47 protein-coding genes (1 of these 47 running past the window's edge) are annotated in these 57,671 nt (G+C 43.4%); 32 read left to right on the top strand and 15 right to left on the bottom strand.

The window, feature by feature from the left end:
- The 9 genes from AC0YN6_RS23010 to AC0YN6_RS22970 form a co-directional block, all read left to right on the top strand.
- A protein-coding gene (locus tag AC0YN6_RS23010; protein ID WP_475749724.1) for a hypothetical protein crosses the window boundary here: on the top strand, positions 1–711 show its 3' portion. Its footprint begins 597 nt before the window's first position; only the last 711 of its 1,308 coding nucleotides appear in the window; its start codon lies off the left edge, out of view; the stop codon is at positions 709–711.
- Positions 712–868: 157 nt separating this feature from the next.
- Positions 869–1,828: a DMT family transporter gene (locus AC0YN6_RS23005; RefSeq protein ID WP_475749723.1), complete on the top strand. Its 960-nt coding sequence runs from the start codon at positions 869–871 to the stop codon at positions 1,826–1,828.
- 225 nt (positions 1,829–2,053) lie between these two features.
- A complete protein-coding gene (locus tag AC0YN6_RS23000; protein WP_475749722.1) occupies positions 2,054–4,036 on the top strand; it encodes an ABC transporter substrate-binding protein in 1,983 nt (660 codons plus the stop codon).
- 120 nt (positions 4,037–4,156) lie between these two features.
- Entirely contained in the window at positions 4,157–5,164 is a 1,008-nt protein-coding gene (locus tag AC0YN6_RS22995; RefSeq protein ID WP_475749721.1) for a FecCD family ABC transporter permease, read from the top strand.
- Positions 5,157–6,158 (top strand): FecCD family ABC transporter permease, encoded by a 1,002-nt coding sequence (locus tag AC0YN6_RS22990; RefSeq protein WP_475749720.1) that lies wholly within the window; start codon positions 5,157–5,159, stop codon positions 6,156–6,158. The genes AC0YN6_RS22995 and AC0YN6_RS22990 overlap by 8 nt, the downstream gene beginning before the upstream one ends.
- A 242-nt stretch (positions 6,159–6,400) precedes the next feature.
- The gene (locus AC0YN6_RS22985) at positions 6,401–6,904 is read left to right on the top strand and encodes a DUF2798 domain-containing protein (protein WP_475749719.1); all 504 of its coding nucleotides are present in this window, start codon (positions 6,401–6,403) and stop codon (positions 6,902–6,904) included.
- A gap of 107 nt (positions 6,905–7,011) precedes the next feature.
- On the top strand, positions 7,012–7,689 hold the full coding sequence (locus tag AC0YN6_RS22980) for a YdeI/OmpD-associated family protein (protein WP_475749718.1): 678 nt from the start codon (positions 7,012–7,014) through the stop codon (positions 7,687–7,689).
- A 149-nt stretch (positions 7,690–7,838) separates the two neighbouring features.
- A complete protein-coding gene (locus tag AC0YN6_RS22975) occupies positions 7,839–9,560 on the top strand; it encodes a methyl-accepting chemotaxis protein (protein WP_475749717.1) in 1,722 nt (573 codons plus the stop codon).
- A gap of 145 nt (positions 9,561–9,705) precedes the next feature.
- Positions 9,706–10,155: an SRPBCC family protein gene (locus AC0YN6_RS22970; protein ID WP_475749716.1), complete on the top strand. Its 450-nt coding sequence runs from the start codon at positions 9,706–9,708 to the stop codon at positions 10,153–10,155.
- 98 nt (positions 10,156–10,253) lie between these two features.
- Here the strand turns inward: AC0YN6_RS22970 and AC0YN6_RS22965 are convergent, their stop codons facing one another.
- From AC0YN6_RS22965 to AC0YN6_RS22935, 7 genes are all read right to left on the bottom strand, one after another.
- A complete protein-coding gene (locus AC0YN6_RS22965) occupies positions 10,254–10,808 on the bottom strand; it encodes a nitroreductase family protein (RefSeq protein WP_475749715.1) in 555 nt (184 codons plus the stop codon).
- A gap of 25 nt (positions 10,809–10,833) precedes the next feature.
- A complete protein-coding gene (locus AC0YN6_RS22960; RefSeq protein ID WP_475749714.1) occupies positions 10,834–11,613 on the bottom strand; it encodes an ABC transporter ATP-binding protein in 780 nt (259 codons plus the stop codon).
- 69 nt (positions 11,614–11,682) lie between these two features.
- Positions 11,683–12,675 (bottom strand): ABC transporter substrate-binding protein, encoded by a 993-nt coding sequence (locus AC0YN6_RS22955; protein ID WP_475749713.1) that lies wholly within the window; start codon positions 12,673–12,675, stop codon positions 11,683–11,685.
- Between the two features lie 29 nt (positions 12,676–12,704).
- Positions 12,705–13,730, bottom strand: a complete 1,026-nt coding sequence (locus tag AC0YN6_RS22950; protein ID WP_475749712.1) for a FecCD family ABC transporter permease — start codon at positions 13,728–13,730, stop codon at positions 12,705–12,707.
- Entirely contained in the window at positions 13,730–14,776 is a 1,047-nt protein-coding gene (locus AC0YN6_RS22945) for a FecCD family ABC transporter permease (RefSeq protein WP_475749711.1), read from the bottom strand. Before AC0YN6_RS22945 ends, AC0YN6_RS22950 begins: the two co-directional genes overlap by 1 nt.
- A complete protein-coding gene (locus AC0YN6_RS22940; protein ID WP_475749710.1) occupies positions 14,742–15,335 on the bottom strand; it encodes a nitroreductase family protein in 594 nt (197 codons plus the stop codon). Before AC0YN6_RS22940 ends, AC0YN6_RS22945 begins: the two co-directional genes overlap by 35 nt.
- A 128-nt stretch (positions 15,336–15,463) precedes the next feature.
- On the bottom strand, positions 15,464–16,981 hold the full coding sequence (locus AC0YN6_RS22935; protein WP_475749709.1) for a helix-turn-helix domain-containing protein: 1,518 nt from the start codon (positions 16,979–16,981) through the stop codon (positions 15,464–15,466).
- Positions 16,982–17,504: 523 nt separating this feature from the next.
- On the opposite strand from AC0YN6_RS22935, the gene AC0YN6_RS22930 reads away from it, so the two are divergent.
- From AC0YN6_RS22930 to AC0YN6_RS22900, 7 genes are all read left to right on the top strand, one after another.
- Positions 17,505–21,590 (top strand): S-layer homology domain-containing protein, encoded by a 4,086-nt coding sequence (locus AC0YN6_RS22930; RefSeq protein ID WP_475749708.1) that lies wholly within the window; start codon positions 17,505–17,507, stop codon positions 21,588–21,590.
- Positions 21,591–22,150: 560 nt separating this feature from the next.
- Complete coding sequence (locus AC0YN6_RS22925; RefSeq protein ID WP_475749707.1) at positions 22,151–23,008, top strand: class II fructose-bisphosphate aldolase; 858 nt, start codon at positions 22,151–22,153, stop codon at positions 23,006–23,008.
- Between the two features lie 216 nt (positions 23,009–23,224).
- Positions 23,225–24,373: an amino acid deaminase/aldolase gene (locus AC0YN6_RS22920; protein ID WP_475749706.1), complete on the top strand. Its 1,149-nt coding sequence runs from the start codon at positions 23,225–23,227 to the stop codon at positions 24,371–24,373.
- On the top strand, positions 24,361–25,677 hold the full coding sequence (locus AC0YN6_RS22915; RefSeq protein ID WP_475749705.1) for a D-arabinono-1,4-lactone oxidase: 1,317 nt from the start codon (positions 24,361–24,363) through the stop codon (positions 25,675–25,677). Before AC0YN6_RS22920 ends, AC0YN6_RS22915 begins: the two co-directional genes overlap by 13 nt.
- Before the next feature lie 138 nt (positions 25,678–25,815).
- Positions 25,816–30,141 (top strand): DUF7402 domain-containing protein, encoded by a 4,326-nt coding sequence (locus AC0YN6_RS22910; protein ID WP_475749704.1) that lies wholly within the window; start codon positions 25,816–25,818, stop codon positions 30,139–30,141.
- Between the two features lie 445 nt (positions 30,142–30,586).
- Complete coding sequence (locus AC0YN6_RS22905) at positions 30,587–31,243, top strand: glycosyltransferase (RefSeq protein ID WP_475749703.1); 657 nt, start codon at positions 30,587–30,589, stop codon at positions 31,241–31,243.
- A 183-nt stretch (positions 31,244–31,426) separates the two neighbouring features.
- Positions 31,427–32,236 (top strand): SDR family NAD(P)-dependent oxidoreductase, encoded by an 810-nt coding sequence (locus AC0YN6_RS22900; protein WP_475749702.1) that lies wholly within the window; start codon positions 31,427–31,429, stop codon positions 32,234–32,236.
- 79 nt (positions 32,237–32,315) lie between these two features.
- Here the strand turns inward: AC0YN6_RS22900 and AC0YN6_RS22895 are convergent, their stop codons facing one another.
- Positions 32,316–32,750 (bottom strand): VOC family protein, encoded by a 435-nt coding sequence (locus AC0YN6_RS22895; RefSeq protein ID WP_475749795.1) that lies wholly within the window; start codon positions 32,748–32,750, stop codon positions 32,316–32,318.
- A gap of 225 nt (positions 32,751–32,975) precedes the next feature.
- Between AC0YN6_RS22895 and AC0YN6_RS22890 the strand changes: the two genes are divergently transcribed.
- From AC0YN6_RS22890 to AC0YN6_RS22880, 3 genes are all read left to right on the top strand, one after another.
- On the top strand, positions 32,976–33,332 hold the full coding sequence (locus tag AC0YN6_RS22890) for a GIY-YIG nuclease family protein (RefSeq protein WP_475749701.1): 357 nt from the start codon (positions 32,976–32,978) through the stop codon (positions 33,330–33,332).
- A gap of 156 nt (positions 33,333–33,488) precedes the next feature.
- Positions 33,489–35,435 (top strand): ABC transporter ATP-binding protein/permease, encoded by a 1,947-nt coding sequence (locus AC0YN6_RS22885; RefSeq protein ID WP_475749700.1) that lies wholly within the window; start codon positions 33,489–33,491, stop codon positions 35,433–35,435.
- A complete protein-coding gene (locus AC0YN6_RS22880) occupies positions 35,435–37,243 on the top strand; it encodes an ABC transporter ATP-binding protein/permease (RefSeq protein ID WP_475749699.1) in 1,809 nt (602 codons plus the stop codon). The genes AC0YN6_RS22885 and AC0YN6_RS22880 overlap by 1 nt, the downstream gene beginning before the upstream one ends.
- Before the next feature lie 117 nt (positions 37,244–37,360).
- Here the strand turns inward: AC0YN6_RS22880 and AC0YN6_RS22875 are convergent, their stop codons facing one another.
- Positions 37,361–39,019 (bottom strand): sensor histidine kinase, encoded by a 1,659-nt coding sequence (locus AC0YN6_RS22875; protein ID WP_475749698.1) that lies wholly within the window; start codon positions 39,017–39,019, stop codon positions 37,361–37,363.
- Between the two features lie 7 nt (positions 39,020–39,026).
- The gene (locus tag AC0YN6_RS22870; RefSeq protein ID WP_475749697.1) at positions 39,027–39,710 is read right to left on the bottom strand and encodes a response regulator transcription factor; all 684 of its coding nucleotides are present in this window, start codon (positions 39,708–39,710) and stop codon (positions 39,027–39,029) included.
- Between the two features lie 259 nt (positions 39,711–39,969).
- Between AC0YN6_RS22870 and AC0YN6_RS22865 the strand changes: the two genes are divergently transcribed.
- From AC0YN6_RS22865 to AC0YN6_RS22820, 10 genes are all read left to right on the top strand, one after another.
- Positions 39,970–40,947 (top strand): ring-cleaving dioxygenase, encoded by a 978-nt coding sequence (locus AC0YN6_RS22865; protein ID WP_475749696.1) that lies wholly within the window; start codon positions 39,970–39,972, stop codon positions 40,945–40,947.
- 160 nt (positions 40,948–41,107) lie between these two features.
- Positions 41,108–41,449, top strand: coding sequence for a zinc ribbon domain-containing protein YjdM (locus tag AC0YN6_RS22860; RefSeq protein ID WP_475749695.1), 342 nt, complete (start codon positions 41,108–41,110; stop codon positions 41,447–41,449).
- Positions 41,450–41,790: 341 nt separating this feature from the next.
- Positions 41,791–42,702: a dihydrodipicolinate synthase family protein gene (locus AC0YN6_RS22855; RefSeq protein ID WP_475749694.1), complete on the top strand. Its 912-nt coding sequence runs from the start codon at positions 41,791–41,793 to the stop codon at positions 42,700–42,702.
- A 59-nt stretch (positions 42,703–42,761) separates the two neighbouring features.
- On the top strand, positions 42,762–44,171 hold the full coding sequence (locus tag AC0YN6_RS22850; protein ID WP_475749693.1) for an ABC transporter substrate-binding protein: 1,410 nt from the start codon (positions 42,762–42,764) through the stop codon (positions 44,169–44,171).
- Positions 44,172–44,246: 75 nt separating this feature from the next.
- On the top strand, positions 44,247–45,125 hold the full coding sequence (locus tag AC0YN6_RS22845; protein ID WP_475749692.1) for a carbohydrate ABC transporter permease: 879 nt from the start codon (positions 44,247–44,249) through the stop codon (positions 45,123–45,125).
- A 12-nt stretch (positions 45,126–45,137) separates the two neighbouring features.
- A complete protein-coding gene (locus tag AC0YN6_RS22840) occupies positions 45,138–45,983 on the top strand; it encodes a carbohydrate ABC transporter permease (RefSeq protein ID WP_475749691.1) in 846 nt (281 codons plus the stop codon).
- Between the two features lie 26 nt (positions 45,984–46,009).
- On the top strand, positions 46,010–46,699 hold the full coding sequence (locus AC0YN6_RS22835) for an N-acetylmannosamine-6-phosphate 2-epimerase (protein WP_475749690.1): 690 nt from the start codon (positions 46,010–46,012) through the stop codon (positions 46,697–46,699).
- 3 nt (positions 46,700–46,702) lie between these two features.
- Complete coding sequence (locus AC0YN6_RS22830; protein WP_475749689.1) at positions 46,703–47,587, top strand: type III pantothenate kinase; 885 nt, start codon at positions 46,703–46,705, stop codon at positions 47,585–47,587.
- Positions 47,588–47,614: 27 nt separating this feature from the next.
- Positions 47,615–48,469 (top strand): MurR/RpiR family transcriptional regulator, encoded by an 855-nt coding sequence (locus tag AC0YN6_RS22825; protein WP_475749688.1) that lies wholly within the window; start codon positions 47,615–47,617, stop codon positions 48,467–48,469.
- Between the two features lie 53 nt (positions 48,470–48,522).
- Positions 48,523–48,999, top strand: coding sequence for a NanQ anomerase/TabA/YiaL family protein (locus tag AC0YN6_RS22820; RefSeq protein WP_475749687.1), 477 nt, complete (start codon positions 48,523–48,525; stop codon positions 48,997–48,999).
- A gap of 78 nt (positions 49,000–49,077) precedes the next feature.
- Here the strand turns inward: AC0YN6_RS22820 and AC0YN6_RS22815 are convergent, their stop codons facing one another.
- The 3 genes from AC0YN6_RS22815 to AC0YN6_RS22805 all read right to left on the bottom strand — a co-directional run bounded on the left by AC0YN6_RS22815 (position 49,078) and on the right by AC0YN6_RS22805 (position 52,224).
- Positions 49,078–50,007, bottom strand: a complete 930-nt coding sequence (locus AC0YN6_RS22815) for a metallophosphoesterase family protein (protein ID WP_475749686.1) — start codon at positions 50,005–50,007, stop codon at positions 49,078–49,080.
- Between the two features lie 168 nt (positions 50,008–50,175).
- Positions 50,176–51,018, bottom strand: a complete 843-nt coding sequence (locus tag AC0YN6_RS22810) for an aldo/keto reductase (protein WP_475749794.1) — start codon at positions 51,016–51,018, stop codon at positions 50,176–50,178.
- A 15-nt stretch (positions 51,019–51,033) separates the two neighbouring features.
- Complete coding sequence (locus AC0YN6_RS22805; RefSeq protein WP_475749685.1) at positions 51,034–52,224, bottom strand: MFS transporter; 1,191 nt, start codon at positions 52,222–52,224, stop codon at positions 51,034–51,036.
- Positions 52,225–52,368: 144 nt separating this feature from the next.
- Here AC0YN6_RS22805 and AC0YN6_RS22800 point away from each other — a divergent pair, with 144 nt between their 5' ends.
- Positions 52,369–52,776, top strand: coding sequence for a winged helix-turn-helix transcriptional regulator (locus tag AC0YN6_RS22800; protein ID WP_475749684.1), 408 nt, complete (start codon positions 52,369–52,371; stop codon positions 52,774–52,776).
- Between the two features lie 102 nt (positions 52,777–52,878).
- Here the strand turns inward: AC0YN6_RS22800 and pepT are convergent, their stop codons facing one another.
- Complete coding sequence (gene pepT / locus AC0YN6_RS22795; protein WP_475749793.1) at positions 52,879–54,111, bottom strand: peptidase T; 1,233 nt, start codon at positions 54,109–54,111, stop codon at positions 52,879–52,881.
- Between the two features lie 176 nt (positions 54,112–54,287).
- On the bottom strand, positions 54,288–55,232 hold the full coding sequence (locus AC0YN6_RS22790; RefSeq protein ID WP_475749792.1) for a DMT family transporter: 945 nt from the start codon (positions 55,230–55,232) through the stop codon (positions 54,288–54,290).
- A 221-nt stretch (positions 55,233–55,453) separates the two neighbouring features.
- Between AC0YN6_RS22790 and AC0YN6_RS22785 the strand changes: the two genes are divergently transcribed.
- Entirely contained in the window at positions 55,454–56,332 is an 879-nt protein-coding gene (locus AC0YN6_RS22785) for a LysR family transcriptional regulator (protein ID WP_475749683.1), read from the top strand.
- A 185-nt stretch (positions 56,333–56,517) separates the two neighbouring features.
- Entirely contained in the window at positions 56,518–57,270 is a 753-nt protein-coding gene (locus AC0YN6_RS22780) for an SDR family NAD(P)-dependent oxidoreductase (RefSeq protein ID WP_475749682.1), read from the top strand.
- Positions 57,271–57,671: the final 401 nt, after the last annotated feature.

Genomic DNA, 57,671 nt, shown 5'->3' with positions numbered 1-57,671 from the left:
TGGCTTAATAACGAGCTTGGAATTGATCGAAATCAGATACAACCGTTTAAAGTGGCTTATTTACAAACAACAGGGGTAGATTCTGTGGATAGCCCCTCGTATTTATCGAAAACGTTTAAAGGTACAAGCGGACAAATCGAATACTATGGTATTCGTCCTATTCCAGATGAGGTTTGGAACTGTGATATCATCTATATTCCTGGTCATTGCGACCAAATATATATGCAACAATATTCTGATAGAATAATGGATTATGTTAAAAATGGCGGACAACTCATATTAAATATAGATGTTGCTGTATGTGTGCTTCCATTTTTAAAACCATCCCAAATGGTATCGCCTGTTCCCTATACGAATCTCAAGGTAAGAGTAGAGAATGATCCCTATGAATTTTTCAAGAATATGCCGGAAGACTTTGATGGCTGGGAAGGGATACTCGGGACGTATGCAAGAGGATTTACTCCATTACCTGAACATGCTTTAGGTCTTACATCCATAGGGGCAGAAAATGCAAAATACTCGTCCGATTATATATGGCAGCATCCTACAATAGATGGAAGTGGCGGGAAGGTCCTCGTGCATAACGGTGGCGATTTAATACGATATCCTGATCACGGCGAGCATAAAGAATGCCTTCTTCGCGATATTTGTATCGGTCTTATAAAATACCGCAGAGCCGTTGTGCCTTTTGCCGCGGTACAAGCACCTTAGTAAAATGTTCGCAGAAAATTGTCCTTATGTCCCAGCGACGATCGCTTCCCTGAATTCAACAGGGGATCGGTCGTTTATTTTTTTAAGAAAAAGAGTTATATTTACGTACTATAAGTAATCATGAATACGATTAATAATCATCGAGGTGTCGGTTAGAATGACTTCAGAGAGATTTTTCAAGCATCCTTTGGGTATTATGTTCACTGCAACATTAGCGTCACTGCTGTGGGGGAGCGCTTTTCCGTTTATTAAACTTAGCTATGGCGAACTGGCGATTGGCAAAGAAAATTGGTCCGAGCAGCTTTTGTTTGCAGGTTACCGTTTTGTCCTTGCTTCTTTGCTCATCCTTTTGTTCATGAAATTAATCCGCAGGAAGGCAGGGTATCAGCGAGGTACTTTATCGAAGATAAGCAAAATAGGACTTTTTCAAACATTTCTTCAGTATGCCTTTTTTTATTACGGCATGAGTATGGTCACAGGTATTCAAGGCTCCATTATCGCGGGGACGACCTCGTTTTTTCAGATTTTGCTTGCCCATTTTATGTATAGGAACGACCGTTTTAATTTGAGAAAAATCACTGGAGTGGCGTTAGGTTTCGGTGGAGTGATTGTGGCGAACATGACAAAAGGAGAGATGGTCTTTCAAATGGGCATTGGGGAAATCTGCTTGCTGCTTAGCATGTTTCTCGGCGCGTTTGGTAATGTTCTTTCCAAAAACGAAGCGAAGGAGCTGGATGTACTATATATGACGGGCTGGCAGATGCTGCTTGGCGGAATAGCTTTGTTTGCTGTCGGTGCGTCTTTTGCTGGGCCTTTTCCGTTTGTGTTCACATGGAGTACGGTGTTGATGTTGCTGTATTTGTCGCTTGTATCTGCCACAGGTTTTGTACTTTGGAACAATGTCATGAAATACAACAAGGTCGGAAGCGTCTCGATGTATTTGTTCTTGACGCCGGTTTTCGGTGTGGTGTTGTCAGCGTTGATGTTAGGTGAAGTGTTGCATCTAATGGTGCTTGCAGCGCTGGGCTTGGTTGTATCAGGCATTGTGATAGTCAACCGACCGGAAAAGAACGCGATACATCCTTCGAGGAAATGGTTTAGTAGGCGTGCTGGATAACGCAGTTCTGTGATATGTGAAGCTGATCAGTCAACACGGTTAGTCCACCACCATTGTTCACGTAACCGAGGTTAACTTCTTTAAAGTTATCCTCGGTTTTTAATATTTATGGGACAATTAATGGTTTCAAATAAGCATGAAATCACTAAATTGAATCGTTGACAATGATAATTATTATCATTTAAACTAGAGGAAGATATTTACTGAAGCGAAGGAGATGTAGCCATGGAACTGGATCCCCGGGTCAAATTGTGGAACCAATCTCATATACGCATTATGGATATTCGCAGCGCTTTCATGAGACAAGGGGAGACGCTGAACGACTATCGCTTGCCTTCGAGCGCCTACTTATATGTGTCGCATGGAGAAGCCGTTATTCGTTGGGAAGAGGAATATATCGAGGCCAAGCCGAATCTACTGCTGCATGGAGGGAAAGGGCTAAGAGTGAAGATAACGCCCGAAGACGATTTTCACTATTATATGATCCTCTACAAGGCCTCATTGCCTATGCCTGCGCACCGGGAACTGCTTCACCTGATGGAGACAAACAACCCCTTTCAAGACCGTTACTGCATGATAGCTAGTCAGCCTGTATTTATGTTAGGCAAGCTAATGGAGATGGACAAGCAATGGCGCCTGCCGGAAGCGCGAGGTAAGCTGCTTGTTCGTTCCAGCTTTTATCAATTCGTCCACGAGCATCTCAAACAATTGGAAGAACAGGGGATTCATCCGGTTTCCCCGGATCTTGTCTCACAGGCGGTTCGATATCTCGAGGAGCATTACAGCGAGCCCATTACGCTGGAGACATTGGAAGAGCTGCTGGCCTGCAATTCACGCATGCTGCTCAGGAGATTCAAGTCGGAGTGGAATACGACTCCGATCGATTACCTGATTCAGTTCCGAATGGACAAGGCCAAGGAACTGCTGTTGCATACGCAGATTCCCGTCAAAGATATTGCGGTGAGCGTCGGTTATACCGACCACTATTATTTCAGCCGATTGTTCAAAAAGCATATCGGCATGTCTCCGGTCCAATACCGGTCAACCGCAGATATGGATAGAGCGTTGTCATATGATCCATCCCGACTGTCGAGATCGTCCATTGTCGGAAGAAGTTTGCAACGTTATATTGGTAATGGTATTAATAATCATTATCAATACAATAAAGAGGGAGAGTTTACTATGTACAGCAAGTCCAGACGTTCTTTAGCTATTTTGGTAATCTGCTTAACCATGCTATTGGGAGCATGCGGCGGCGGAACGGCCAATTCAAACAATGAAAACCAGGCAAACGGAGGATCGGCCAGCTCAAGCAACACGACAGCCGCGACGTCATCGCCGACCGCCGAAACGAATGCTGCCGAAAGCCGAGTAGTCAAGCATGCGATGGGAGAAGAAACGATCGTTGGAACACCAGAGCGCATTGTTATTTTGACGAATGAAGGTACGGAGGCGTTACTGTCAGTAGGTGTCAAGCCGGTAGGCGCCGTGCAATCTTGGGTGGGAGACCCGTGGTACGAGCATATTGCCGAAGGGATGGAAGGTGTGGAAGTTGTCGGTGACGAGCTTCAGCCAAATATTGAGCTGATCGCAAGTTTGAAGCCGGACTTAATCATAGGAAATAAAGTACGGCAGGAGAAAATATACGAGCAATTGAAGCAGATTGCCCCGACGATCTATTCGGAGGATCTAGCAGGCGACTGGAAAATCAATTTCACTTTGTATATGGAAGCACTTGGAAAGAAAGAAGAGGGAGAATGGCTGATGGCCGAATTCGACAAGCGAGTCCAAGAGGCTTCGGCCAAGCTGACAGATAAGCTGGATACGAAGGTGTCGATTGCGCGCTTCTCGGCGTCCCAAGTTCGCATCTATCAGAAGCAAACTTTCTCCGGCGTTCTTCTGGAGCAGCTCGGCTTTGCAAGACCGGAGTCGCAGGACAAGGATTCCTTCATCGAAAAGATGTCGAAGGAAACGATTCCGAGCATGGATGGGGATGTGCTCTTCTACTTCGTCTCGGAGGAGGTAGGTAAGACGGACGCGGCGAAGGTAGTGGAGGAATGGATGAACGATCCGCTGTTCAAAAATCTCAATGTTACCAAAAACGACAAGGTCATTCCAGTAAACGAGGCCATTTGGAACACGGCGGGCGGTTACAAAGCGGCGAACTTGCTTCTAGATGAAATTGTAGCTTACTTCGAAGCGGAATAAGAAAACCGCAGCGGCAAAAAAGAAAAGCTGCGCGCCCGTGTAAAGCACAAGCTGACGTCCGTAGATTGACGGCGTCGGCTTGTTTGCTTGCGTAGGCAGCGGCGACGAGGAGAGACGATAATGGCAGAACGAACCGCCAAGAGCATCCAGCTGACGGCAGGACTGATAGTCGGCATTGCCTTGCTGCTTGCGAGTATGCTGGCCAGCATTCTTTACGGCTTGCAGACATTTGGACTTCATGATCTATGGCTTTCATATAACAGGTTCGACGGGTCCAACGAACATCTTATCCTTACAAATACAAGAGTGCCGAGAACGTTTATTGCCGCCTTGGTCGGTGCAAGCTTGGCCGTTGCGGGAGCCGTTATGCAGGTGCTGACGAGGAACGGCCTGGCTTCGCCGTCCTTGTTCGGGATTAATTCAGGGGCGTCGCTATTTGTCGTTGCCGCGCTTACGTTATGGAGCGCATCCTTGACGTTAACGAATTTAATCTGGTTTGCGTTTGCGGGAGCTGCCGCGGCAGCCTGTCTGGTCTATCTGCTTGGCAGACGGGGCAGCAGTCTGGAGCCTTCACGGCTCGCGCTAGCCGGCGCATCAATCGCAGCGTTCGCTTCGTCAATGACTTCGGGCATGATCTTGATTAACAAGCAGTCACTGGATGACGCGTTGTTCTGGATGATCGGCTCGGTCTCGGACAGAAGCATGGAGCATCTGGAACTGGTGTTGCCCTATATCGCGGCCGGTATGCTTTGCTGTGCATTGCTGCCGGGGGCTCTAAACGTCATGGCGCTTGGCGACGAAAGCGCTCAGGGGCTTGGTCTGAGACTGAAATACGCGCAATCGCTTGCCGTTGTCGCCATCATTCTCCTGGCCGGCAGCGCTGTTGCCGCAGCCGGACCGATCGCGTTTGTCGGACTAATCGTTCCGCACCTGTGCCGAGCGATTGCGGGCAATGATCATCGGTGGCTGCTTCCATACTGCGCGGTAACCGGAGCGCTGTTGCTGGTCGCAGCCGATACGCTTTCCAGATTCATTATTTCAGGCAAGGAAATTCCAGTCGGCATCGCGACGGCTATCATTGGCGTACCTTTCCTCATTAGGGTGGCGAGAAGGAGGAAGCATGCGTAATATGCAGCGAAGACAAGGAATTGTCCTTTCCGCGTTGACGGTTGCCGTATTGGCAGCAGCACTTGTTTCCTTGTCGCTTGGTTCCGTTCGTGTGCCGCTCTCCCAAGTTCTGATGTCTCTGTCAGGCAACGGAGACGAAAAATTCGGCATGATCGTGATGCAGTTCCGACTGCCGCGGGTCATCGCGGCTATTCTGGTGGGTGCCGCGCTGGCCGTTGCGGGAGCGCTGCTGCAAGGGGTAATACGCAATCCGCTTGCCTCACCCGACGTGCTGGGTGTTACGGGCGGAGCTTCAGTCAGCGTTGTAGCGTTTATGACGCTGGCAACGGGTGTCGGCATTCATTGGATACCTTTTATTGCAGTGGCAGGAGCTATGGTCACTGCGGCTCTTAATTATGCTTTTGCTTGGCGCAAGGGAGTATCGCCCTACAGGCTAGTTATGATCGGCATTGGCATCTCGACGGCTGCAGGGGCTTTGACGACGCTTCTATTAATAAGCGGTCCCGCTTACTTGGCTGCTCAGGTGTTGAATTGGACGACCGGAAGCATCTACGGCACCAATTGGTCGTATATCAAGATGCTGTGGCCTTGGGCGGCATTGTTCCTCCCGTTGTCGCTCCTTTGCGCGAGGGAACTCAACGTTCAATCGCTTGGAGAGGAGACGGCTCTCGGCCTTGGCAGCAGGCTTCAGCTTAGCAGATTGCTTGCTTTGATTATCAGTGTTGCGTTGGCAGGAGCTGCAGTAGGCGTTGCTGGAGCGCTGTCCTTTATCGGCTTAATCGCTCCTCACATGGCGAGGGGACTGGTCGGCCATTCCTACCGCATACTGTTGCCGGCATCAGCCGCTACAGGGGCAATTGTCCTGCTGCTCGCGGATTTGGCGGGGAGAATGCTCTTCCAACCGCTTGACATACCTGCAGGCGTGTTCACGGCGGGGGTTGGCGCACCCTTTTTCATGTATTTGCTATTTCGTCGAAAACGCGTGAGCCGTTGAAGCGGGGAGAGACACCTATCTATTGAAATGCACGGACAAAAAAGTTTAAGAAATGGATTTGAAAAACTTTCTAAAGGAATCTACCTCCGTATATGGGGTAGGTTCCTTGTTTTTATTTTGATGACAAATGGGGCTTGTAAAAAACACTTACATCGTCAATAAAAATTTTGCTACTATAAAAAATAGACCGGTCGGTATAATTTCTAGGAACTAATTAAATTATTTTGAGAGGAAGAAAAAAAATGAATCAAGAAACAAGGTTGCCAAGAAACGGGAAGGAGGGAGCGCTGTATGGTGCAATTATTTGTACACTTACCGTTCTATTCATGACGTCTTTTAATATTATTACAGCTGCCCCGGAGTTCAACCAAGAGGTTGTGCTAACGATTCTTAAGACATTACCTATTATGTGGATTATTGTCATGATTATTGAACCGGTTTTTGTTGGTCGTATCGCAGAGAAATTAGTTAAGAAATTTACAGCACCAACAGATAGCTTTAATTCCAAAATTTTATTCCGAATTTTATTTACTGTACTTGGAATGTCATTCATTATGACGCTTATTGGTGATATTGTTGGAAATGGCTTTAGCTCTGAAATCTTTAGCAGCTTCTTAACGAATTGGCCAAGAAATTTCTTAATTGTTCTCATTGCGGAAACCTTAGTCATACAACCCATTGCACGATTTGCCATGGTAAAACTGCATGCTTCTCAGGACAGAAAAAATCAAACAGTGACGGTATAAACATACGTTAAATCATTACTTGTGTGATGAGGCTTCTTTGTTGTTTTATTATGCTGATTTTTATAGGCTATAATTAACAATAATGAATACGTAGGAGTGGGAGCATAATGGCCAAATCGATAGTGGACAAGCTAAATTTGCACAAGTACGAGAAAGTCGCTGTACTAGACGCACCGGGTGGAACGGATTATTTTGCGGAGATGACAGGTTATGATACTACGCTGAAGGAAAGTGCGTATGATCTCATATTTGCTTTTGTGCTCGATATGGAATCATTAAAGGAGCTGGTAGATCATGTGATTGAGCAGCATCATCTCCGTACAAATGGTTATCTCTTTGCGGCGTATCCGAAAAAGGGGAACAAAGTATACTCCACCTTTATTCATCGTGATGACTTATTAGCGGGTCTACATAGTGATGAGAATGGATATATCGGGACAAGCAATATTAAATTTGCACGTATGGTTGGATTGGATGATGTTTTTACTGTTGTTGGGCTAAAAGAGGACGCGGCAGGCAAGGATCAAACTTCAACCAAATCAAGTCAGCGTGTGGAGGATTATATTTCTTTGATACCAAGTGTAGAAAATGATTTGGAGGATACTCCGGCGCTGCTTGCCATGTACCAATCACTTACGCCAGGATATCGCAAGGACTGGGCACGCTATGTCTATAGTGCTAAACAAGAGGATACAAAAGCTAAGCGGCGTGAGGAAATGAAGATGATTCTTCAGGCGGGCTATAAGAGCCGCGAGCTATATCGGAAGGATCAAGACCAAGCCTAAGCATAACGAAGACCCCTCCAAAAGGGGTCATTTTTATGCTTTTTAGCCTATGTAGTTCGGAAATAATTCATATTTGCAGCGCATACAACATGGTATGATCGTTGGATAAGATATCCACATTGAATTTCTTATTTTGAGGAGAGATTACATTGAATCGTTCACTTAAAAGGTCCTCATCGTTTTCTATTCGCACAAAGCTATTTCTACTTTCTGCATTCATTCTAGTATGTTCTTATGCCATCATGGGCTATCAAGAAACCGTGAAGCTAGAGTCGGTTATTGAAGGAGAAGCTCTGGTCAAGGCGCAATCGGATTTGCAGACAGGCATGGCAATCATTGATCTGAAATACCCGGGACCATGGCATGCAGAAGCGGGAAAGCTGTACAAAGGCGACATGTTAATTAATGATAACTATGAGATTGTAGATAGCATCGGGAAGATGACAGGCGGAAATACGGCTACTATTTTCCTAGGGGATACACGGGTCACAACGAACGTGATAGCGGATGGGAAGCGTGCGGTAGGTACAAAGATATCAGATGCGGTTTCTACCAAGGTTCTGGAGAAAGGCGAAATTTACTTAGGGGTAGCTAATGTTGTAGGGCATACCTATCAGTCAGCGTATATGCCAATCAAGGATGCTGATGGAACGATTATCGGCATTTGGTATGTGGGTGCTCCCGATTCAGATGAGCGTGTACAACAAATTAAGCAGGATATTGCTATGCAAATCACTACGCAAGCACTCATTATGTTAGCGGTCGCACTCACCCTGTATCACTTGCTAACTCGACCAATTATTAATCGGATTCAAGCTTCAGCTCAGCTGCTAGAAATCATCGCGAGTGGCGATCTTACTCAAAATGAACTACAAGTAAAGAGCAACGATGAGACAGGCGTGCTCATAAAATCGGTGAATAAGATGTCGAAGGATATCCGTACAATTTTAACACAGGTTAAAGATACTTCTTTGCAAGTAGCAGCATCATCAGAAGAGCTGTCTGCAAGTACAGAACAGACTAGCAAAGCGACGGAACAAATAAGCTTATCCATTCAAGAAGTAGCGTCAGGTTCAGAAAAACAAATGACGAGCTTAACACAAGCTGAGGGTGTTGTATCGGAAACTTCGAGGGGAATGGATCAAGCGTCGCTTATTATTCAGAACATGTCCGATTATTCTGAAACCGCTAAGGAGAATGCGCGATTTGGAACGCAGACGGTATCTGAAACCATTGAGCAAATGCATCTAATCCAGCAGACGGTCGGAGAAACAGCGGTCGTTATTCAATCATTAAGTGAAAAATCACAGGAAATTGATCAGATCGTTGCTGTTATTACACAAATCGCTAATCAAACGCATCTTTTGGCACTAAATTCCGCTATTGAAGCTGCACGAGCAGGGGAGCATGGAACGGGATTTGCTGTTGTTGCCGCGGAGGTGAGGAAGTTAGCCGACCAATCTGGAAAATCTGCAGAGGAAATTAGTGAACTACTCGGACAAGTCCAAGCAGAATCCCATAAGGCTGTTCGCTTCATGAACCAAGGAACTATAGTTGTCGAACAAGGAATGCAGCAGGTTCAACAATCGGGAGTTGTATTCCATGATCTTGTAAGTACAATTGAGGAGATTTCATCACAATCCCATGAGGTATCGGCGTTTGTACAACAGGTTCATGCAAATTCAAATCATATGGTTAGTGTAATGGAACAAGTGGCTGTCATTTCACAGCAATCTTCTCATAATACCCAATGTGTAGCAGCCTCGGTAGAGGAACAAAATGCCTCAATGGAGGAAATATCAACCTCAGCGGCCTATTTGGGACAAATGGCAGAGGAACTGCAGCAGTTAATAGAGAAATTTAAAGTATAAGCTAGGCGGTATTGGATGAGATTTAATGCTGGGACAACTCTCCAGGAATAGAAAAGTAGACATCTCGGCTTTAAATTTCCAAATAGAGATGATACGATAAATCGTAGATTTGCAATAAGGGGATTTGCGGGAAGAGGTAGATACAATGAAGCAATGGTCAAGAGAAATAGAGATAAATGCGCCAATTGAACAGGTATGGTCGTATCTGGATGGCTCGTTAGAACAGATGCAGAAGATTATGCCTCAAGTGGTGGAGAATACACCAGTTCACATTACGAAAGATTTTGTCGGCAGTGTATACCGTCAAAAGTACAAACAAGGCAACCGAATCGAAGAGTATGATGTTCATACGCTGGAATATTCGAATAATCTAAACGATAAAAAAGTGAAAATTGGTTTCACGTTGGCAAATTACTTTGAGATCACAGCTTTGTATGAATTGCATCGCGTAAATGATCAGAAAACAAAGTTGAGATACACAGCAACTAATAAAGCACTGAAGTGGTTTATAAAGCTGTTTATGATATTTGCGAGCGAAAAGGTCGTTGTTAAGTTTTTGGAAAATGTAAAAAAAGTCGCAGAATCAGAGGTTTAATAAGTACATGTGTTGTCGGACGCAGCTCCTCATGGTGTAAGGTGAGGAGCTGCGTCAACGCCTCACTCACCTTACAATAGGATAAATCGCAATGCTGTTTAAGCTTGTGAATGCGTTCGAATGACGGTGAGTTTTTCCTGTATTGGTGTTCTAGGTCTAGCATCGGGAATGTTATCTGGATAACCGATTTGAAGTAAACCAATCAGCTTTTCACCTGGTTTAACCCCGATGTCCGTCCTGAACTCAGGTCTAAAGGTATACGGCTCTGTTAGCCATTTCACACCGATCTCTTGCTCCCATGCTGCTAGCTGGAAATTTTGGACGAAGGTGCCGGCTGCGAGCATATCCTCCTCTAACTCACGCTGGCGTTCATCCTCTTGAATGATGACAGCTAGATAAGCAGGGACCTGCATAAGCCTTACAGGGTCCTTCGGTTTTCTCGCGCTTGCGGTAATTGCATCAATTAGGTGTTGTTTACCTTCTTCTACAAACAAGATAAACCTCCAAGGCTCGCGCATTCCATGGTTAGGTGCCCAGCTTGCCGTATTTAACAATTCAAGCAATAGTTCTTGCGGAATCGGATCAGGCCTGAACTGCTTTATTGTTCTTCTTTCTTGAATAGCTTTGGCCACAGGCCAAATAGTTGTCTTCATGTCAAAAACCTCCTTCTTCGTCATACTAATGAGCCGGCGCGTAAGGCAAGCAAAGCGGCTGTCCGCTGCGTGGATCCAATATAACATCACTTTTAATGCCGAATACAGCCTGTAGCACCTCAGGAGTCATTACTTCCAAAGGACCGCCGCTTTTAACGACATTTCCAGCTTTGATAGCTACGATATGGTGTGCAAAGCGACTTGCGTGATTGAGGTCATGAACGACCATGACAATGGTCCTCTGTTCCTCTTCATTTAGCTTTTGCAGCAAATGAAGAACCTCTAGCTGGTGAGCCATATCGAGAAAGGTCGTTGGTTCGTCCAGAAACAGCACCGGCGTTTGCTGAGCCAGCGCCATAGCAATCCAAGCCCGCTGCCGCTGGCCGCCAGAAAGCATATCTACCGGCCGGTTAGAAAATTCCAGCATATTGGTGACTTCAATTGCCCATGAAATTTTCTCCTTATCCTCTACCGTCAATGACCCGAAACCCGACTGATGCGGAAATCGTCCATAAGAGACAAGCTCGGTTACGGTTAGGCCATCAGGAGCTGTCGGGTTTTGTGGGAGCACCGCAAGCTGTTTTGCTACTTCCTTCGTTTTTTGCTCGTGAATGGATTTACCATCTAGATATACAACGCCTATATTCGGTTTATGAAGGCGTGCCATTGTTTTTAATATGGTTGATTTACCAGAACCATTGGCTCCGACAAGTGCTGTGATTTTTCGCTCAGGGATATGTAAGTGAAGGTCTTCCACAATGATACGATCCTCATAGCCGATTGTTAGTGCCTCTGTTCGAATCATGCTATTCCTCCATTCCGTGCTGGGGACGGCACCTTCCTCTTTGCCCAACCCCGCCGAGCCGTTGCTAGTTTACTTGCTAAGATGCTCTTTAATAGCTTCCAGTCCTGCAATTTGCCCTAGGAAAAAGGTGTCGCCGACAAGTGTATCGACAGAGTATACTTGATTATTTTTGACTGCTTTTAAGTTTTTCCAGACGGGATTATCTGTCCATATGTGAATGAGTGCTTGCGGATCGTCCGCTTTCATTTCTCTACGGTTCTCTGCAATAAAGATATGGTCGGGTGAAAATTCGCTCAACGCTTCAATTCCGATTCGACCGCCGATTTTCCCTTCCTCCGGCAGACCTGCTACAGGCGTTAGGCCCACTTCTTCATAGAAGATCGGGAAATTGGTTGGGTGAACTACAGTGAAATCTTTACCGTTGGATACGAGAAACAGTACCTTTTCGTCCTTATGGTTAGCCGCGGCTGCTGTGGCTTCTTCCTTTAGCTTATTAAATGAAGTGATGACCTCTTCAGCTTTCTCTTCTTTCCCTACGAGCTCTGCAAATTTTCTAAGTCTTGTAGGAGCATCGACAGAGAAGTCGATAACCACGCTGTCCGCCATCTTATTGAACTCATCAAAACGATCCATTTTGTTTGTACTCGTGTTGCTCATAACAATAAGGTCGGGTTCTAATTCTAGTAGTGTTTCAAGATTTGTCTTGCCTCCAAGATCGGTAACCTCTTTACCTTCAGCATATTTGCTGAAGATGGGGGATTTGTCTTTTGTACCGAAGCCTTCAGAGACAATCGGTGCAATACCAAGGACAAGCAAATAGTCTGTTGCCATAATATCTACGCTGGCAATTCTGGTAGGTGCTTGATTTAATGTTAATTGACCCTTCACGTGCTCAATAGTACGCGGAAAAACAGATTTTTCAGTGTTCACCGCCTGGTTTTGTTCTGAGGCATTGTTTTTATTCGAATTAGAGCTATTTTCTCCATTACCGCCACAAGCTGTAAGAGCAATCGAAGCGGTTAATAGCAACACAACAATCGCCTTTTGTTGGTGTTTTATCATTTATAATCTCTCCCTTATTAAATGTAGGCTTAAGCTTTGATACGCATAAGCAAATAGATGAAGTACGGCCCTCCGAGTAGTGAGATGATAACACCCGCAGGAATTTCGGTATATTCCATAAAACTACGCCCAATGGTATCGCCTGTCAGTACAAGCAGTCCTCCGACAGCTGCCGTAATGGGCAGCATATATTGATGCTGTGGACCAACTAATCGGCGCGCAATATGGGGACCGAGAAGCCCAACGAAACCAATGCCGCCGCCAATAGCCACACTTGCCGCGGCTAGGCCGACTGCAGCTGCGAGCAGCAAAACGCGTTCTCTATGAATCGGCACACCCAAGCTTTCCGCTATTTGTTCATTCATGCTGAGCATGTTTAATATTTTGGACTTCCAATATACAAAAGGCAGCAAGATAACAATCCAAGGAAGCAGGGCAATAACAAACTTCCAGTTAGATCCCCATAATGAACCCATTTGCCACGTTACAACAAACTCAAAGTTCCGCGGGCTAAGCTGAAGCGTCAAAATGATGCTAACCGCGCTTAAACCTGCTCCAACCGCGATACCCGTAAGCAGCAAACGCGTTGGTGAAATACCATGCCCTTTTTTATAAGAAAGAATATAAATAAGAACAGCGGTCGCACCTGCTCCAACAAGAGCAAGAAATGGCATCATGAAGGGGGGAGCCAAGCTGTTGCTAGGATAAAAGGAGATAAATAGCAGTACAGCGAGTCCCGCACCAGAGCTTATTCCGAGTATGCCGGGATCAGACAGACCATTACGCGAGATACCTTGCAGCACTGCTCCCGAGAAGGCTAGTCCCATACCCATCAAAACAGCAATAATCATGCGGGGAAGACGAAGATCAAATAGAACGATATTTTGTTTTTTGGAGCCATTCCCCAGTAACGTTTGAAGTACTTCGAGCGGAGGAATGCTATAGCGGCCAACATTCAAGCTAATGATAAAGCCGATAATAAGCAAAACGAAAAAGAGAATAATCAGCTTGATACTACGATTTCTACGGAGTGGACTGAACAGTACGTTGCTCATTACAGCTCCCTCCTTTCCTTGCGTGCCAAGTACAGAAAGAATGGAACACCGATGACGGCAATAACCGCACCTAGTGGCGTTTCATAAGGAGCCGCTATCATCTTAGCAGCAATATCAGCAAAGATGACGAGAACGGCTCCAACCACAGCGGAGCAAGGAATGATCCAGCGATAGTCAACACCGACTAGAAACCGGACTAAATGAGGTACCATTAGGCCGATAAATGCAACGCCGCCTACAGTGGCGACGGATGCTCCTGCAAGCACCATAATGACAACGGTTCCTAATCCTTTCACCAGCTTGGTCCGTTGTCCCAGTCCAGCTGCAATATCTTCGCCCAGACTGAGTACGGTAATAGATCGGGATAAGAGCATTGCCACAATGAGTCCGCCAATAATCCACGGCATCATGACGGATACTTGAAACCAGTCGGCTGTCGATATTCCGCCAGCTGACCAAAAGGCCAGGTCATAATTAATTTGAAACAGAAGTGAGATGGCTTGACTAAGGCCAGTAATGAGAGAACCGACTACGACCCCGGATAGTACCAGCTTTAGCGGTGTCATGCCGCCTTTTGACATGTAAGCAATGCCGTATACGAGAAGGGCGCCGAGACCTGCCCCAATAAATGAAAATAAAATAATGTATTCGAACGGTAAAGCTGGAAGGAAGGCAAAGACGAGAACAAGCGCGAATCCAGCTCCTGAATTAATACCAAGCAGCCCTGTGTCAGCAATCGGATTGCGAGTCATACCTTGTATAATCGCTCCGGCAACAGCAAATGCTGCACCAACAAAAGCACCAGCTAAAGCGCGCGGAAGGCGCAGCTCGCGAATGATTGTATGTTGATCGTTGTTTATATCGTAATGAGTGAGAGCCTGCCAGATGGTCTCGTAAGATATGTTGGCAACGCCGGTTAAGATGGAAGAGGAGATGCCGAACAAAATAGAGACCAGACCAACTACAATAATAATTGTTGCCATCCATGGACGGGTTCGGATAGGCGGTTTATCAAGCTTGCTCGCTGCGTGCGCCATTGTCGTCATTTTCCTCCGCAGTAACCGCCGAGCGGATCACGGTCCATTTTTGCAGTACAGATGTAATCTGAGGGGCAACTGGCACGACCTCTGGGTAACCAATCTGAAGCAGTCCAACAAGCTTTTCTTCAGGCAAAATGCCACATGATTCGAGAAATTGTTGTCGATAAGAATACGGCTTCATCACCCAGGTAACGCCAAGGCCGCGTTCCCAAGCTGCCAGTCGAAAATTTTGTATAAGTGTACAGGCTGTAGCATAGTCCTGATCTGAATCTAACGGTGTATTACCTTGGTTGATTATAACCATAAGATAGGCGGGAACGTTCATTAGTTTATCGGGATCACGTTTCTTAACCCCATTACGAATAATAGCGTCGGTTACAATTTTCTTCCCCTCTCCCACAAACAAGAGAAAGCGCCAAGGTTCTTTGCGTCCCGGGCTAGGTCCCGAAGCGGCTATATTAAGAAGCTCACCAATAAGTTCCTCGGAGACCGAGGCTGTTTTAAACTGTCTGATTTTTCTACATTCCCGAATGGTTTCGGCTGTTTGAGAAGCGGATGCAGTCATTTCAATTCCCCTTTAATCACTCGTTGATATTGATAGTGATAATTATTATCAGATAAAAGCATACAAAATCAACTCGTGATAAGGAATAGCAAAACCTGATTAATTAGATGTACATTCCTCTCAAGCCGTTACTCAGGTGAAAAATAGAGAAGGGCCTCCTCCATAGATCTCTCATGGCCAAGCGCCGAGTAATGTAACCATGGGTATAATCGTGCATGATGAACTTGTCCTGAAATCAGCATAGGCGTCCCTATGCCGATTGTATGGTCTCCTAGGAGCAAGATGTGATCTGCCTTGAATTGGTTTAATTCCGTCAAGCTCCCGATATCGGAAAAAGCGAATTGGTCGGTGCCTGTTGGTGCGTTTAACTTCAAATCATCATACAAAAAACGTCCGATCTTACGGCGATTTGCTCCGCATACTCGAATATTTGTATCGTGCACCAATGCCGCTAGCACGGTTTGTTCTCCAAGCTTACGATGAATGCGTTCACGAACAGCAGCTGCCTTTTGTTCGTAGTAATAAAGCCAATATTCTGCAACCTCGCTGACCCCCAGGATGTTCGCCAGCTCGCGTAAATGGTCACGCCACGAGAGAGGCTTGTACTTTATGATATAGGTTGGAGCAATTTCGATTAGTTGATCATACAACGGCACTGCACTGTCGGTACCGATAATCAATTCAGGTTTTTCTCTGCGCAGCCATAGTAATTCCATACCGGATGTATCGTGCTCTCTATAGGCTTTCTTCTGATCCGCTCGGTTCCAGAAAGGAATCAACTGATCTCTCGGCACCCCGAGTGCCAAAAGATCATCAAAAAGTGGTGGACTTAAAACAGCTATTTTTCGATGCAGCAATTGGCGATAACGATAAGGGGGAATACCAATCACCTTCTTAAAAATACGGCTGAAATAGTACACGTCTGGATAACCAACAGCATTCCCGACTTCACGAATGGGAGCATCTCCTTCGACAAGAAGCTGACGTGCTTTTTCCATTCGAATTCTAGTGATGTATTGCAACGGGCTTAATGAAGTGGATTCTTTGAAACGCTTGAAAAAAACGGTCGGTGTTACTCCCGAGTGACGAGCCATGTCTTCAACTTGAAAATCCTCTTCGTAATGCAGATCCATATGCTTCACAATGTTATCCAACCTTGATTCGAGGTCTGTTTCCTCTATGAGCATCCCTGTTCGGATAGATTCCCATAGCTCCAGCCAAGCAATCTGAAGTGGAACGGTAAATCCAGAACGCTCATTCCATAATCGATACAATTGTTCAAACCTATGTCGAATGACAAGTGTAGGTTGAACCCGCACCATGCCGCTAATGGGTGGTGAGGTGTCGCCGATGTTCCAACTGCCGTGAGATCTGGAAACACTGGCCGAGCCAAAACGTATGTAGTACCCTGATACAGGTTCTGTAACAGGGATCACTGAAAAGGGTTCCGATCCTGAGGGGAGCACACATATTTCGCCATTGCTCAATACTCCATTAAAAAATGAGGATTTTACTTGGACCTTGCCTTCGAGGATATATATGAAGTGATGGTCTTGTCTATTTATTGAATTCCATTCTTCGGGAAGCGACAGAAGCCGCATCTCCTCTATAACCGAAATGTTTAACAAATCGTGAATTTGATGCATAAGCTTTATCTACTCCTTTTGCTTATTTGAAAATGAATATCATTATTAGTCGATTGTAGTATAGTGATTATTTGTGCGCAACCACATAGGCTGATCACAATTAATTGAACTTCATAGTAAGTTTTTGAAATGGTTATACTGTGATGAGTCAGTGGAATAGCTTCGATTAGTAAGAATGTTTAATTCATGTACTTATGGAGATAGGGCTGCCAAATGGCAGCCTTTTTCTTTATGTTTTAAATTCAAGTGAAATAAGGAATATGTTTACATGTGTCTCTGACGATAAAGCTGATTATCGAGTGGGTGGATGCACAATATCGGTCTGAGGTGCTTGGTGAGACGATTTAAATCGACGTTTTTAATTTACATAGATCTAAAGTTTCATTTTTTAAATATTTTGTGGATATATATCGGACTAGGTAGAAGGATTCATACATTTAGTGGAGAATTATAACAAGTGTTCAATATATGACCAAAATACCCAGAGGAGTGAATCAACATTTTTACACTAGGAAATAAACGCATGGTTTTATACGGGTTGCTCGCTTTAGTATTATTGCTGACCCAATTTCTCTCCCCGTTAAACAATAACTTTGTATCCGCCTCCCCACAGGAGTCCGCACAAACGCCTATCACTTTATCATTACCAGGCAAAGAAATAACAGAGTGGCAACTTGACGAATCAACAGGCTATATTTATGCAATTTCCCGAATGGCCAACCAATTATTATTTATTCGTTACAGTGATATGACCGTGCAAAAAACAATTAATATTGGCTCAATTCCGACTGGTCTAGTTGTTGATGGTGGTAAAATCTATGTTGGATTAGAAGGAGCTTATCAAATTAAAGTCGTAGACATTGCTTCTGGAGATATTGTACAGACAATAGCGACAGGTGTTAGTGTAAGCCAGCTGACGAAAGATGACCATTATATTTACTTCAACTCGTCAAACTCAAAACAATCAATTTATAAATATAATTTATCAGCTGGAGAGGTTAGCGCACTTCCGCTACCTACAGGAATATCTATCTATTACATTAAAGATTTGGATGTTAATAAGGAGAAGAATCTACTCTATTTAGCGGGCAACGTCTTTATAGCTGTAGATTTAACAGATACGACACAACTCAAATCTGAGATGGATCTGGGTGGCTATAACTTCAGGGCACCTATTATTGCTCAGGGTGACGATGTATTTTATGCATCTCATCGGTTTAACGCTGTAGATCTAACTGAGGTCCGAGGAATGTATACTAAATTTACAGAATATCATTATGATACGGTTCTACAGGTTCGAGACAACTTGGTTATTACCGATAGGAATATTTACGATAAAGAAAACTATCGAGTTTTAGCTAGTTTGCCACGGGAGTCCAGCTTGGCATTAATGGATTCGAATCAAAATGTATACACGGTTTCGAGCCAAACGATTTACAAGACGAAGGTGATTCTGCCAGCGCTCTCGTACGATGGTCATTCTTTAATGAATAATCGAGTAGAACTGCGCGTTCCGATTACAGACTGGGTATCGAACAGCGATAATATTTTTGCAATATCGACAGATAATACCATGCTCCAAATAAATAAAGAAACGATGACAGTTGATAAAGAAATTAATATTGGCTCAAAGCCGGTTGATATTAATATGGCTGATAACCAGCTGTATGTCGCAAATAATGGTTCATCATCAGTTGGGATTATTAATTCTGTTGACGTTACCGATTCGGCATCAGCACAGTTGTCTTCAAGAAAGCCAAAGATGGTTGCTGCATACGAGGATCAAATCTTTTTCATTTCTTCGGATTTTTCCAGAAGTAATAATACTTTAAATGTATATTCATCCGTAACTGATTCTGTATATGAAATTAAAAATGGATATTTCGGCATTAATGCTCAGATTATTAAAGTTGCACCAGAGGAGGGTGTGCTTTATGCTACTGACGGAAATAATCTGTACGGTATTGAACTGCAATATCCATATAAGATTCAGACTTTAGTCGATAATTTTCAATACAGTACAAGGACTCTTTTGGTGGATGGCCCTAATATATATGCAGGAACCAAAAAATATAGCAAAGATATACCCGCTCAGCTGCTTGCGACTTTCCCTGACCAGGTCATCTTCGCTAAGGATTCATATGCCTTTACTACAAGAGCTGTCTACGACAGTACATCTGCTGTAAAATTATTTGATTTGCCATTCACGACCAGTCTTGTTGATATGGATGAGTCTGGTGCAATTTATATAAGCAGGGTAACAGACCCTTATTATATGGATGACTCCGGTACAAAAATGATTTATAAGTTTGACTCATTAGATCAACTGAAGTCGTATATGGATAATTTCACACCGGGAGAAGCTGTCTTCCTAGATTATGATTATCAAGCAGGATTGGTATCGGGATTAGTTGTATTTGAACCTGCGAATTACGATTATGATGTGGATTCATACGAAATTTATTATATGGATGATCAGCTTAATATTGGATCATCTATGGGTACAGTAACTAAAGAAGATATGCTTGATGGGAAGTATTATTATGAGGTTTATGGTACTTATCCGCAGTCTAATCAAAAATATATAGCTATATTTGGTAAAATAAGACTTAACGAAAATTCGACTAGAATTTCTACCGGCTATAGTCTGGCTCGACTATGGGATACGCCGACGTATTTGGCAAATGATGTTTCGTTTACGGATTCAGACCCGAGTCCTAACAAAATCGGTGGAGTGTTTCAATGGAGTTCTGCGGACAAGGAAAATTCAGGTGATACCTATGAAGTTTATTTTGCAGGAATGGATGGTTTAATAGGTGATAGACTTGCCTCAGTGAATACAAAGCAAGCTACCTATAAAATCAATATAGCCTCGGGCACCTCTATTCCAGATGAAGCCTTGGCACTTGCTGTCATTTACAAGGATTCCCGAGGAGATCTTGGTCCATTATATCCAGTTGCTCCTATTTTGGACAGAATGACTCGTACGCCAGTCGAAGCAGATATAAAGATTAATAACAGTCCAGGTACAAGCAATGATTCGATTACTGTAAGTAATTTGAAGCCAAAAGAAACGGTTCGTATTTATTCTGATGAAGATGATTTACTGCATACTGCTGAGCTGCCTGATGGCAAGACAGAGTTAACTATTCTCACGAAACACCTGAATGCGAATGGCGGTTACATTTATCTATCTCTGCAGGATGAAGTAAAAGCTGAAAGTTTGGCTATATCGAAAGAATATTTAAAAGAAAACAACAGCGGCGGTGGCAACACTGGTGGTGGCAACACTGGTGGTGGAGGTACTGGCGGCGGCGGAGGCAACATAGGTGGCGGTGGTGGTGGCATACCAGGTGGTGGTGTCATAGGCGGTGGACCGGTCACTATTCCGCAGGGCGTTGCCGTTACTGTCTCGCCTGTAACGAACATCGAAGGCCGAACTACCGTAGTTGCTCAGGTAGGGGCTCTATCTGAGTATCTAGCGAAAAATAAAAGTGTTGAAGTTATTCCAATCGAGGTTAAATCGGATGACACATATACGGCTGTCGAGATTCAATTAAATGGAAAAGAACTGCTGAAAGTGGCAAGTGAACTAACCAATAAAACTTTTGAGTTTAAGAGCAAATTTGGAGCAATCCGAATGGGAGCAGAAGAAATTATTTCCTCCATAACAGATCAATCTATACTTAAAGTAAAAATCTCTTATATCTCTGATGAGCAGAAAAAGAATATTGAGAAAAGTACGAAAGAGCTTGGTATAACCAATATCGGGACGCCGGTTGAATTTGAGGTCGTAACGGTTATTGGCGAGAAAGTAACGGTTGTACAATCGGAGAATGCATATTGGGCTCACATCATTGAACTTGATCAATTACCCGCGAATATTGATATGGGAAGTATAGCGGGTGCTATGTTTGATCAAGCTTCGGGCACTGTGATTCCTGTGCCTTCGACATTTAAGAGTGAAAACGGAAAAATAATCGGCACCCTATGGAGAAAAGGGAATTCCTCTTACATGATTTTGCAAAAGGATGCTAAATTCACTGACTTGCCAGGAAATGTGGAAGCCAAACAAAGCATCGAAAAGTTAGCAAAGAGGTTTATTATTAATGGGTATGGAGATGGCACTTTCAGACCAGAAAAGGCTGTGACCAGAGCTGAGTTCGCTGCGCTGCTCGTTAGGGCCCTGGGTATTACTCCTCAGAATGGATCAGAATCTATATTTACGGATGTAAAATCGGAGAATTGGTTCTATAACATTGCCTCTGCTGCATCTAAAGCTAATCTGATTCGGGGATATGAGGACAGCTCATTCCAGCCACAGAAAACAATAACCCATTCGGAAATGATAACCATGTTAGGAAATGCCCTGAAATATATCCAAGAAGAAAATGTGATGAGTGAGGACAAAAAGAAAAAGGCTATTGATGCTCTGCAATTGAAAACAGTTGTGCCGGTTTGGATGGAGCAGTCATTGGCTGCGATCGCCGAAATAGGTGTCGTTCGCTCGAGCGATCAAGCCCTTCAGTCCTTGGACAGCAGCGCCACACGTCAGGAAACGGCTCTTTATCTATACCGTTTGTTAAAAGCAGTATCCTTTATCGACTAATGATTTGAGGTGTTTGGATAAGGCTAAGTGAAAGAGCCCTGTTCCAATGGGGCAGGCTCTTTCATTTTATACCTGTGATGAGCCTTTGCATAAGAGACAAGAGGTTAAGTGCCTTCATTTATAGTAAACTGGCAACAAAATTTGGCGGGCTTGAAGTAACGGTTATAGAAAAGGATAACAGTATAGCATAACAATGATGAAGACCGACCTCCGTTCCTTTAGGAAATCTAGGGTCGGTTTTTTAATGCTTTGGTGTGAATAGTTATTGTTCATTCATGAATAAAATTTGCTTTGGTGATGTACATAAATGTTTTCGTAAAAAAAATGAAGAAAAACCCTTGTGTAAGCGATTGCAGCTGGGAAGTGTTCGTTAATAAGGGGCAAAATGAGTTGATTTATTAAAGAAGAAAGATGTACAATAGTTGGGTGATTAATAAAGAGGTACAAGGTATTTAGAATGTTAATGGTTCTGACTATTACTTAGCGATAATCCTAACAATAGGATCAGACATTTACATGATATAAAAAATTGTTAGTTAAACTCTAAGGAGGATTTTAATATGGCATTAGTATCAATGAAAGAAATGTTGAACAAAGCGCTTAAAGAAGGATATGCTGTAGGTCAATACAACATCAACAACTTGGAGTGGACGCAAGCTATTCTAGGCGCTGCTCAAGAAGAGCAATCCCCAGTTATCCTTGGCGTTTCCGAAGGTGCTGCACGTTACATGGGAGGCTTCACAGTTGTAACTGCAATCGTGAAATCACTTATTGAAGAAATGAAAATTACTGTTCCTGTTGCGATCCACTTGGATCACGGTTCAAGCTTCGAGAAATGTAAAGCTGCGATCGATGCTGGATTCACATCCGTTATGATCGATGCTTCACACTCACCATTCGAAGAAAACGTAAAAACAACTCAAGAGGTTGTTGCATACGCTCATGAGCGCGGCGTTTCGGTTGAGGCTGAGCTAGGTACAGTTGGCGGACAAGAAGACGACGTTATTGCTGAAGGCGTAATTTATGCAGATCCTAAGGAATGCTTCGAGCTTGTTCAACGTACAGGAATTGACTGTCTTGCTCCTGCACTAGGCTCCGTTCACGGTCCTTACAAAGGCGAACCAAACCTAGGCTTCAAAGAAATGGAAGAAATTTGCCAAACAATTAAAATTCCATTGGTATTGCATGGCGGTACAGGTATCCCTACTAACGACATCAAAAAATCCATTTCGCTTGGAACAGCTAAAATTAACGTGAACACTGAGAATCAAATTACGTTCACGAAAATCGTTCGCGAAGTTTTGAGTGCAGATTCCGAAGCTTTCGACCCACGTAAATTCCTTACTCCAGGTCGCGAAGGAATTAAACAAACGGTTAAGGGTAAAATGCGTGAGTTCGGTTCTTCGAACAAAGCGTAAGGTTTTCTAAACCATATACAAAAAGAGTTATCTTTCAATCACCATTGGTGGGAGAAGGATAGCTCTTTTTTTTCAATATGAGTTGTTATGAGGTATTAATAAAAAGGATTCTAATCAAAAGCGATGAATATAATGTAAAAAAACGAGCAAGCGAAGAACGGAGAATGGCCTATTCTACTCCCTCAATATGAGCAATATAAACGGATTTTCGCGGAGGTGGCAAAGCCCTTTGCATATGTAAATCTTGATTTATTGGATGCGAATAGTAGAGCCATTGCAGCTGCGGCGGGTGACAAAAAGATACGTGTCGCAAGCAAATCCATACGGTCTGTAGACGTTCTTCGCCGGATCATCCATTCGGATGAAGTATATCAAGGCGTCATGTGTTATACGGCGAGAGAGGCAGCATTTTTACTTAAGCGTGGCTTTGATGATTTGCTTCTGGGGTATCCCGTTTGGGATAAGAATGAGATTTCAATTCTCTTACATGCTGCGGCTAGCGGCCGAATCATCGTATTTATGGTGGATTCTATTCAGCATGTGGAGCATATTGAGCAGCTTGCAGCTGCCATTGGTGTACAGGCATTGCTCTGTCTTGATATCGATATGTCCGCGAATTATCCCGGACTGCATTTTGGCATATGGAGATCACCGGTGACATCATGGCCGCAGGCAAAGCCGATTGTTGAACGGATTATGCGTTCGAAATGGGTGAAGCTGGATGGTGTAATGGGCTATGAGGCACAAATTGCGGGGGTGGTAGACGATGTTTCGGGGCAGTTAATAAAAAATAAAATCGTCCGTCAGTTGAAGCGGAGATCGATTCGAGAAGTAGCCATGAGGCGTGAGGAAGTGCTGCAAGGCATATCCGCTTTAGGAGGACAATTGCGCTTTGTAAACGCCGGGGGTACAGGAAGTATGGGCAGCTCTAAATTGGAACCGGGTGTGACGGAGATAACAGTAGGTTCCGGCTTTTATTCGCCAACACTGTTCGATCATTATGAGGGATTTCGGTATTTACCTGCTGCTGGCTATGCGGTGGAAGTAGTCCGGAAACCTAAAGCAGATATGGTTACCTGCTTGGGCGGGGGTTACACGGCCTCGGGAGCTGCTGGCACGGATAAAATGCCGCAACCGTATTTGCCTGAGGGTCTGAAGCTGCTCTCATTAGAAGGCGCAGGAGAGGTGCAGACGCCGCTTCGTTGTCCGAGCAGTATTACGCTCGAGCTGGGGGACCCGGTATTTTTCCGCCATGCGAAGGCAGGGGAATTATGTGAGCGGTTTGCCAAGTTGTACGCGATATCTGGAGAAGTCATTGTTGACGAGTACTTAACCTACCGCGGAGAAGGGGAATGCTTCCTATGATCGTGAACCGGAAAAGCTGGAGTAATTGGTCGGGATCCGTCACTGCAACTCCTGAGCTCATCAGATACCCCAAATCGATAAATGAGGTAGTAGAAATTGTTCGCAACGAGTGTATCGTTGGCGGACGGTATTTGCGTGTAGTAGGGTCAGCTCACTCCTTTACGGCAGTTGCTGCCTCAGATCAGGTACTCGTGTCGTTGGACGGTTTACAAGGAATTGTTAGTGTGGATGCCGCCGACAAGACGGCTGTTGTTTGGGCAGGAACGAAGCTAAAGCGGTTAGGTGAGCTGCTGCATGAGGAGGGACTTGCTCAAGAGAATCTCGGAGATATTGATGTCCAGTCGATTGCTGGTGCGATTAGTACGGGAACCCACGGATCTGGTGTGCGTCTAGGAAGTATAGCTACACAGGTTATTGGAATAACGGTTGTAAATGGCTTGGGAGAGGTGATGGAATGTACGCTGCAATCACATCCTGAGTTGTTTAAAGCGTTACAGGTTTCACTTGGCACGCTCGGTATTATTGTTCAGGTAAAGCTCCGTTTAAGAAACGCGTATGTACTCTCCTACGAGAGTAAACGTATGGGTTTAACGGATTGTTTGAAGCAATTGCCGGCACTGATAGAGAATAATCGACATTTTGAGTTTTTTTGGTTTCCTTATGCGGAGACTTGTCAGGTAAAGCTGATGAATGAAGCGGAGAATCCGATCTCGAGGAATAAAGTGCTTGAATATGTGAATGAGAAGTTGGTTGAAAACATGTTATTTGGCTTATTGTCGGAGTTTTGCAAAATAGTTCCCGCAGCGAGCGCTGCCATTAGCCGGATCAGCGCATCGAGTGTGCCTGTTATGACGAAAGCTAATTACAGCCATCGCATATTTGCGACGGAAAGAACAGTTCGTTTTCATGAAATGGAGTATAGCTTACCGAAAGAGGCAATGACGTCTGTCATCCGTGAAATGCGAGAAGCAATGGAGCGTGAGAAGTTCCATGTTCATTTCCCGATTGAGTGTCGCTATGTCGCTGCTGATAATATTTGGCTGAGTCCTGCCTATGGACGTGATTGTGCTTATATCGCAGTCCATATGTACAAAGGCATGCCTTATAAACGTTATTTTGAAGTAATGGAGCAAATCTTTCTTCGTTATGACGGAAGACCCCATTGGGGCAAAATGCATACACTTAAAGCTATTAATTTAATGAAGCGTTACCCGATGTGGCACAGGTTCGCAGAAATAAGAAAGCAGATGGACCCTAAAGATTTATTTATTAGTCCGTATTTGCGGGAACTATTTATTCGGTAAATTATGGTTGCTGAAATCATGGATAATGACGGGGTATTTGTCTTAATTTCACAAAGTATTGACTGATTCCTATAAAGATTAAGAAGGGAGCGAAGCTTATACTAACAGTTAAACGTTAATTAGGCGGTGAAAGAGGTTATGTCAGAAATTGATAATGAACTTCAAGTCGTTTTTATTAAGGAAGTTATGCAAACGCCCTGGATCGTTGAAGAGGACGGACAGCTCTATTCCGAAACGAAACTTTTCATCCAATGTTTAGAACCAATCGAGGTATGGTGCAAGGTTTGTGCTGCGGATAAACCAGTCCAGCTGGAATCGCTAGGTTTAATGCAGATAGGAATGAACGAAATCACGGTGTCCGTTCCTGAATTGGAACAGGAGTATGAAGACGTGGCATTTTATATATATGATCATTCATCCGGAACAGGAGAACCGATTGCTCATAAAGTCGAGATGCATAAGAAGCTTCGGCACTGGAAAATCTATATCGCTCACGATATGCACATGGATATTGGATATACCGATCATCAAGAAGATTTAAGGAATAAGATTTTTCCGTCTTTTTTGGACGATGCACTAAGTTATATCGAAGAAACAAAGTCATGGGATACGGACAGCAAATTCAGGTACCCGATGGAAGCCTCCTATTTGTTATATGGATCTGCTTGGCATGTAAGAGACGCAGATTGGGTGGAGCGTGTCAAAAGTGCTTTGGCTGAGGGAACGTTAACGTATCCGTCCAACTATGCACATTTTGTCATGGAGGCAATGGGTACGGAACAAACGGCTCGAGCGAACTATATTTCAGAACGACATTTGAAGGATAAGCTGGGTCATGAATCGAGTAAGGTGATGATAAAAACAGATGATCCCGGTATTTCTTGGGGTTCGCTTGATGCGCTTGCGGATGCTGGTGTGAAATATATGATGCTTCGCTTTAATGATCCGGACTGGGAAACGTGGTTTGGGACGACAAATTTGGCCTACCCGAAGTTGTTTTATATGAAAGGTAAAAATCCAGACAATAAGCTGCTTGTTTATGATGGACCCCGCTATGCGCTGGAGGAGTACGGTTTCGGTTTTAAAGAGTCGAACGACAGTCATAGGGTATTTGAAAATATTTCAGGAAAAATGCTGGAGCTGCAGACAGAGGATTACCCTTATGATGCCGTCATTCAGCAGTTTACGACCCCATGGGATAATAACGGGATTACGCCCGAGATTAAAGACAACATAAGAGCGCTTAACGAGAAGCGGGATGCCAAAGGTAGAAAATACGTCTATCCGAAGGTCATTTCGTCCACGACCAATGATTTTTTTGAATACATCGAGAAAGAATATAGCGCGCTCATTCCTGCATATCAGGGAACCATCGAAAGCTGGTGGGCATTCGGCCCGAGCTCCGCAGCGTATGAAGTTGGGATCAATAAGAAGAACCATGATAAACTGCCTCAAGCGGAATATTTTGCGACATTGGCAAATGTATTCGCACCTCACGTGAAATACCCCTATGAAGATTTACTGACAGCGTACGAGCATATGCTCTTATTTGATGAACATACATGGTCCCCAAATCCTCAGCTGGAGGATAACCAACAGTGGAATTGGAAAAGAAACTTAGCGATTTCAAGTGCTATGCTGACTGACAAACTATTGAGTCAATCTTTGGAGCATTTAAACAGGCTCATACCCGCGCAGGAAAATACAATTGTTGTACATAACACATTGTCATGGAGCAGAAGTGACGTCGTTTCAGTTGCTTGCAGCAGTCTGCCTGCGTATTTCAATATGATAGACACAACTACAGGTCAGGCTATTAGATACCAAATAAATGATGACGGCGAATTAATGTTTGCAGCGGATCAAGTGCCGGCATTTGGTTATAAATGCTTTAGGGTAGAAGCTTGTGCGTATGAACCAAAGTTTGAAACTTCCCTAATCGCAACAGATCGTACGTTGGAAAATCGTTATTTTAAAGTGACGTTTGGCGGTACCGGGGCTGTTATCAGTATTATTGACAAGCAGCATGGGAATATCGAAATGGTGGATGATCAAAGTCCTTACGCGCTCAACGAATTTGTATATCACACGACTAATCGATGCAGTGCAGAAATACGAACCACCCAAACGGTGGATATGGCAAGCCTATCTTCGTCCAAAGGAAACCTTATGGCTATTATGACCTCCGAAAGCTTCGGAGCGGGTGTAAAATCGATGAAACGAAAAGTGGTTTTGTATGAGGACATTGCAAGAATAGATATTTTTAATGAGGTAGATAAGAAGGAAGCGCCTTTATTCTATGCGCAGGACGAAGAAGGTTTCTTTATCTTTCCTTTTAAAATGTCAGAGTTCGAAATTCGTCATGAAATGCCTACAGGTGATTTTAGGCCGCATGGCAATGTAGATGCGAACAATGCGGAGCAAGAGCAGTTCTATAAATCATGTACCGATCATTATTCAGTCAATCGCTGGATCGATGTATCGAATAAGAAAGACTACGGCATTACGTTGTCACCGATTAATTCGCCGTTGGTTCAATATGGGAAACGAACATCCTATCAGAAAGATCCTACATACAGCGCCGCATCGCCTTGGATATTTAGTTACGCATTTAATAATAAGTGGTTCACAAATTTTCCGAAAACGCAGCCTGGTCCGGTAACCCTTCAATATTCAATCGTTTCGGGTCAAGGTCGCAACTGGAAAGAAAGACGAGTGGACCAATTCGGATGGGAAGCTGCGAATACACTAAGGACTGGTGTTATTGAGCAATCACAGGAAGGGCATGGGCTGCATACTGAAGAGGCCAGCTTCTTGAAGTTGAACAGCGACCATGTAGTGATGACTGCCGCCAAGATTGCCGAGGCCAACGGAGAAGGCATTATTTTAAGATTTAATGAAACGAAGGGTGAGGATGCTGTTTTTGAGGTGGATCTTACAACTTTCGCTCCTTCTCGTGTTATGGAAACGAACATTGTGGAGGAAGATGGCGCGGAGCTTGAACTTATAAACAATGTCGTAAAAGTAGAAATCAAAGCTCATGGGTGGAAGACGCTGCGTGTACTAGGAAAGATGGCTGCGCCTCAGGTTAAAGGAATCTCCGCTTTGATGAGTAAGGTTGGAACGCTCATCGAATGGGATGAGTTAGCAGAGGAGGGGCTTGCTTATTATGAGATATTTAGGGATAAAAATGAACACTTTCAACCGGGACAAGGGAATTACTTAGCTTCAGTCAGTAAAAATAGGTTTTATGATAAACAAGTGAAACAGGGGCTCAACAACATCTACTATTACCGAGTACGGGCGGTAAAGGCTGGGTGCAAAGGAGAGCCGTCCAGCACTGTGCAAGCTATATACCGCGAGGATAAAAATACAACGCCGCTCTTTGCGCCAAGCCTATGTACCGCAAGAGTATTAAGCAGCGGCAGGGTTTCTGTGGAGTGGGAAGCGAACCTAGACAATGCGAAGCTTGCAGGCTACAAAGTATACCGCAACGGCTATGAAATTATAGATTTGCCGGCAATTCATAACAGCCATTTGGATTTGTATGTCGTGGGCGGTCAGGAAATCAACTATTATGTCAAAGCGTATGATATCAACGGTAAGCTATCTCCTGCGAGTCAGTCGGTACAAGTTCGGACGCCAGAGGGGCCCGGATTCACCTATGATATTTCTGAAAAAGCAACCATTAGTGCATCTTCCTATACAGGGGAATGGAATAGCCCTGGTAAAGTAGTGGATGGCTGGATCGGATTAGTAGGCTATGGAGAGTGGGCATCACAAGGTGAGACTGAGCCATGGATTTCGTTTCATTGGGATGGAGACGTGACGATCGATACGATTATTATTGCTGATCGTCCGGATCGAGATGTAAGTGCCAACAAAGGAAGATTGGTATTCAGTGATGGAAGCGTGCTAGATGTTCCGCACATACCTGAGGATGGTTCATCCATCGTTCTGACTTTCAGTCCTAAGACAGTAAGGAACGTGAAATTAGAAATTACGGCGGGTTCAGGGAATAACGTAGGTTTATCTGAAATGCGAGTGTTCGCCGCCCCTATGGTCGCCATTCAGGGCAATGTTACAGTATCATCAACATTAGCTGCTGATTATGATGGTTTTTATGTAGTTAGCGGAATATCAGGGATACAACTACGTAACAGCTGGGTATCAAATGGTGAACAAAACCCGTGGATTATGATTGAGCTTGATGAGGAGAAATGGATCGATCACATTGATCTTTACGATCTGACGAGCCCTGCTAATAATGTGAATAAGGGAATATTAAGTTTTAGTGACGGAAGCAGCATAGAAGTATCAGAAATACCAAATGACGGGACTGTGAAACAAGTACAATTTTCGCCGAGGTCAGTCAAATGGGTCAAATTTCAGGTTACTGGTGGAGTAGGGGGAAATGTAGGGCTGACGGGGATTCATATTTTTGAGCTGTTTCATCGGAAATAGGTCTAAATTATAGACTAATCTTCGTCAAACTAGCCGTTTTGGAGAAATTAGTCTAGAAACTAGACTTAATTTTGCGTACAAGCTGCCGAATACGACTCTAAAGGTGCTGCAAACAAAAATAGATCTAAAATGTAGATTAATTTATAGCATATCAGCTCATTTCTCAAAAATAGGTTTAGATAATAGACTTATTGTCGTTCACGACACACTATTTAATGTGAATGCTTGGGCGGTAACTCCCGATACATTTACGATCGATTTATTGGCAAAAGGCTGTCCCCTATCAACAGGGGGCGGCTTTTTTTGTGCGCTTTGGAAGGGATGCGAGTTTCACATAAATGGCCATGCCAGTATTAAAGACTGTTGATGAATGAAAAGAGCGATTTAGTTCAGAATAATACAGCAAGATGAACATAAATCAGATGTTTAAAAGGAGAATGTGCAAATGAGAAGCCAGTTTACGAAGTTATTGTTGTTGTGTTCAATCCTCATTTCTAGTTTGGCACCATTAACGGCTGCAGCCGCAGGCAGGGAGCAAGCGGGTGCTCATAAGCAATGTGTGAATCTTTCCATGGTAAAGCTGAAAGAAGATTTAAGAAAGCTCTGGATCGACCATGTTGTGTGGACACGAGATTACATAGTTAGTGCTATTGCAGGTTTAGAGGATCAAGAAACAGTATTGAAAAGACTGTTAAGAAATCAAGATGATATCGGCAATGCGATAAAACCGTACTACGGCGAGGCAGCAGGAAATAAACTGGCCGAACTGCTGCGAGATCACATTCTTATTGCAGGTAAAGTTGTCGATGCAGCGAAAAACGGACAACAAGCTGAGTTCGAGAAATTTAATGCAGAATGGTATAAAAATGCAGATGATATCGCGAAGTTTCTAAGCGATGCTAATCCAAATTGGTCTGAGAAGATCATGCAGGAAATGATGCGCACTCATCTACAGTTGCTTACAGACGATGTTACCGCAAGGCTTAAAAAAGATTGGGATGCTGAAACAATCGCTTTTGATAAAGGTGAGCAGCATATGATTGATTTTGCAGACCTTTTGACAGTGGGCATAATCAAGCAGTTCCCAAATCAATTTAAGTGAAATGAACCATTGAAATCGCGTATTAAGCAAATAGGGGAATGTTGAAAATTGTGGTAACGTGTAAGGCTTATTCATTTAAGATGGTTGATAATGAATGAAATTTGATGTAGAATTTCTCATTGCTATCGGCCGGTAGCCTGACGTTTGAAAATACAACATGATTCGACATAGGAGGATTTCAAAATGGGGAGAGTAAGCGGTAAGGTTGCATTAGTAACAGGTGGAGCTTCAGGTATCGGATTATCGGCTGCCACTCTGTTGGCTAGAGAAGGTGCTAAGGTTGTTATTGCCGATTTTAATATAGATGCTGCAAAGGCAGAAGCTGAGAAAATCAAAGCGGAAGGCGGAGAAGCGGTTGGCTTCATGCTGGATGCTTCCAAAGCAGAGTCGATTGAGCAAGCTGTTGAGTTCACCGTTAGTCAGTACGGAACGATTACAGTTCTTTTTAATAACGTTGGTCTAACTAATTTGCAAAAAGATCTCGACGTTGTGAACATGGATCTAGATGAATGGGATCGTCTGATGAACGTGAACCTGAAGAGCGTCTTACTCGGCAGCAGATTTGCTATTCCACATATGATCAAAGCAGGCGGCGGCTCCATTATTAATACAGCATCTATGGCCGCTTTCGCATCGGATTCCATGCGGACTGCATACGGAACTTCCAAAGCTGGAGTTGTAAACCTTACCCGTTACATTGCTTCACAATACGGCAAAGACAAAATTCGTTGTAATGGCGTTGCACCAGGGCTGATTCTAACTCCTGCAGCTAAACGGAATATGACACAGCCTGTACTGGATATCTTCGAGAAATACAACGCGCTTCCTTATCATGGCGAGGCTGATGATATTGGGAACACGGTTCTGTTCCTAGCTTCTGATGAATCGAAGTTTATCACAGGGCAAACGATTGAAGTAGAAGGCGGTCATTATATCGGCAATCCGAGTATGGCTGATTTCAAACAATTGATGGCAGCATCTCAGTCTAAGTAAGTTCCAACCGGTTCAACTGGAAAATGAAATAAGAAGAGGCAAACACTCCTTATAACAAATAAGGGGAGTTTGCCTCTTTTCATTTGTCGGTTACTTCCTGCCAGACATTAAATTTGTTTCCGTCTATGTCTTTAAATTTAAACTGCAAGCCACATCCGCCATGGTCTACAAGGGATTCGACCTCCGCTCCATGTTCACGAAGTCGCTTATGTAGCTCTACGATGTTATCTACTTCAAAAGTTAGTGAGAACATTTCAAAATTTTCTCCATCCCATTGGTCCGTGGTGAAGTTTGCAGTCTTATTGCCCTTTGATTCGAGTAGAAACAACCATTGCCCGTCACCTAAAATCAATATAGAGCCTTCTGGGTTATGCCTTATTAGGCCGAAGGTTTGCTCATACCAATCAGAGGCAGTCTTCAGATTAGTTACAGGCAAGTAATTGCAATGCACCTTTTTTAGTAATGGCTTTTGCAGCTGTTGTTGTTTTTGTTCTTGCTCTGACTCTTTTTTCATCAAAATCAGTTTCTCCTTTCGATTCTGATAAGCATCACAAGCATATGGACATATATATTCGTGAAGATGAAAAAATAACCTTTTTTTACAATGGTTTAAAGAGGCAATACTAAATATCAAGACTTCTCATTACAATTAATTTCCCTCTAACTCCCGTCACCAATGGTTTCTAGTTGAAATTTGTGTTAATATTTATACCTAAATGGAAAGAGGAAGTGACCGATTATGATAAATATAACGATTCCAGCGCCGGACGTGACGATTTCAAAACAAAGGAACCCCGAGCTGAGCAATATTTACGGCTTTACTGATTTTCACCTGATCACTCGGGAAAAGGGCGGTTTTTTCGCATTTTACAACGATAAGGACGAGCTGTTGTTCGTTGGAAAAGCAAGAAAGTTAAGACCTCGTATCAAAAAGCATTTCGAGGATACTGTATCTGTTATGAAGGATCATCGAAATGAAGTGACCAAAATTGAGGTTTATGTCAATGAGGATGCTGTAGATCGGGAGATTTACGAAACGTATATGATTAACACTTTTAGAGCAAAGTACAACGTGGAAAAAGTGTTTTTCAAGTAAATAGAAGTAAGAAATCAGGAAAACAATGAGTACAGTCATGAGGACTGGGCTTGTTGTTTTTTTTTTTGCCTATGCAGCAGAAAATACGCCGCCATCTGACTGACACATTGTCCCCTTATAGTATAGATATATTACAGGAAGATAGGAGATATAAATATGTTCGAAATGAAAAATGTATCCCGATTATTTGGCCAGGAGTATGCGCTCAAAAACATATCTCTTGAGATCAAGGGAGGACTAAACTTTATTATTGGCGCCTCAGGGAGCGGGAAGACGACACTTCTCAAGATCCTTTCTGGATTGGATCAAGATTTTACAGGAGAAGCCTATTACAAAAAACAAAGCTTAAAAACACTTACGACAGAGGAGAAAAGTGAGTATTTTAACAAAAAGATTGGGATTGTGTGGCAAGAGTTTAATTTGATCGAGGACTTAACTGTGTTTGATAACATTAAAATGCCTCTTTATTTGAACGAAACCGTATCCGACGAACAAATAACTAAAATAATGAAACAGTTAAAAATTAATGAACTCGCCAAGCAGAAGGTGAGAACGTTATCTGGCGGACAAAAACAGCGAGTCGCTATCGCAAGAGAGCTTATGAAAAATCCTGAAGTCATCATTGCAGATGAGCCTACAGCGGCACTTGATCCGAAGTCTGCCAGCATTATTGTTAGCATTTTAAAGCAAATCGCCAAAACGCGAACCGTAATTATCGTTACGCATGATACTTCGATGCTTGATGAGCATAGCAGTATTTTTGAGATGGATAAGGGTGAACTGGTTTCCGCAAACAGTATAGAGCAAGGGAAAATGAAAACGACACAGAGTGTAACCAAGCCAGCCCTGTCATTAAAGCGAGCGTTATCCGTATCCTTAACAAATGTAAAAAGTAAAATGAGCAGATATGTCGTACTAGTCTTAGCCATACTTGTATCCAGCAGCTTTTTGTTGATGAATACATCCGGCAGCATACAAAACACGAGTCAAGATGGCTTTGATGAGCTGTATGCGGCTATGGGCGAGGGGCTCTTAGACATTGATATTGCTGCAAAGTTCATTAGTGCAAGCGGTGCAAGCGGGTCGGATGGAGAGCAAAAGCCGAGTGTTGATGTCGATCAGGATATAGCAGGGCTATACGATAAATATTTGAAGGATGAACGTGTGGAGCATGTCGTATTCGCCCAAGCGGTGAATAACATCACGTTAGTTGTTGATGGCAAAGAGCACAAAATTGAAGGCACGAATAATGTCCCTGTGTTTAAAAAGCTTTTAGCTGGAAAAATGCCGATGGGTGATACGAATGAAGTGGTTGTCTCAAACAGCTTGGCAGATGTTTTGGGTATCACAGCGGATGAACTGATCGGCAAAACGATAGATCTTAGAGGGACCTTATTCAATTGGGATTCAGGGGAGCCTGTTGAAATGCCCGTAGGGACAAAGACCCAAATAGTCGGTGTGGCAGATACAACAGCTATATACGAGTATAACGGAGAGATCAAGCAATACCCAGTGAATGATTCCTTCTTCTTCAGCAAATCATCGGTTATCGAGATGCGAGAACAAGCAAATATGGCTTCCAAAACGTCTAATTTCTCGATGAGAGCGAATAGCCCAGAGGATATGATTGCACTGAAGGACGAGCTGCTCGCAGATGGGATTGTTCCTAACGGCAGATTTGAGCTTGTGGAGGACATGGTTCGACTAAATGAGCAGGCTAAAGAGCAATCGGGATCAGCTGTCATTGTCATTAGTATTCTTGCTCTCGTCGTTTCGCTTGCCATTTCGTTCATGACGGCAGCTATGCGTAAAAAGGAATATGCGATTTATAAAATAAACGGGTACAGCAATAGCAGCCTGATGAAGATTTCATTTGTAGAGTATCTGGTTGTTGCGATAGCAGCGATGGTATTATTCATCATCACTTCACCGCTTATCAACATGGCTATGAAATCATTTACAGGCTTCGTTATTTTAAATGTTCAAACCTTCGCAATTGAAGGCGGGCTGATCATCCTAGTAGGTGCCCTGTGCGGGATGGTTACATCGATGGTAATTCCAACTGTGAATTTGTTTAAATCTTTAAAGTCAGGTGACAGATAATGATAAGCGTAGAGGGAATTACAAAAAAGTATGGTGACCAAACGATTCTAAATCATATCGACTATACGTTTCGGGAGACGGGGATCACCTGTATCCTTGGAGCATCAGGCAGCGGCAAGAGTACCTTGTTAAACATGCTTGCTGGATTTGATACGAATTATAAGGGAGCCATTACGGTATGCAATGAGGAAATTACAGTAATGTCTGCTGCTGAGCTTTGTCAGTTTAGGCAAAAGCATATTGGATTCGTATTTCAAAGCTATAATTTAATAAGCGGTTATACGGTGCTCGAAAATATTATGCTTGCTGCGGAGCTAAATGGGAAATCGGAGCAACAAAACCTTGAAACAGCTTTTACTCTAATAAAGCAGCTCGGCATTGAGACGAAAACAGAAGAAAAAGTGGAAAACCTGTCGGGCGGCCAAAAACAACGTGTGGCGATTGCCAGAGCTCTTGTCAATGATCCACAAATTTTATTTGCGGATGAACCAACGGGAGCGCTCGATCGCGAGCTGTCCAATCAGATTATGGATATTTTAAAAGAGATAGCTCGGGATCGGCTGGTCGTTGTCATTACCCATGATAAGAAGATATGCGCGTGGGCGGATGAGGTCATTTCGATTGTGAATGGGAAAATCGAAGTTGTTTCATCACTAGCAGCACAGGCGAACGCAGCAGTGCAATCTAAGGTACAGCATCGTAATGATGGTGCGGCCAAGGTTTCTATTTGGAAGCGTGCAGTTAAAAATTTTAGAGTACATCTAGCTCGCTATATAATTGTAAGCTTGGTCATTGCTCTCGGAATATCGTTATTTATTGTATCTCTTTCATCGAGCAACATTATGAGTCAATCCATTACGGATTTCAAAGAGAAAAACACTGCGTTTAATAACGGCTATATTGCGCTAAATGAGAAGCAGGATCCGTTCAAATTATTAAGCGAGGATCAGAGAATTGAAAATGTTTATTATCAGTATGTGCTAAAGGACTTATCTCTTACGCTTAAAGATGAGACGGTTAGCTTAAAAGAAAAAATACCGATGCCTAAAGCGACCGAAAATATGTCTTATGGCATCATGCCGCGGTATGGGGAAAATGAAATTTCGATTACACCGAGTGTCGGTAAGAAATTTTCGGCTAACATCCATGAGTTAATTGGTGAGAAGCTAATACTTGATTACAAAGGAAGCAGTGTCACCTTAACTATCAGTGGAATTTATAACGCAGGTTATGATGACTTTTTCATTAGCTCTGATTTAGAGCGATCCATGTATGATGGCAGCGGTGAAGAGAAACCATTTTCTGTTTCTTATGATGTGATAAGCTTTTCGGACATTGTACCTGTAACCGAAGAGTTGGAGGGTAAGAACATAGCCGCCAAAACGGCTGTGGAGCAGGTCGCTGCACTCGAAAATACGTTTAACAGCTTAAAGAAGCTATTTTTTGCTGTATCTGTTCTGATATTAACGATCGCATTATTCATCAGTATCGTATTGCTCGCCAAACAAACGAATGCTCGTTACCGCGAAGTCGGGATTTTATCTGCACTCGGCTATAACAAGGGTTGGATTAGAGGGATTTTATCGGTCGAAAATATACTTTTAGCCTGCACTTCAACGGTTTTAAGTATAGGTATGTTCTTCATCATCAATTATATTTATAGCCTAATGTTAGGGGGCAGCATGATCATACAGCCCGTACAAATTGCAATTACCGTCATTTCTACATTCATCATTATTTTGTTATTAAGTACGATTGTAAGTCGCAAATTAATCGCTGCCGAGCCGGCGGAGGCGCTTAGGAAGTGAAGTGTTACTTAGTATTATTGGGTGATGCTAAAAGATGATGTTCTCGTAAACGAAAACAGTCTAAATCCCAGAACGAAAGGGGTTTAGACTGTTTTTTTAATGTGGCTTACTGCGTAACTAAGCTTGATGCTCAAGAGGAAGGGTAATATAGAAGGTTACACCATCCTCCTCATTGATCACGCCGTATTCACTTTCATGACGTTGCAATATAGCTTTGACGATGGACAAGCCGATGCCTGTTCCCCCAAGTGCGCGGCTGCCCGAGCGATCTGCTCTATAGAAGGTGTCCCATATATAGGGCACATCCTCTTCGGGAATCGGCCTGCCTTCGTTGTTAAGCTCTAACCGTACAGACGAGTGCTCAGACTTTACCCTTATTTCCAGACGTCCATGAACGGGTACATGGCGAATCGCATTGCTCAGCAGGTTGATTAGTACTTGCTCCAACCGCTGTCGATCTGATCGCACCCACAGCTCTTCCGCATCCAGCCCAATCAGCTCGGGTTGAAGCGATTTCTCATTCAAGAGCGGCGCTAATTTAATGAGTACGGAGCGGATCGTTTCTTGAAGCGGGACCTTGGACCATTGCAGCGCAAACCGGCCGCTCTCCAGCTGGGACAAGTCCAGTAAATCAGTGACAAGACGGGCCATTCGATCCGATTCCTCGATAATAACACCCGCATATTTATCTCGTTTCAATCCATTGGCTACATTGTCTTGAAGTGCTTCTGCATAACCTTGGATTAGACTGACCGGCGTTTGCAATTCATGCGACACGCTGGCTACGAATTGTCTGCGCAGTCGTTCAAGCTGCTTTTCTTTCTCAATTTCGGCATGCAGCTTGGTGTTTGCTTCCTGCAAATCGGCCATCGTTTGCTGTAAATTTCGAGCTAGACTGTTCATCGTTCCCGCAAGTTGACCTATTTCGTCCTTCCGGTTAATATGTACCGCTGCGGTGAAATCAAGCTTTGCTAACCGCTTTGCCACTTTGTTCAGTTGAATTAGCGGCGATGTAATCGTGCGTGATAGGAAATAAGCAAAAAGTAAAATCGGGATGGCAGCCAGCGCATAAAAGTAAATATAAAATCGGCTCATCACTTGAACGGCGTCGCCGACAGGCTGGAGTGTGGCTAGTGCAATCAGATAAGCATCTCCGCCGATATGATTGACCGCGTCCGGCAGCTTCACTGCGGCAAACAGCATATTCTCGTTATCGGGATCAAAGGAAGTTATTCTCGTAACAGTTACCTGCCCTGTTTTGGATAGGGGGCTGAATCGGTCGGCATCTTGCAGCCAAATGCTTAAGGCTGCAGATAGCTGTCCACTGTAAGGGTTAATATAGGTTGCCGGGATGAGGGGCTGAGCTTCTATACTCTTATCATCCGCCGGCTGCTGGCTGTTCGGCGGTGAATCAGAATGAAAAGAAATATCGTAATTTGGCTGTATGATTGAGGGTGTCACAGGAACAGCGGGTATAGCATTATAGCCCCCGTCGTACACTTCGATTTTATTTCCTTGTTTGTACAATGTGGCAGTTAAGCCGTAAAAGCGCTGTTCGAAGTTTACGACCTCTGTAGGCTTTTCGTTCAAGTTATAGACGCCGCTCGCGTACTTATCATATAGTTGTTCCAATTGATTAGACAGCTCATTAGACTTCTGCTGGATGTAAAAGGTCCCAAAAAATTTAGTCTGAAGCACCATCCATAAGAGGATGAACATCATTAAAGCGACTAAGGTAAGCCAAAATAGTTTGAAATATAACCGCTCTCTTTTCATTATGACCTCATGTCTTATTTTGATATTTGTAACCATTGTTCCGTACGGTTTGGATGCAGCCTGCTTTGTCCCCGAGTTTTTTGCGAAGACGTTTAATTTGTGTATCTACCGTGCGGACATCGCCGAAATAATCAATTCCCCATAAGCGGTCCAGTAATAGATCTCTTGATAAGACGCTATTCGGGTGTTGGGAGAAAAATAGCAGCAGCTCATATTCCTTCGGTGACAGTTCCAGCAGCTTGCCGTAAAGATACACTTCGTGAGCCTGTTCGTTAATTTCCAAGTCCTGATGTTTCTTTGTCTGTGCCGACCCTTCTTGAGCATACCACCGGCTGAGAAGCGCCTTGATTTTGGCGGTTAACACTTTGGGGCTAAAGGGCTTGGTTACATAATCGTCAGCTCCAAGCTCGTATCCATACAATTTATCTTCTTCCTCAGATCTAGCCGTTAGCATAACAATGATGGTCTGAGAATGACTGCGCAGCTGTTTGCATACTTCAAAACCATCGATGCCGGGCATCATGACATCCAATACGACTAGATCGGGAGGGGTGCGGCGCACATGTTCAAGCGCTTCATAACCATTTGCAGCTTGTATAATATTAAAGCCCTCTTCTTCCAAATAATCTGCAACCAATTCTCTCATTCTGGGCTCGTCTTCGACGATTAGTATTAAGGGCTGCTTCACCATAATGGATTCGGTCTCCTCTTTATGCTTTATCTCGTTTAGTTCTCATTGGATATAACCATTATGGAGGAAAATGTTATAAGAACGCAACGCGGACACTGTGGATTGTATTTCCCATGGGTATCATACTCATGTGTTGACAGAAGAAAATAAACCTGATATATTTATCTTAAATTAAAGATAATTAAATTAAAGATGATTATAGCGTACGGTATTTAATAAAGCAGCACGGGTAAGCTAAAATCGAAATGGAGGATTTACAATGAATCAATTAAAAGGAATACATCACGTAACAGCTATTACAAGCAGCGCAGAGCGCAATTATGAATTTTTCACGTATGTTCTAGGCATGCGTTTAGTCAAGAAAACCGTGAACCAAGATGATATTCAAACGTATCATTTGTTTTTCTCGGATGATCAAGGCAACCCGGGTACAGATATGACATTTTTCGATTTCCCACATATTCCGAAAGGCGTACATGGTACGAATGAAATATCAAAAACTTCTTTCCGAGTGCCAAGTGATGCAGCTCTGCAATATTGGGAGCAACGCTTCAATCGTCTAGAAGTGAAGCATACAGGCATTCAAGAGATGTTCGGCAAAAAAACGCTATCCTTCGTTGACTTTGATGACCAACAGTACCAGCTCATTTCGGATGAAAACAATAAAGGTATAGCTTCAGGAGTGCCATGGCAAAAGGGACCGATTCCGCTAGAATTCGCGATTACTGGTTTAGGTCCAATCTTTATTCGTATCTCTAATTTCGAAAATTTCAAAGCCATGCTTGAAAAAGTGCTGCTCTTTAAAGAAATAGCGAAAGAAGGCTCATTCCATCTATTTGAAGTTGGCGAGGGTGGAAACGGGGCTCAAGTCGTCGTTGAATACAATGCAGTGCTTCCTCAAGCTCATCAAGGGTTCGGAACTGTTCACCACGTGGCATTCCGTGTCGAGGACCGCAGCGTATTAAACGAATGGATTGATCGTCTAGAGAGCTTTAGATTGCCATCGTCAGGGTATGTGGATCGACATTTCTTTCAATCCTTGTATGCGAGAGTTGCTCCCCAAATTTTATTCGAATTTGCAACGGATGGCCCAGGATTTATGGGGGATGAGCCTTATGAAACGCTTGGGGAGAAATTATCTCTGCCCCCGTTTTTAGAGCCGCAGCGTGAAGAAATTGAGAAATTAGTTCGTCCAATTGATACCGTGCGCAGTACCAAAGAATTGATTAAAGAATAATAAAAGGAATACGGTAAGCAGCAAACGACCCCAGCTTCATAGAGAAGTCGGGGTTATTTGTGTCATATATGGTGGAATGATTACTGATTATCCAATATACTTGTAGATGCTCCTTCAAGGAGAGCTTGATTCATTAATAACGAATGGAGGACATAAATAGATGTCTAGCTTGCCAAATTGCCCGGCATGTAATTCAGAATACACCTATGAAGATGGAAGCCTTCTGATTTGCCCAGAATGCGCCCATGAGTGGAGTTTACAATCAGAATCCGAGAACAATGATGATATACGGATTATCAAAGATGCAAATGGAAATGTGTTAAACGATGGTGATTCTGTCACTGTAATAAAGGATCTTAAAGTAAAAGGAAGCTCACTCGTCATAAAAATAGGTACTAAAGTGAAAAATATTCGTTTGATCGAAGGCGATCATGATATTGATTGCAAAATTGACAGCTTCGGAGCGATGAAGCTAAAGTCCGAGTTTGTGAAGAAGATTTAAATTTTTAAGAAAAAATAGGCAGAGCGCTATTGTTAAGCGGTCTGCCTATTTTTTTTGTGGAATGGGTCCGAAATAATAAACGATAGCACACGCCCTGCTTGAACGTAGATTGCTAACGAAATTAGGGTCTGAATAGTAAAAGAAAAAGTGATCCATAATATGTTTCATACGGGATGAACCGGCCTTATCTACGACTAGCTTTGAACCGATTTTCAATGGAAAAAAATGTGGTGAAACTTTTTTTCTTAATTTAAATAATGGTGAAAATAATTTACAACATTCAAATTCTATGATATGTTGTTTGTGCCTAATAAATACTATTACATCAGGAGGGGATTTCATTGAGATTAGAAAAGTTCCATGGAATCATACCGGCGTTTTATGCTTGCTATGACGATGAAGGAAATATCTCAGAAGCTCGAACCAAAGATTTATGTGATTATTTGTATGAAAAGCAAGTACAAGGGGTCTATGTCGGTGGTAGCTCAGGAGAATGTATTTATCAAAACTTGGACGAGCGTAAAGCGGTACTCAGCTATGTAGCTGAACATTTGAAAGGTAAAATGACGCTTATCGCGCATGTCGGCGCACCTTCAACAAGAGACAGTGTTGAACTTGCTAAGCATGCGGCAGAACTCGGTTATGATGCGCTATCAGCGATTCCGCCTATTTATTTTAAGCTTCCAGATAGTGCGGTTTATAAATATTGGAGCACGATTATTGATGCAACGCCTTTGGACTTTATTATTTATAACATTCCGCAAACAACGGGATATACGTTAACGCCATCATTGTTTGAGAAACTTCTGGCAAACAAAAAGGTCATTGGTGTTAAAAACTCCTCAATGCCAACGATGGATATTGAACGCTTCAAAAGAGTTGGCGGAGACGATGTAGTTGTATTCAACGGACCGGACGAGCAGTTTGTCGCTGGAAGAATCATGGGCGCTGATGGAGGAATAGGGGGCACATACGGGGCAATGCCAGAGCTGTTCTTGCAAGCCAATCTATTTATCCAGCAAGGCAAATTCAATGAAGCGAAGAGTCTTCAAAGTGATATCAATGATATTATAATTGCGCTCTGTTCAAGACAAGGATCTATGTACGCAGTGATCAAAGAGGTTCTGAATAGAAGAGGCGTAAATATAGGCAGTGTGAGAGCTCCGCTTGAAGGTATAACGAGTGCAGATTCGGGACCGATTGATGACATTATAAAAATGATCGATCAAGCAATCGAACGTTACTGCGTGTAATCATAGCAAACGCATAGGGTCAAAGTCATAAGTCTATTAAAAGAGGGGTAGATATTTGTATGAATAGAAAACGCTTACTTGGTATAGTTATCGCTCTGATGATGTTGACTTCCATTATTGCTGGATGCGCTGGCAATAATGATACGGGTAAGAATGCAGAAGAGGGCACAGGCGGGGGAAAAGAAAAGGTAGAACTTAAAGTGTGGTTAACACCGCAATGGAAAGGTGTGCTGGATGCCACTGAGCAAGGCGCCGATTATGATAGCTTCATGAAATACGCGGCTGATAAATTTACAAAGCAATACGAGAAGTATGATGTAAAAATTAATGTAGAGGTTATTGCAGGAGATCAGCGTGATCAGCTTCTCAACGTTAACTTAAGCAGTAATACCCCGCCAGATGTATTTTTTGAAAGCGCTTTTGCAATGGGCGATTATGTTCACCGTGGTGCGTTGGTGCCGTTGAACGACATTGTGGATGACAAAGCAAAAAGTGACATCGCTCAAAGCTATTGGGACTCTGTAACGTTCGGTGAAGATGTTTATTTCTATCCGTTCCAGCATAATCCGGGTACCTTAGTGTATAACGCAGACATGTTTAAAGCAGCTGGCTTGGATAAATTCGTTGGCGGAGAAAATGAAATCAAAACATGGACTTTAGCCGAGTATGAAGAAATTCTGAAAGGGTTGAAAGACAACCTGCCGAAAGATAAATATTCCAATGCGTATCCTATGGCTCTATACGCCATGAATAATCAAGGGGATACATGGAATCTTGCCTATATGAGAATGTTTGGAAACAAGTTCTTTGATGAGCAAGGGAATATCGTACTAGATGATGCTAATGGCGCAAAAGCGGCAGCTTGGCTCAAAAAGATCAAAGACGCTGGCTATACGAATCCAGGTGCAGAATCGGTATCTTCGAATGATGCAAACGGTATGTTCCAAAACCAACAGCTTGCGATCAGCTTCACGAATCCAGTCTTGTTCAACAATACAAAAGCCGATATGGAAAGCGGCAAGGCTACAAAGTTTGATGCAAGGCTTGCTAATATTCCGTCTGAAAGCGGTGATCCGCTATCCTTCACTTATGTAGTTGGAGCAAGCGTATTCCAAACGAAGGACGAGAAAAGAATAGAAGCATCCAAAGATTTCGTTAAGTTTTTCTCGACCGATCCAGAATTGGTGAAATCATCAAAGAACAGCATTCCAGTAAGAACTTCTGTTTCTGAAGAGTTTAAAAGTGTTAACCCGCTGTTCGCTGCATATGATGCCAATTCAAAATATTTGTTTAACTTCACTGGAAATGTTCCGGGATACAGCCAGCTAAGGGAAGTTCTTTATCCGGAGCTGCAAGCACTTTATATGGGTTCCAAAACAGCTGAGCAGGCCGTGAAGGACTACCAAACTAAAGGCAACAAGGTCATTCAAACGAATAAAGAAAGCTCGGTCATCTACCAGAATAAATAAGTAACACATCATTACACGATTGGCTGCCTTGGGGTTGTTGAAATCTCAAGGCCGCTAATTAGAAAGGAATACAACATGAGACGACTACGTAATCAATCCTTCAAAGAAAATTTAACTGGATATTTGTTTATCTCGCCTCAAATGCTGATTTTTCTCATTTTTTTGGTCTATCCGATCTTTGAGGGAATAAGGCTCAGCTTGTATCAAATCAGTTATACAAGTGAGAAGTTTGTTGGACTTGACAATTATGTAACACTGTTTAGCGATCCTATATTTTTCAAAGCACTCATTAACACGGTTGTGTTCGTTGTATTTATCGTCATCCTTACGGTAGGCTTTGCGCTATTTGTAGCCTCTGCTGTTTTTGACAAAAACGCAAAATACGTTTCATTCATTAGAGGAAGCTACTATATTCCAGTCATGGTTTCTATGGTCGTCATGAGTATGGTATGGGGCTTTCTACTCAACCCTGCTAATGGACTGGTTTCTTACTTATCTCAGGAAATGGGTCTAGGTACGGTGAATCTCCTAGGGAAAACAACGACGGTTTTGCCGGTTATTATATTCGTAACATTCGCAACAAATGTGGGACAAGCGATTATTTTGTACATCGCTGCAATGATTGGTGTACCGAAGGATTTGTTTGAGGCGGCGGAAGTAGATGGAGCCAGCAGATGGCAGGTTATTTTGAAAATACTCATTCCATCGGTACAATCGTCTACCGTGTATATCGCAATCATCAACATCATTGCCGTTCTAAAAATATTTGTTGTCATTCAGCTCTTAACAGGCGGCGGGCCAAACAACGCCTCTGTGACACTGATGTATTACCTATATAATAACGCCTTTAAATATAATCAACTCGGCGTAGCTTCTGCAGTAGGGGTCATTATGTTCCTGATTACATTATTGTTGTCAGTGCCTCAGCTAAGAGTCTTGATTAAGGAAAAGTGAGGGATAGTTAACATGTCGCAAAATAAACACAACAAGAAGAAGATGGAGCGATTTGATGTTATAACGAATGTAATCGTAACCCTCTTCGCTATTCTTAATCTGTTTCCTTTATATTGGTTATTTACAAGCTCGCTCAAAAACAGTTCAGACGTTGTAAAGATGCCGCCGGATTGGTGGCCGACCACGATTACATTTGCCAACTATGTGGATGTATTTCAAAGCCAACCCGCGTTGAGATGGGCCTTTAACAGTATATTGGTTTCTGGAGGGTCTACAGTACTTGTCATTATCGTAGGGGCGATGGCCGCATATGCCTTCTCCAAACTGAAATTCAAGGGCAGAAACATCATTTTCATCATTTTTATTTCGAGCCTTATGATTCCGAAAGAAATTATGATCGTCCCTTTATTTCGTATCACACAAGACTTCGGCATGGTGAATAGTTATCACGGTATGATATGGCCGAACGTTGCCACAGCATTTGGTGTATTCTTATTAAAAGGGTTTTTCGATGCGACTCCAAACGCATTAAGAGAAGCATCAAGAATTGATGGGGCGGGTGAATGGAGAACGTTTATTCAAATTATGCTTCCAATTATAAAACCTGGTATCGGTGCTCTATTTATTTTGAATTTTGTTCAAGTGTGGAACGATTACTTGTGGCAATTAGTAATAGGACAAGAGAAAAATATGAAAACCTTGATGGTTGGTACCGCAACGTTGATGCAGGATCTGAATCCAAACTTTGCATATAAAATGGCTGGAGCTACCGTTGCCGCAATCCCGATGCTGATCATCTTCTTATTATTCCAACGGTACTTTACCCAGGGAATGACGGCTGGCGCAGTCAAGGAGTAAATCTAACAGTAGTGGAGTGGAGTCCAATGAATAGGAATAGAAATGTACTTGATATGATAAGAAGAAAGCTGGTCGTTTCCTGCCAAGCCTTGCCAGATGAACCGCTTCATAGTCCATTTATTATGGGGAGAATGGCATATGCAGCGTTCTTAGGCGGAGCTGCAGGTATACGTGCTAACAGCGTAGAGGATATAAAAGAAATCAAGAAGCACGTTGACTTACCCATTATCGGAATTATTAAAGAGGTTTATAAGGGGTCATCTGTATTCATTACCCCGACGATGAAGGAAGTGGATGAGCTGTGCCTTGAAGGCGTAGACATCATCGCAATGGACGCGACGGATCGCGTGAGACCGGATGGTACAACGATATCGCAATTATTTCCTTCACTAAGAGAAAAGTATAAAGACCAGCTCTTTATGGCGGATTGCTCCACGTATGCTGAAGCGATTAAGGCTGCAGAGCTTGGGTTCGACATGATTGGCACGACATTGAGCGGTTATACCGAAGCAACGAAACATAACACTTTACCAGATTTTCAATTAATAGAGAAGCTGGTTCATTCCATTAACGTACCGGTCATTGCGGAGGGCGGCATCTCAACACCAGAGGAATTAAAACGATTATTTGACCAAGGGATTTATTCGGCAGTAGTGGGATCCTCCATTACAAGACCGATGGAAATAACTAAAAAATTCGTAAAGGCTGTTGAGTAGCCAATGGGAATGAACATTTTGGCGGCGGATATAGGCGGTACCAATACTAAGATCGGCATTTGCGACGAACATGGAACGATTACTCAGTTCAAGGAGTATTCTACCGAGGCTCATAGGGGCGGCTTGCATCTTATGGAAAGATTGCTTGATCAAATGGAGTCCTATCATCAATTCGATGCTATCGCAATCAGTACGGCTGGTCAAGTGAACGCTGAAGAGGGCTGCATTTTGTATGCAAACGAGAATATCCCCGATTATACTGGGATGAAGATTAGAGAGATCGTGGAGAATCGATTCCATAAGCCTGTAAAGGTAGAAAATGATGTGAATGCGGCTGCGCTGGGCGAGGCGTACTTTGGCGCAGCAAAGTCGTTTAATGATTTCTTATGCTTAACGTTTGGAACGGGTATTGGTGGAGCTATCGTTATGAACCGACAAATATATCGGGGGGCGAGCGGATCAGCGGCTGAATTTGGTCATATGTTTACTCGTCCGCTGTCTCAGGCGAATGGCAACATGAGAAAACCATACTACGAAACCTATGCTTCAACGTCAGCCTTGATTCGAATGGCCCAAGAAGCAGATCCGGCAGTTGTAGACGGGAAAGCTTTTTTTGATAAAATACAAGTAGGAAACGATGCGCTAAATCAAGTTTTGCATGCATGGACTGCTGAAGTATCAGCGGGCTTGGCTTCACTCATTCATATCTTCAATCCACCTGCAATCATTATTGGTGGCGGAGTGATGGAGCAGGATGACCTAGTCCGAATAGTAGAGAAGCAAACAAAAGATTTAATTATGGACAGTTTTTTGGGTGTGGGTATTCTAAAGGCTTCTCTTGGCAATAAGGCTGGCTTATTAGGTGCGGCATCATTATTTTTACGCTGAATGTACAGGATTTGGGGAGGTGATGGGTTGCGTACAGTCAATATTTTCACAACAATTCATTCGAAATACAACAACCTGACGAATACGGAAAAGAAAGTAGCTGACTACGTCCTTGAACACTCGGAAAAAGTCGTATACATGTCGATTACTGATCTTGCAGATAGCTGCGGAGTAGGCGAGTCCAGTGTGTTCAGGTTTTGCAGATCGTTAAGCTACAAAGGGTATCAGGATTTCAAGATTGCACTTGCACACAGCATCACAGTGGAGAATGAAATACCGCAGCTTACGGACAAGGTTCTGATGAACGATACGATAGAGCAAGTGTCCTCCAAGGTGCTGTCCTCCAATATCAGCGCATTGAACGAGACTTATAATTTGATCGATAGCGATAAAATGGATCAGGCCATTGAACATTTGCTTCAAGCAGAGCGAGTCATATTTTTTGGCGTGGGTTCTTCCTTAATGACCGCAATGGAAGCGAAAATTAAATTTATGCGTATCACAAACAAAACGGAATGCAGTATTGATTCGCATTTACAGATGATGTCGGCGGCATTAATGACCAAGCGGGATGTCGCCATCGTTATTTCCTATTCCGGTTCGACCAAGGATACCATTGAAGTGGCCAAAAAAGCAAAAGAAACCGGTGCGACCGTCATTTCTATTACCCGATTCGTAAAGTCGCCATTAACGTCATTTTCCGATCTTACACTGCTATGCGGTGCGAATGAAGGACCGTTGCAAAGCGGTTCATTATCTGCGAAGATCTCACAGCTCTATTTGCTCGATGTATTATATGTTGAATATTTCAAGAGAGCCTATGAGGATTCAATACGAAACAAAGAAAGTACAGCCGCATCGGTTGCAGTGAAATTGCTTTGAAGCATAACATATGTGGAACACATTTTTTGAATACGCCAATGGGGGAATAGGTTATGATTTTAGGTTCTTTGTCATCATGGGGAGATCAAAGTAAGTACGAAAATACGATCATTGTAACAGCGATGGAAGAACTTCAGAAATTGCTTAAACAAAATCCTGCTGCCGGCCGAGTCGAGATTAATGGTGACCATATGTATGCTTCATTTATGGAATTTGATGCGAAGGCTTCAGAAGACCATCTTGCTGAGAAACATGAGTCCTATATCGACCTGCAATATGTAATTGAAGGCGAAGAAACGATCGGCTGGTCATCACTGAGCGAAGAGGATGTACCTGTTAAGCCTTATGACAGTGAACAGGATTACGCGCTATACAAACCTTCGAAGGATGAGATTTCACTCCATCTTAAGCCAGGCATGTTTGCCGTCTTTTTTCCTAACGATATACACAGACCTGGAATGGGCCAACCGTCTACAAAAATTAAAAAAGCGGTAGTGAAAATTCATGTGGACCTCCTGCAGCGGCGTTAGTGCAAATCTGTTAAAACGAAAACAGAAATAAGGGCAGCCAAGACGGCTGCCCTTATTTTCGCTTCTGTACTTCATGGTTTAGCCTTGTTCAGGCAGATGCTCTGGCTGATTGGATTCGACAGTACCGTCATCTAGTCTAAGCCATGTCTGAAAGCCGCGTTCTCCTTCCACTAGGCGAATGATTCTTGCACCGCGTGGAAAATCCTCTTTCCCATAGGTGTTGTAGCCCGTTGCTCTTCCATAACAGAGACGGATACCGTGAAGCTCGCCCCAGAAATCATTGATATGGTCATGACCTACAAACGTTCCTTGCACATCCTGCATTTCAAGAAAAGCAGTAAATAGCCCGGAATTTACTTTTGGGCTCGCTACGCCTTCGTATTTCTGTCCATAACAGGTATGCTCCTTCCACACCTCGTTATATTCAGGCACAGGAATATGGAAAAAAGCGAGCGCGGGAAGAGGGACATCATTATTTTGCTTAGTCAGACGTTTAGATTGTTCCTTATACCAGCCGATTTGGCTGTGGGTTACCCATGCATAGCCTTCCACCGGCTGACTCGCATAGTCGCCGGAGTCTAATAGATATAATGCCGCAGCGGGGCTGTTATCCTTATGAGCTTGGATTTCGAGTACGAAGTTTCCAATTCTGTTGTCTAAGCTAGCACCTACTTCGGTCAAACAAAGAGGACTGCTCTGCTGCAAGCGGACCAGCTCTTCCTTCGTGGAGCCTGCTTCGGTATCGTGATTGCCAAATACAGCTGCCCATGGAATGTTACATTCATCGGCTGCTTTGACCGCATTTTTAAAGGATTCTATCGTATCTGTGCAATGAGTGCTATAAATAACATCACCCGTGAAGACAACCAAATCCGGTGATTCCGCCTCCAGAACACTTTTCATTAAAGCATAAGTTTGCAGATCCTCTTGCTCCCCATTTTGCCAATGCAAATCGGTAAATTGAACAATGGTGAATGTACCATCTTCACGAAATTTTAAGTTAGCCATAATGCCCTCCACTTTATGTTATTTGATTGCTATAATGCGAAAAAAAACTGCAGTGACGGTTTATGTACAATAGGTTCGCTGTTATAGCATATTTTTCCTGCAATGAAATTGACGCCATTTCTCTCATCGTTGAAAGAAATGGCGTCTCGTTTAGTGAAAAATATTTGATTAAAAATCAAAGTTGTCCGGATCTGGACCAACCCGAAGGTTCTGGTTCAAAGCATCAATTTGAGCGAGCTCTTCTTTGGATAATTCAAAATCAAATACGTCCGCGTTTTCAATCATTCGCTGTTCTTTTGTCGATTTTGGAATCGTAATAATCCCATTTTGTAAATCCCAGCGAAGGATGACTTGGGCTGCCGACTTGTTATGCTTAACTGCGATTTCCTTTAAGACAGGGTGATCAAGCAGTTGGCCTTGCATTAATGGGGACCAGGCTTCCATTTGAATGCCTTGCTCCTTGCAATAAGAGCTCAATTCTTTTTGAGTTAATTGTGGATGAAGCTCCACTTGGTTAATCATAGGTTTAACAGATGCATCCTTCATCAGCTCTTCTAAATGATGAATTTGGAAATTACTTACGCCGATAGCTTTTACACGGCCTTCTTTATATAAGGTTTCCAAAGCTCTCCACGCCTCTTTGTATTTGCCTTCCACAGGCCAATGAATGAGATATAAATCGAGATATTCTAAACCAAGTTTATTTAGGCTTGTTTCGTAAGCTGCCAGAGTAGCTTCGTACCCGAGATCGGCAGTCCAAACCTTTGATGTAACAAAAAGCTCTTCTCTTGCGACGTTAGTCTCTGCAATGGCTTCACGAATGCCCTGTCCCACACTTGTCTCATTGCCGTAAATAGCTGCTGTATCAATACTGCGATAGCCATTATTAATGGCTGCCTTGACGGCCTGAACCAGTTCAGAGCCATCTTCAACTTTAAATACGCCGAGACCAAACCAAGGCATTTGAACACCGTTTTGTAAAGCAGTTGTATCTTGTAAATGTTTTGCGATCATTATTATTTCCTCCTAATTTTTCAATGCGTCTTTTTTGTCCAAAGATCTTGCCCAGCCGGTTAAGATGACGGCTCCGAGAACCATCAATGCTCCGACCCAAGCTGTATGAATAAGACCAATCGTGTCCGTAACGACACCGCCTAAGTAGGCGCCAATCGCAATCCCGGCATTAAATGCGGCGATGTTGACAGCAGAAGCGACATCGACCGCTTTTGGTGTATAACGTTCTGCGAGCATCACTACATAGACTTGTAGTCCCGGTACATTCATGAAAGCAAATAAGCCCATTAATATAATCGTAATCAAGCCGGCGGCTTTAAACGGTACAGTGAATGCAAGTATGAAAAGTACAATGGCTTGCAAAATAAACATATAGAACAAGGCAGAAACAGGCTTTCGATTCGCTGCCTTTCCTCCAATGATGTTGCCGATCGCGATGGCAATTCCGTATACCAGAAGAATGACCGCTACCGTACTTTCCTTAAATCCGGTTATATCATGAAGCAACGGGGATAAATAAGTAAAGACAACAAACGTACCGCCGTAGCCGATAGCCGTAATGGCGAATGCAAGCAGCAAGCGGCCATTCGTCACCACCTTAAGCTGCTCGCGAAGCGGCGTTTTGGTTCCTTTGCGCAAATTGGAAGGAATCAGAATCATGTTAGCGATAAAGGCAACGATGCCAATGATTACAATACCGCCAAAAGCAGCGCGCCAGCCGAAGTGTTGTCCAATCCATGTACCCAAGGGAACGCCTGTAACGGTAGCTACGGTGAGTCCAGAGAACATAATCGCTATCGCACTTGCCCTGCGGTTCTCGGGTACTAGATCGGCAGCGATGGTGGAGCCAATGGACATAAACACACCGTGCGCCAGCGCGGAGATGACGCGAGCTGTCAGCAGTATGCCTACGCTGCTCGCTGCCGCGGCAAGACTATTTCCAACAATGAAAACAATCATAATCCAAAACAATAATGTTTTTCTTGGAACGGTAGAGGTTATTGAGGTTAAGATGGGTGCTCCAAAGGTTACCCCCAAAGCATATAAAGTAACGGTTAATGCTGATGTTGTCACCGATATATTCAAGTCCTCTGCTATAAGCGGGAGCAGCCCTACGCTGATGAACTCCGTTGTCCCAATTGCAAAGGCGCTTATAGCTAATGCTAGGAGTGCCAAAGTACTTCTTTTTTTATCTAAAGCCATTTGTCTAACCCCTTTTGTCTGGTGATGCCGGCCGGTAAGTGCTATTATGTATTATTTAAGAAGTGATGAACAGTACGCACTTTGAAGTGGGATAGGCACTAAAAAGTAATAAATGAGCGATACACCAGTATGGGGGATTATAATATGATCACGAAAAAATATAATATTTCGGTGGAAGCGACCTTAGAGGTTATTGGCGGCAAGTGGAAATGTGTGATTCTCTGTCATTTGACGCATGGCAAAAAAAGAACGAGCGATCTCAAACGTATTATGCCAGCCATTACGCAAAAGATGTTAACCCAGCAGTTAAGGGAGCTGGAGCAGGACGGGATCGTGAATCGGATTAGCTACAATCAGGTGCCTCCGAAAGTAGAATATGAGCTCAGTGAATATGGATGGAGCTTGAAATCGATATTAGATTCCCTTTGTGCATGGGGCGAAACCCATATTATTAAAGAGTACGGTGATAAGACAGCGGTATTAATCGATAATGGACTCAATGATTTTACAAGCAACAACGAGACGGAGCGGGTGAAAGAACCGTCCCAATAAGAGTACATATCGCTTCATTCCAAGCACAAACAGGCTGCCGTTCAAATTGAACGACAGCCTGTTTGGATCATAACGGCGAGGACGATGCCTCTGCGAGTGCGGTTAAGCTCTTTGTTCGTACAGCTTAACGATTTCGATGATGGTATTGACTGCATGCACCATATTGTCTACGGAAACATACTCATAGCGGCCATGATAATTTTCCCCGCCTGTAAATATATTCGGTGTCGGCAATCCCATGTAGGATAGCTGAGAGCCGTCTGTACCGCCGCGAATCGGTTGAATAATCGGACGGATACCTAGATTGATCATCGCTTGCTCGGCAATATCCACGACTTCTTTGACAGGCTCGATTTTCTCTTTCATATTGAAGTATTGGTCTTTGATTTCAAGCACAATACGCTCTTCCCCATACTTTCCCTTAAGCTCCTCCACAATGCGAGTAAGCTCGCGTTTTCTCTCATCAAATCGGTTGCGATCATGATCACGTATCAAATAACGAAGCTGAGTTTGCTCCACGTCACCCTGAATGGACGACAGGTGATAGAAGCCTTCATGGCCTTCTGTGAGCTCTGGCGTTTCCTCAGCAGGCAGCTTTCCGTGAATTTCCATCGCGATTTTGGCTGCGTTGATCATTTTTCCTTTGGCTGTACCCGGGTGCACGTTTTTACCGATGCACGTAATGACAGCACCCGCCGCATTAAAGCTTTCGTATTGAAGCTCACCGAGCGGACCGCCGTCCATCGTATAGGCATAGGCAGCGTCAAAGGCAGCTACATCAAACTTATGCGGGCCTCTGCCGATTTCTTCATCTGGCGTGAAGGCAACTCTTATTCTGCCGTGCTTCAGCTCTGGATGCTGGATGAGATAAGCCATGGCCGTCATGATCTCGGTAATGCCGGCTTTATCGTCTGCGCCAAGCAGAGTAGTGCCGTCTGTTGTAATCAGCGTATGGCCTTTATAGTCAGCTAGCTCTGGAAAGTCACTCGGCGACAGCACGATATTCAGCGCTTCGTTTAAGACGATGTCTTGACCGTCATACTGCTCCAAAACTTGCGGCTTCACGTTTGTACCCGTAAAGTCGGTCGCTGTATCGATATGGGCAAGGAAGCCGATTGTTGGGATCTCCTTGTCTGTATTTGAAGGAAGAGTAGCCATAACATAGCCGTTATCATCCATCGTTACTTCCTGCATGCCGATGGCTTTCAGTTCCTCGACGAGCATATGGGCTAAAGTCAGCTGTCCTGGCGTGGAAGGGCAGGTGCTGCTGCTTTCATCAGACTGTGTGTCAACTTGCGCATATGTAATAAATCTGGTTATAATCTCATTTTTCATCATTATTCTCAGCCCCAGTACAATTAGTTTTCACACTGTAGATGATACGCTGATCCATCATTTTTTTCAATTCGAGCGAATAAACACCGAAATAGGTAGTGTGAATAGCGTTGAAATCCAAAAAAACACTCCGATTCGGAGTGTTTTTGTCGTTATAGCTTGATTTGAATGTTCAATTATGAAGTCGCTTTTATGGTCTGACCTTTCAGAGGGCGCCGAGCAGGAGCAGGAGCGGTGCTCTTATCGACTTCGTGAAGTGCTTTTCTCTGGTGTATATTGTTACGAATGAGTGCCAAAATGACCAGCAGCGTTCCGAAAACTTCATAAATGCTAATCCGATAGCCTTGGAAGGCCATAATGACGAAAGTCGTAATCGGAACAAAGTTGATAAACAAAATGCCGTTTAGCGGCGATAACAGTTTGATACCTGCATTCCAGCACAACAAAGCGGCTAGACCAGGCAGCAAGATCATAAAGGACATTTCGTATTTAATCGATAGGATCGTGTCCAAAGTTGGCACTGGCAGCACACCAAAGGCAGATGCGAGCGCAACGATTACGAAAGATACAGCACTGCCTAGCAAGCAGGTTAATGTTGAATAGCGGAGTATAGACCAAGCCTTAAACTTGCTTCCCCCCATCGAATAAACGACCCATCCGACAACCCCCGTAAAAATGAGCAGGAGCGGGAAAATATGCTGTCCGGCCATCATGAAAAAGGCTAACTTCCCGTTCGTGATCACAAGTAGAGCCCCAACAAGCGCAATAGCTACACTCGTGAGCATATATTTTTTTGGCGCTGTTTTTTTAGTGACCCATATTACCATAATAGATATCATCGGCATAAGCACTTCCATGATCGAAGCAGCGACGGTGCCTGACTCACCCATGAGATGCTGTCCTAAGAAAACGGCCATATTATAAACGGTAAATGCCATTGCTCCGTAGAACATCAACACTTTGCCCTTGCCCTCCAGGCGAAACGACGCTTTCCCTTCTTTCAGTAGCAGCAGTACGCTGAGGATGATCGCAACGACGAAGTAACGAATAAACGAGAAATAAAATGGATCAATTTGTTGTAATGCAATGTGGGCAACGGGAAACATAGCTCCCCACGACATACTTGCAATGAGGCATAGTATGGATCCGATGATGACTTGTTTGTTTAGCACGAATGGTCTCTCCCTAATCAATTTATGTTCCGAATTTATTGTCTATAGCCAATCATAGGGTGTTGGAAGGCGTTAGTAAAATGATTGAAAATAAAGTTTATCATCATTTATAATGATAGTTATTGAAAGTCGCATAGGAACGGATTGTTGATTGTTGTGGAGGGATCAGGTTGGAATTTAAGGATTTGAAAATATTTGAGACGGTAGCGGCACACGGCAGTATCAGCAAAGCAGCACTCGAGCTTAATTATGTGCAATCGAATGTGACAGCAAGAATTAAGCTGCTTGAGAAGGAGCTGGATACGCCTTTATTTTACCGACATAAACGGGGAATGATTCTAAATACAGAAGGCAAACGTTTGCTTGAGCATTCGAGAGAAATTTTGCTGAAGATGGAGGAAATGAAGCGTGCTTTTCAAAATAAATCAAACCCTTCAGGAGTTCTCCAAATTGGCATTGTAGAGACGGTCGTTGCACTCCCTTATATTTTATCGTCATATTATAGCAAGTACCCTAATGTTGAATTATCGTTAAAAGCCGGAGTGACCGATCAGTTGCTGCAAGAGGTCATTGATATGAAGCTGGACGGGGCGTTTGTGACGGGACCCATCAGACATCCATTAATCGAGCAGGTTGAGGTCATTCAAGAAAAGCTTGTACTGGTGACCAAAGGCAACGACTTCTCTATGGACGACATCACCACGACGCCTCTCTTGCTTTACAATAAAGGCTGCGGATACCGCGGGAGACTAGAAAGCTGGATGAAGGTGGAGGGAATTATCCCGAAACAAATTATGGAGTTTGGCACGTTTGGGACTATTATTGGCAGTGTAGCTGCGGGAGTAGGCATATCGATTATTCCGGAATCGTCGATCGTGGATTTGGTTGCAAGCGGTACGGTATGCAGCCATAACGTGCCTGAACCTTATCGTGAGATTACGACTATTTTTATCCGACGCAAGGATTCTTATTTAACGAGCACACTGCAATGCTTTATTGATGAAATTGTTGCCCGGAAGGGCCAAGTAGAAGTGAATTTACAAGAGTGATGCTAAAAAGGCGGATGCGAAAGGGACATAAAAACATTTATTTGTCTAATGTCTTTTTTGTTAATTAATTATTCAAAATTATGAGTTATTTATGGTATTTTCATGGGTTTAAAGTGGATATTTCATGGATATAGCGTTAATATTTAAGTGAAAGATAATAAAAACAAGAAAGCGAGGGATAATAAATGGGATTATTAAACAATAAAGTTGTAATCGTAACTGGCGCAGGAAGCGGCATGGGACGTGAAGAAGCACTTTTGTGTGCGCAAGAAGGTGCCAAGGTTGTTGCGACTGATATTAATGAAGCAGCCGTGTTGAAGGTTGTAGCAGAAATTGAAGCAGCAGGCGGAGAAGCAGCAGCTTTCCAGCACAACGTTGCATCAGAGGAAGAATGGGTTAAAGTTGTAGCAGCTGCCATTGAGAAGTTCGGAAAAATAGATGTGTTGGTTAATAATGCAGGGATCTCTATGGCGTTAGGTTTGTTGGAAACAACCATTGAACAATGGAATAAAGTAATGGCGATTAATCTTCAAAGTGTTTTCCTTGGCATGAAGCATGTCATTCCAACTATGCAAGCTAATAATGGCGGATCGATTGTTAACATTTCGTCTATTGCTGGATTGACAGGCAGCAGCGGAGCTGGCGCGTATACAGCATCTAAAGGCGCGGTTCGTATGCTATCCAAAGCAGCTGCAGTTGATTTCGGTAAAGACAACATCCGGGTTAACTCGGTTCATCCAGGCTTTATTGAAACACCGATGAGCTCAGAGTTTGTCAATAACGAGAATATGCTGAAGTGGTTCTTGTCACAGACTGCTTTGCCAAGAGTGGGACAAGCTTCAGAAGTAGCGCAAGCAGTGTTGTTCCTTGCTTCCGATGCGTCCTCTTACATCACAGGCGTTGAATTGCCGGTAGATGGCGGCGTTACAGCGAAGTAACATTTATTGAAAAAACATAGAGGTTGTCTCGGAAGAGGAAGAGACAAGCTTATTATAGATATATTTAAGAATGGCGGTGCAGGGAACGATTCCTGTACCGCCATTTTTACATTAACGGTGTAGGGAGGGAAAGGTGACACTGTTAGTTGTCTGTAAGCGCATATATGCGCTTATTGAGCAGGAAAGTGGTATGGGCGAGGTAGGAATAGAGCTGTAAGCACGTATATGTTCTTACAGCTGGAAAGTAACCTTAGTTAGTTGTCTGTAAGCACATATATGTGCTTATTGAGTAGGAAAGTGGTATGGGTGAGGTAGGAATGAAGCTGTAAGCACCTATATGATCTTACAGCTGGAAAGTAGCCTTAGTTAGTTGTCTGTAAGCACATATATGTGCTTATTGA

Source organism: Paenibacillus sp. J22P15 (genome assembly GCF_056269345.1).
Note: the sequence above shows the minus strand (reverse complement) of the source record. Positions and strands in the feature narration are given on the sequence as shown.

Bases quoted from the DNA above. Each gene is read 5' to 3' on its own strand.
- AC0YN6_RS23005 (WP_475749723.1), top strand. From the start codon at position 869: ATGACTTCAGAGAGATTTTTCAAGCATCCTTTGGGTATTATGTTCACT.
- AC0YN6_RS23000 (WP_475749722.1), top strand. From the start codon at position 2,054: ATGGAACTGGATCCCCGGGTCAAATTGTGGAACCAATCTCATATACGC.
- AC0YN6_RS22995 (WP_475749721.1), top strand. From the start codon at position 4,157: ATGGCAGAACGAACCGCCAAGAGCATCCAGCTGACGGCAGGACTGATA.
- AC0YN6_RS22990 (WP_475749720.1), top strand. From the start codon at position 5,157: ATGCGTAATATGCAGCGAAGACAAGGAATTGTCCTTTCCGCGTTGACG.
- AC0YN6_RS22985 (WP_475749719.1), top strand. From the start codon at position 6,401: ATGAATCAAGAAACAAGGTTGCCAAGAAACGGGAAGGAGGGAGCGCTG.
- AC0YN6_RS22980 (WP_475749718.1), top strand. From the start codon at position 7,012: ATGGCCAAATCGATAGTGGACAAGCTAAATTTGCACAAGTACGAGAAA.
- AC0YN6_RS22970 (WP_475749716.1), top strand. From the start codon at position 9,706: ATGAAGCAATGGTCAAGAGAAATAGAGATAAATGCGCCAATTGAACAG.
- AC0YN6_RS22965 (WP_475749715.1), bottom strand. From the start codon at position 10,808: ATGAAGACAACTATTTGGCCTGTGGCCAAAGCTATTCAAGAAAGAAGA.
- AC0YN6_RS22960 (WP_475749714.1), bottom strand. From the start codon at position 11,613: ATGATTCGAACAGAGGCACTAACAATCGGCTATGAGGATCGTATCATT.
- AC0YN6_RS22955 (WP_475749713.1), bottom strand. From the start codon at position 12,675: ATGATAAAACACCAACAAAAGGCGATTGTTGTGTTGCTATTAACCGCT.
- AC0YN6_RS22950 (WP_475749712.1), bottom strand. From the start codon at position 13,730: ATGAGCAACGTACTGTTCAGTCCACTCCGTAGAAATCGTAGTATCAAG.
- AC0YN6_RS22945 (WP_475749711.1), bottom strand. From the start codon at position 14,776: ATGACGACAATGGCGCACGCAGCGAGCAAGCTTGATAAACCGCCTATC.
- AC0YN6_RS22940 (WP_475749710.1), bottom strand. From the start codon at position 15,335: ATGACTGCATCCGCTTCTCAAACAGCCGAAACCATTCGGGAATGTAGA.
- AC0YN6_RS22935 (WP_475749709.1), bottom strand. From the start codon at position 16,981: ATGCATCAAATTCACGATTTGTTAAACATTTCGGTTATAGAGGAGATG.
- AC0YN6_RS22930 (WP_475749708.1), top strand. From the start codon at position 17,505: ATGGTTTTATACGGGTTGCTCGCTTTAGTATTATTGCTGACCCAATTT.
- AC0YN6_RS22925 (WP_475749707.1), top strand. From the start codon at position 22,151: ATGGCATTAGTATCAATGAAAGAAATGTTGAACAAAGCGCTTAAAGAA.
- AC0YN6_RS22915 (WP_475749705.1), top strand. From the start codon at position 24,361: ATGCTTCCTATGATCGTGAACCGGAAAAGCTGGAGTAATTGGTCGGGA.
- AC0YN6_RS22910 (WP_475749704.1), top strand. From the start codon at position 25,816: ATGTCAGAAATTGATAATGAACTTCAAGTCGTTTTTATTAAGGAAGTT.
- AC0YN6_RS22905 (WP_475749703.1), top strand. From the start codon at position 30,587: ATGAGAAGCCAGTTTACGAAGTTATTGTTGTTGTGTTCAATCCTCATT.
- AC0YN6_RS22900 (WP_475749702.1), top strand. From the start codon at position 31,427: ATGGGGAGAGTAAGCGGTAAGGTTGCATTAGTAACAGGTGGAGCTTCA.
- AC0YN6_RS22895 (WP_475749795.1), bottom strand. From the start codon at position 32,750: ATGAAAAAAGAGTCAGAGCAAGAACAAAAACAACAACAGCTGCAAAAG.
- AC0YN6_RS22890 (WP_475749701.1), top strand. From the start codon at position 32,976: ATGATAAATATAACGATTCCAGCGCCGGACGTGACGATTTCAAAACAA.
- AC0YN6_RS22885 (WP_475749700.1), top strand. From the start codon at position 33,489: ATGTTCGAAATGAAAAATGTATCCCGATTATTTGGCCAGGAGTATGCG.
- AC0YN6_RS22880 (WP_475749699.1), top strand. From the start codon at position 35,435: ATGATAAGCGTAGAGGGAATTACAAAAAAGTATGGTGACCAAACGATT.
- AC0YN6_RS22875 (WP_475749698.1), bottom strand. From the start codon at position 39,019: ATGAAAAGAGAGCGGTTATATTTCAAACTATTTTGGCTTACCTTAGTC.
- AC0YN6_RS22870 (WP_475749697.1), bottom strand. From the start codon at position 39,710: ATGGTGAAGCAGCCCTTAATACTAATCGTCGAAGACGAGCCCAGAATG.
- AC0YN6_RS22865 (WP_475749696.1), top strand. From the start codon at position 39,970: ATGAATCAATTAAAAGGAATACATCACGTAACAGCTATTACAAGCAGC.
- AC0YN6_RS22860 (WP_475749695.1), top strand. From the start codon at position 41,108: ATGTCTAGCTTGCCAAATTGCCCGGCATGTAATTCAGAATACACCTAT.
- AC0YN6_RS22850 (WP_475749693.1), top strand. From the start codon at position 42,762: ATGAATAGAAAACGCTTACTTGGTATAGTTATCGCTCTGATGATGTTG.
- AC0YN6_RS22845 (WP_475749692.1), top strand. From the start codon at position 44,247: ATGAGACGACTACGTAATCAATCCTTCAAAGAAAATTTAACTGGATAT.
- AC0YN6_RS22840 (WP_475749691.1), top strand. From the start codon at position 45,138: ATGTCGCAAAATAAACACAACAAGAAGAAGATGGAGCGATTTGATGTT.
- AC0YN6_RS22835 (WP_475749690.1), top strand. From the start codon at position 46,010: ATGAATAGGAATAGAAATGTACTTGATATGATAAGAAGAAAGCTGGTC.
- AC0YN6_RS22830 (WP_475749689.1), top strand. From the start codon at position 46,703: ATGGGAATGAACATTTTGGCGGCGGATATAGGCGGTACCAATACTAAG.
- AC0YN6_RS22820 (WP_475749687.1), top strand. From the start codon at position 48,523: ATGATTTTAGGTTCTTTGTCATCATGGGGAGATCAAAGTAAGTACGAA.
- AC0YN6_RS22815 (WP_475749686.1), bottom strand. From the start codon at position 50,007: ATGGCTAACTTAAAATTTCGTGAAGATGGTACATTCACCATTGTTCAA.
- AC0YN6_RS22805 (WP_475749685.1), bottom strand. From the start codon at position 52,224: ATGGCTTTAGATAAAAAAAGAAGTACTTTGGCACTCCTAGCATTAGCT.
- AC0YN6_RS22800 (WP_475749684.1), top strand. From the start codon at position 52,369: ATGATCACGAAAAAATATAATATTTCGGTGGAAGCGACCTTAGAGGTT.
- pepT (WP_475749793.1), bottom strand. From the start codon at position 54,111: ATGAAAAATGAGATTATAACCAGATTTATTACATATGCGCAAGTTGAC.
- AC0YN6_RS22790 (WP_475749792.1), bottom strand. From the start codon at position 55,232: ATGTCGTGGGGAGCTATGTTTCCCGTTGCCCACATTGCATTACAACAA.
- AC0YN6_RS22780 (WP_475749682.1), top strand. From the start codon at position 56,518: ATGGGATTATTAAACAATAAAGTTGTAATCGTAACTGGCGCAGGAAGC.